At 61.0% G+C, this 47,393-nt stretch carries 52 protein-coding genes, 2 tRNA genes and 2 pseudogenes (1 of these 56 running past the window's edge); 42 read left to right on the forward strand and 14 right to left on the reverse strand.

All coding sequences use genetic code 11. The features are described 5' to 3' along the window. From PCLY_RS21325 to PCLY_RS21335, 3 genes are all read left to right on the forward strand, one after another. On the forward strand, window positions 1-264 hold the end of the coding sequence (locus tag PCLY_RS21325) for an outer membrane protein OmpK (RefSeq protein ID WP_061242044.1). It extends 543 nt beyond the left edge of the window; the window shows 264 of its 807 coding nt (coding positions 544-807); its start codon lies beyond the left edge, outside the window; the stop codon is at window positions 262-264. Between the two features lie 120 nt (window positions 265-384). Beyond that, on the forward strand, window positions 385-1,230 hold the full coding sequence (locus tag PCLY_RS21330; RefSeq protein ID WP_061242046.1) for an EamA family transporter: 846 nt from the start codon (window positions 385-387) through the stop codon (window positions 1,228-1,230). A gap of 54 nt (window positions 1,231-1,284) precedes the next feature. Further along, the gene (locus PCLY_RS21335) at window positions 1,285-1,758 is read left to right on the forward strand and encodes an LEA/WHy family protein (RefSeq protein ID WP_061242048.1); all 474 of its coding nucleotides are present in this window, start codon (window positions 1,285-1,287) and stop codon (window positions 1,756-1,758) included. Window positions 1,759-1,775: 17 nt separating this feature from the next. On the opposite strand, the gene PCLY_RS21340 is transcribed toward PCLY_RS21335, so the two are convergent. Beyond that, a complete protein-coding gene (locus PCLY_RS21340) occupies window positions 1,776-2,570 on the reverse strand; it encodes a gamma-glutamyl-gamma-aminobutyrate hydrolase family protein (protein WP_061242051.1) in 795 nt (264 codons plus the stop codon). Window positions 2,571-3,036: 466 nt separating this feature from the next. Here PCLY_RS21340 and PCLY_RS21345 point away from each other — a divergent pair, with 466 nt between their 5' ends. After that, window positions 3,037-3,378 (forward strand): zinc ribbon domain-containing protein YjdM, encoded by a 342-nt coding sequence (locus PCLY_RS21345; protein WP_061242053.1) that lies wholly within the window; start codon window positions 3,037-3,039, stop codon window positions 3,376-3,378. 76 nt (window positions 3,379-3,454) lie between these two features. Beyond that, window positions 3,455-4,177 (forward strand): substrate-binding periplasmic protein, encoded by a 723-nt coding sequence (locus tag PCLY_RS21350; RefSeq protein WP_061242054.1) that lies wholly within the window; start codon window positions 3,455-3,457, stop codon window positions 4,175-4,177. Window positions 4,178-4,181: 4 nt separating this feature from the next. Here the strand turns inward: PCLY_RS21350 and PCLY_RS21355 are convergent, their stop codons facing one another. The 4 genes from PCLY_RS21355 to PCLY_RS21370 form a co-directional block, all read right to left on the reverse strand. Further along, window positions 4,182-4,862: a hypothetical protein gene (locus PCLY_RS21355; protein WP_156458641.1), complete on the reverse strand. Its 681-nt coding sequence runs from the start codon at window positions 4,860-4,862 to the stop codon at window positions 4,182-4,184. A 236-nt stretch (window positions 4,863-5,098) separates the two neighbouring features. Further along, complete coding sequence (locus PCLY_RS21360; protein ID WP_061242057.1) at window positions 5,099-6,430, reverse strand: spinster family MFS transporter; 1,332 nt, start codon at window positions 6,428-6,430, stop codon at window positions 5,099-5,101. Between the two features lie 307 nt (window positions 6,431-6,737). Then, a complete protein-coding gene (gene hemH, locus PCLY_RS21365) occupies window positions 6,738-7,760 on the reverse strand; it encodes a ferrochelatase (protein WP_061242059.1) in 1,023 nt (340 codons plus the stop codon). Window positions 7,761-7,914: 154 nt separating this feature from the next. Beyond that, entirely contained in the window at window positions 7,915-8,817 is a 903-nt protein-coding gene (locus PCLY_RS21370) for a TIGR01777 family oxidoreductase (RefSeq protein WP_061242061.1), read from the reverse strand. Window positions 8,818-9,151: 334 nt separating this feature from the next. Here PCLY_RS21370 and PCLY_RS21375 point away from each other — a divergent pair, with 334 nt between their 5' ends. The 12 genes from PCLY_RS21375 to PCLY_RS21430 all read left to right on the forward strand — a co-directional run bounded on the left by PCLY_RS21375 (window position 9,152) and on the right by PCLY_RS21430 (window position 19,233). Next, complete coding sequence (locus tag PCLY_RS21375) at window positions 9,152-10,138, forward strand: NAD(P)/FAD-dependent oxidoreductase (RefSeq protein ID WP_061242063.1); 987 nt, start codon at window positions 9,152-9,154, stop codon at window positions 10,136-10,138. After that, complete coding sequence (locus tag PCLY_RS21380; protein WP_061242065.1) at window positions 10,135-10,365, forward strand: TIGR02450 family Trp-rich protein; 231 nt, start codon at window positions 10,135-10,137, stop codon at window positions 10,363-10,365. The genes PCLY_RS21375 and PCLY_RS21380 overlap by 4 nt, the downstream gene beginning before the upstream one ends. A 163-nt stretch (window positions 10,366-10,528) precedes the next feature. Then, window positions 10,529-11,479 (forward strand): YbgA family protein, encoded by a 951-nt coding sequence (locus tag PCLY_RS21385; RefSeq protein WP_061242067.1) that lies wholly within the window; start codon window positions 10,529-10,531, stop codon window positions 11,477-11,479. Between the two features lie 4 nt (window positions 11,480-11,483). Further along, window positions 11,484-12,440 carry a MerR family transcriptional regulator gene (locus tag PCLY_RS21390; RefSeq protein ID WP_061242070.1) on the forward strand — a complete coding sequence of 319 codons (957 nt, stop codon included), beginning with the start codon at window positions 11,484-11,486 and terminating at the stop codon, window positions 12,438-12,440. After that, on the forward strand, window positions 12,428-13,864 hold the full coding sequence (phrB, locus tag PCLY_RS21395; protein WP_061242072.1) for a deoxyribodipyrimidine photo-lyase: 1,437 nt from the start codon (window positions 12,428-12,430) through the stop codon (window positions 13,862-13,864). The genes PCLY_RS21390 and phrB overlap by 13 nt, the downstream gene beginning before the upstream one ends. Then, window positions 13,861-14,283, forward strand: a complete 423-nt coding sequence (locus tag PCLY_RS21400; RefSeq protein WP_061242074.1) for a nuclear transport factor 2 family protein — start codon at window positions 13,861-13,863, stop codon at window positions 14,281-14,283. The genes phrB and PCLY_RS21400 overlap by 4 nt, the downstream gene beginning before the upstream one ends. Continuing rightward, window positions 14,280-15,035: an SDR family NAD(P)-dependent oxidoreductase gene (locus PCLY_RS21405; protein ID WP_061242076.1), complete on the forward strand. Its 756-nt coding sequence runs from the start codon at window positions 14,280-14,282 to the stop codon at window positions 15,033-15,035. Before PCLY_RS21400 ends, PCLY_RS21405 begins: the two co-directional genes overlap by 4 nt. After that, on the forward strand, window positions 15,032-16,279 hold the full coding sequence (locus PCLY_RS21410) for an NAD(P)/FAD-dependent oxidoreductase (protein ID WP_061242079.1): 1,248 nt from the start codon (window positions 15,032-15,034) through the stop codon (window positions 16,277-16,279). Before PCLY_RS21405 ends, PCLY_RS21410 begins: the two co-directional genes overlap by 4 nt. Next, on the forward strand, window positions 16,279-17,079 hold the full coding sequence (locus PCLY_RS21415) for a DUF1365 domain-containing protein (RefSeq protein ID WP_061242081.1): 801 nt from the start codon (window positions 16,279-16,281) through the stop codon (window positions 17,077-17,079). Before PCLY_RS21410 ends, PCLY_RS21415 begins: the two co-directional genes overlap by 1 nt. After that, window positions 17,066-18,340 (forward strand): SAM-dependent methyltransferase, encoded by a 1,275-nt coding sequence (locus tag PCLY_RS21420; RefSeq protein ID WP_061242082.1) that lies wholly within the window; start codon window positions 17,066-17,068, stop codon window positions 18,338-18,340. The genes PCLY_RS21415 and PCLY_RS21420 overlap by 14 nt, the downstream gene beginning before the upstream one ends. Continuing rightward, on the forward strand, window positions 18,333-18,860 hold the full coding sequence (locus PCLY_RS21425; RefSeq protein ID WP_061242084.1) for a DUF2878 domain-containing protein: 528 nt from the start codon (window positions 18,333-18,335) through the stop codon (window positions 18,858-18,860). The genes PCLY_RS21420 and PCLY_RS21425 overlap by 8 nt, the downstream gene beginning before the upstream one ends. A 61-nt stretch (window positions 18,861-18,921) precedes the next feature. Continuing rightward, window positions 18,922-19,233: a YkgJ family cysteine cluster protein gene (locus tag PCLY_RS21430; RefSeq protein WP_061242086.1), complete on the forward strand. Its 312-nt coding sequence runs from the start codon at window positions 18,922-18,924 to the stop codon at window positions 19,231-19,233. 58 nt (window positions 19,234-19,291) lie between these two features. Here the strand turns inward: PCLY_RS21430 and PCLY_RS21435 are convergent, their stop codons facing one another. The 6 genes from PCLY_RS21435 to hemA form a co-directional block, all read right to left on the reverse strand. After that, on the reverse strand, window positions 19,292-19,807 hold the full coding sequence (locus PCLY_RS21435; RefSeq protein WP_061242088.1) for an acyloxyacyl hydrolase: 516 nt from the start codon (window positions 19,805-19,807) through the stop codon (window positions 19,292-19,294). Between the two features lie 93 nt (window positions 19,808-19,900). After that, on the reverse strand, window positions 19,901-20,689 hold the full coding sequence (gene murI, locus PCLY_RS21440) for a glutamate racemase (protein ID WP_061242090.1): 789 nt from the start codon (window positions 20,687-20,689) through the stop codon (window positions 19,901-19,903). Next, on the reverse strand, window positions 20,679-21,431 hold the full coding sequence (locus tag PCLY_RS21445; RefSeq protein WP_061242092.1) for a molybdopterin-synthase adenylyltransferase MoeB: 753 nt from the start codon (window positions 21,429-21,431) through the stop codon (window positions 20,679-20,681). Before PCLY_RS21445 ends, murI begins: the two co-directional genes overlap by 11 nt. 4 nt (window positions 21,432-21,435) lie before the next feature. Beyond that, a complete protein-coding gene (prmC, locus tag PCLY_RS21450; RefSeq protein ID WP_061242094.1) occupies window positions 21,436-22,269 on the reverse strand; it encodes a peptide chain release factor N(5)-glutamine methyltransferase in 834 nt (277 codons plus the stop codon). 149 nt (window positions 22,270-22,418) lie between these two features. After that, window positions 22,419-23,501 (reverse strand): peptide chain release factor 1, encoded by a 1,083-nt coding sequence (gene prfA, locus PCLY_RS21455; RefSeq protein ID WP_061242096.1) that lies wholly within the window; start codon window positions 23,499-23,501, stop codon window positions 22,419-22,421. Beyond that, window positions 23,498-24,778, reverse strand: coding sequence for a glutamyl-tRNA reductase (gene hemA / locus PCLY_RS21460; RefSeq protein WP_061242099.1), 1,281 nt, complete (start codon window positions 24,776-24,778; stop codon window positions 23,498-23,500). The genes prfA and hemA overlap by 4 nt, the downstream gene beginning before the upstream one ends. Before the next feature lie 209 nt (window positions 24,779-24,987). Between hemA and PCLY_RS21465 the strand changes: the two genes are divergently transcribed. From PCLY_RS21465 to PCLY_RS24900, 11 genes are all read left to right on the forward strand, one after another. Then, window positions 24,988-26,715, forward strand: a complete 1,728-nt coding sequence (locus PCLY_RS21465; RefSeq protein WP_061242101.1) for a tetratricopeptide repeat protein — start codon at window positions 24,988-24,990, stop codon at window positions 26,713-26,715. Beyond that, window positions 26,712-27,329 (forward strand): lipoprotein insertase outer membrane protein LolB, encoded by a 618-nt coding sequence (lolB, locus tag PCLY_RS21470; protein WP_061242103.1) that lies wholly within the window; start codon window positions 26,712-26,714, stop codon window positions 27,327-27,329. The genes PCLY_RS21465 and lolB overlap by 4 nt, the downstream gene beginning before the upstream one ends. A gap of 452 nt (window positions 27,330-27,781) precedes the next feature. After that, window positions 27,782-28,651, forward strand: a complete 870-nt coding sequence (gene ispE / locus PCLY_RS21475; protein WP_061242167.1) for a 4-(cytidine 5'-diphospho)-2-C-methyl-D-erythritol kinase — start codon at window positions 27,782-27,784, stop codon at window positions 28,649-28,651. Window positions 28,652-28,677: 26 nt separating this feature from the next. Continuing rightward, window positions 28,678-28,752, forward strand: a tRNA-Gln gene (locus PCLY_RS21480). Between the two features lie 56 nt (window positions 28,753-28,808). Next, window positions 28,809-28,883 (forward strand) — tRNA-Gln (locus PCLY_RS21485). A 46-nt stretch (window positions 28,884-28,929) separates the two neighbouring features. Next, the gene (locus PCLY_RS21490) at window positions 28,930-29,871 is read left to right on the forward strand and encodes a ribose-phosphate pyrophosphokinase (protein ID WP_003244667.1); all 942 of its coding nucleotides are present in this window, start codon (window positions 28,930-28,932) and stop codon (window positions 29,869-29,871) included. 105 nt (window positions 29,872-29,976) lie between these two features. Continuing rightward, window positions 29,977-30,591, forward strand: a complete 615-nt coding sequence (locus PCLY_RS21495; protein WP_061242106.1) for a 50S ribosomal protein L25/general stress protein Ctc — start codon at window positions 29,977-29,979, stop codon at window positions 30,589-30,591. A gap of 60 nt (window positions 30,592-30,651) precedes the next feature. Continuing rightward, the gene (pth, locus tag PCLY_RS21500; RefSeq protein ID WP_061242108.1) at window positions 30,652-31,242 is read left to right on the forward strand and encodes an aminoacyl-tRNA hydrolase; all 591 of its coding nucleotides are present in this window, start codon (window positions 30,652-30,654) and stop codon (window positions 31,240-31,242) included. 25 nt (window positions 31,243-31,267) lie between these two features. Continuing rightward, window positions 31,268-32,368 (forward strand): redox-regulated ATPase YchF, encoded by a 1,101-nt coding sequence (ychF, locus tag PCLY_RS21505; RefSeq protein ID WP_061242109.1) that lies wholly within the window; start codon window positions 31,268-31,270, stop codon window positions 32,366-32,368. 423 nt (window positions 32,369-32,791) lie between these two features. Continuing rightward, the gene (locus tag PCLY_RS25435; RefSeq protein WP_082768130.1) at window positions 32,792-33,355 is read left to right on the forward strand and encodes a DUF4365 domain-containing protein; all 564 of its coding nucleotides are present in this window, start codon (window positions 32,792-32,794) and stop codon (window positions 33,353-33,355) included. Next, window positions 33,352-34,464 (forward strand): hypothetical protein, encoded by a 1,113-nt coding sequence (locus PCLY_RS24900; protein WP_156458633.1) that lies wholly within the window; start codon window positions 33,352-33,354, stop codon window positions 34,462-34,464. The genes PCLY_RS25435 and PCLY_RS24900 overlap by 4 nt, the downstream gene beginning before the upstream one ends. Before the next feature lie 12 nt (window positions 34,465-34,476). On the opposite strand, the gene PCLY_RS21510 is transcribed toward PCLY_RS24900, so the two are convergent. Next, complete coding sequence (locus PCLY_RS21510; RefSeq protein ID WP_231740193.1) at window positions 34,477-34,686, reverse strand: hypothetical protein; 210 nt, start codon at window positions 34,684-34,686, stop codon at window positions 34,477-34,479. Window positions 34,687-35,747: 1,061 nt separating this feature from the next. Here PCLY_RS21510 and PCLY_RS21525 point away from each other — a divergent pair. The 4 genes and pseudogenes from PCLY_RS21525 to PCLY_RS21540 all read left to right on the forward strand — a co-directional run bounded on the left by PCLY_RS21525 (window position 35,748) and on the right by PCLY_RS21540 (window position 37,751). Continuing rightward, window positions 35,748-36,248: a BRO-N domain-containing protein gene (locus tag PCLY_RS21525; RefSeq protein ID WP_061242116.1), complete on the forward strand. Its 501-nt coding sequence runs from the start codon at window positions 35,748-35,750 to the stop codon at window positions 36,246-36,248. Beyond that, the gene (locus PCLY_RS21530; protein WP_231740194.1) at window positions 36,248-36,733 is read left to right on the forward strand and encodes a HigA family addiction module antitoxin; all 486 of its coding nucleotides are present in this window, start codon (window positions 36,248-36,250) and stop codon (window positions 36,731-36,733) included. The genes PCLY_RS21525 and PCLY_RS21530 overlap by 1 nt, the downstream gene beginning before the upstream one ends. A 41-nt stretch (window positions 36,734-36,774) precedes the next feature. Beyond that, window positions 36,775-37,101 (forward strand): annotated as a pseudogene (locus PCLY_RS21535) (tyrosine-type recombinase/integrase); the annotation flags it as partial. A gap of 77 nt (window positions 37,102-37,178) precedes the next feature. Next, a complete protein-coding gene (locus PCLY_RS21540; protein ID WP_061242120.1) occupies window positions 37,179-37,751 on the forward strand; it encodes a hypothetical protein in 573 nt (190 codons plus the stop codon). A gap of 298 nt (window positions 37,752-38,049) precedes the next feature. Here the strand turns inward: PCLY_RS21540 and PCLY_RS21545 are convergent, their stop codons facing one another. Together PCLY_RS21545 and PCLY_RS24905 are read right to left on the reverse strand one after the other, a co-directional pair. Further along, a complete protein-coding gene (locus tag PCLY_RS21545; protein ID WP_197432220.1) occupies window positions 38,050-39,015 on the reverse strand; it encodes a hypothetical protein in 966 nt (321 codons plus the stop codon). Next, entirely contained in the window at window positions 38,960-39,517 is a 558-nt protein-coding gene (locus PCLY_RS24905; RefSeq protein WP_156458637.1) for a hypothetical protein, read from the reverse strand. Before PCLY_RS24905 ends, PCLY_RS21545 begins: the two co-directional genes overlap by 56 nt. A 434-nt stretch (window positions 39,518-39,951) precedes the next feature. On the opposite strand from PCLY_RS24905, the gene PCLY_RS21555 reads away from it, so the two are divergent. The 10 genes and pseudogenes from PCLY_RS21555 to PCLY_RS21595 form a co-directional block, all read left to right on the forward strand. Next, the gene (locus PCLY_RS21555) at window positions 39,952-40,224 is read left to right on the forward strand and encodes a MerR family transcriptional regulator (protein ID WP_170965270.1); all 273 of its coding nucleotides are present in this window, start codon (window positions 39,952-39,954) and stop codon (window positions 40,222-40,224) included. Window positions 40,225-40,535: 311 nt separating this feature from the next. Then, the gene (gene pflM, locus PCLY_RS24635) at window positions 40,536-40,835 is read left to right on the forward strand and encodes a lysogeny maintenance protein PflM (protein WP_197432221.1); all 300 of its coding nucleotides are present in this window, start codon (window positions 40,536-40,538) and stop codon (window positions 40,833-40,835) included. Window positions 40,836-41,198: 363 nt separating this feature from the next. Next, window positions 41,199-41,570 carry a hypothetical protein gene (locus PCLY_RS21560; protein WP_061242123.1) on the forward strand — a complete coding sequence of 124 codons (372 nt, stop codon included), beginning with the start codon at window positions 41,199-41,201 and terminating at the stop codon, window positions 41,568-41,570. Between the two features lie 341 nt (window positions 41,571-41,911). Further along, a complete protein-coding gene (locus PCLY_RS25335; RefSeq protein WP_269451544.1) occupies window positions 41,912-42,037 on the forward strand; it encodes a hypothetical protein in 126 nt (41 codons plus the stop codon). Window positions 42,038-42,048: 11 nt separating this feature from the next. Then, window positions 42,049-42,348, forward strand: a complete 300-nt coding sequence (locus PCLY_RS21570; RefSeq protein ID WP_061242127.1) for a hypothetical protein — start codon at window positions 42,049-42,051, stop codon at window positions 42,346-42,348. A gap of 19 nt (window positions 42,349-42,367) precedes the next feature. Next, a complete protein-coding gene (locus PCLY_RS21575; RefSeq protein WP_156458638.1) occupies window positions 42,368-43,885 on the forward strand; it encodes a hypothetical protein in 1,518 nt (505 codons plus the stop codon). A 16-nt stretch (window positions 43,886-43,901) separates the two neighbouring features. Beyond that, window positions 43,902-44,273: a hypothetical protein gene (locus tag PCLY_RS21580; protein WP_061242136.1), complete on the forward strand. Its 372-nt coding sequence runs from the start codon at window positions 43,902-43,904 to the stop codon at window positions 44,271-44,273. A gap of 8 nt (window positions 44,274-44,281) precedes the next feature. Then, window positions 44,282-45,388, forward strand: coding sequence for a zonular occludens toxin domain-containing protein (locus PCLY_RS21585; RefSeq protein ID WP_061242138.1), 1,107 nt, complete (start codon window positions 44,282-44,284; stop codon window positions 45,386-45,388). A gap of 6 nt (window positions 45,389-45,394) precedes the next feature. Beyond that, window positions 45,395-46,771 carry a secretin N-terminal domain-containing protein gene (locus tag PCLY_RS21590; protein WP_061242140.1) on the forward strand — a complete coding sequence of 459 codons (1,377 nt, stop codon included), beginning with the start codon at window positions 45,395-45,397 and terminating at the stop codon, window positions 46,769-46,771. Window positions 46,772-46,844: 73 nt separating this feature from the next. Beyond that, a pseudogene (locus tag PCLY_RS21595) lies at window positions 46,845-47,393 on the forward strand (hypothetical protein); the annotation flags it as partial.

Genomic DNA, 47,393 nt, shown 5'->3' on the forward strand with positions numbered 1-47,393 from the left:
CTCATCGACGGTTTCATGGACTGGGTGGTGGACAACGACAGCAACCGCCATGGCGACTACCACGCCAACCTGCACTTCAACCCGCAGATCAAGTACGACCTGGGCAAGGCGCTGAAGTGGGGCGAGAAACAGCTGTACGTGGGCATCGAGTACGACTACTGGAAGAACAAGTACGGCATCAAGGATGGTGGCTTCGTCAGCGAGAACTTCGTGGGCTCGACCGACCAGAACACCGCCAGCCTGCTGGTCAAAGCGCACTTCTAACGGTAATCCCCCGCCCGAATGGCCAAGGTCGCAGCCACTTGCGACCTTCTGCCAATGCCATCGCCCAGCCTGACGTGGTTAGCTGCCAGGCATCACCAGACCTTCAGCCAAGGATGGACGATGCCACCGCGTATCCTGCTGCTAACCTGCCTTGCCATGCTGGCCTTCGCCGGCAACTCGCTGCTGTGCCGCCTGGCGCTGCGTGAAACCGATATCGATGCGGCCAGCTTCACCGCCATCCGCCTGCTTGCCGGCGCGCTGACGCTCTGGCTGTTGCTCAAGCTGAGGCAGACTAGGCAACCCATCGCCGGCAACTGGCCTGGGGCACTGGCGCTGTTCACCTATGCCGCAGCTTTTTCCTTCGCCTATCTGCAGCTGGATACCGGCATCGGCGCCCTGCTGCTGTTCGGTGCGGTGCAGTTGAGCATGCTGCTCTGGGGCTTGCTGCGCGGCGAACGCCTGGGCCTGGTCGCCAGCCTCGGTACGGCGCTGGCCACGGCCGGCCTGCTGGCGCTGCTGCTGCCCGGCGCCAGCGCACCACCGTTGCTGGCGACCTTGCTGATGCTGCTGGCCGGTATCGCCTGGGGCGCGTACTCGTTGCTCGGGCGCGGCCAGGGTGATCCGTTGGCCGTGACCGCCGGCAACTTTCTGCGAGCGGCTCCCCTCGCCGTGCTGTTGGCGTTGGTGCTGTTGCCTCAGCTCGACTGGGACGGCCCTGGCCTCTTCTATGCCGTGCTGTCCGGCGCGCTGACCTCGGGCGTCGGCTACGCCATCTGGTACAGCGCCCTGCCCGGCCTGCGCGCCAGCCAGGCGGCCACGGTGCAGTTGAGCGTACCGATTCTCGCCGCGCTCGGTGGCAGCCTGCTGCTCAACGAAGCGCTGTCCCTGCGCCTGACCTTGAGCGCCGTTGCCGTGCTCGGCGGCATCGCACTGGTACTGGGCGCAAGACAACGCGCCGGGAGCTAATGGCGCACACAGCTGTCTTCTATCCTGCCCCCATAACGTCCAGGGAAGATTGTCATGCCTCGTCTGCTTCGTCTTTGCTTGATCAGCATGTTCGCGGCCACCCTGGGTGCCTGCGCCAGCCTGGGTAATCGTGATCCGCTACGGGTCGATCTGGTTGACCTGGAACCCTTGCCCGGCCAGGGGCTGGAAGTGCGTTTCGCAGTCAAGTTGCGGGTGCAGAACCCCAATGACAGCGCGGTAAGCTTCAACGGCATGGCGTTGGATCTGGACGTCAACGGCCAGCCGCTGGCCAGTGGCGTCAGCGACCAGAGCGGCAGCGTGCCACGCTTCGGTGAAACGGTATTGAGCGTGCCGGTAAGCATTTCGGCGTTTTCAGTGATGCGGCAGGCCTGGGGCGTGGCCGGCTATCAACCCGGCCAGGAGGTGCCCTACGTGCTGCGCGGCAAACTGGCCGATGGCCTGTTTGGTACGCGCCGCTTCAAAGACAGTGGCACCCTGAACTGGCCGCAACCGCCGAGCCCCTACTGACGCAGGGGCTGGCAGGTTCAGGCAGCGCGACGACCATTGCGCGAGGCAACTCGGCGGTGGCAGGCGTCACCAAAGGCCTGGAAGATCTTCACCGAATCGGGGTTCAGCGCAGCCTGCCATTCCGGGTGCCACTGCACCGCAACCAGGAAAGGCGAGAGGCTCGGCGCATGAACCGCCTCGATCAGGCCATCCTCGGCGGTGGCCAGTACTTCCAGGCCCTTGCCCAGGTTGCGAATGGCCTGGCCGTGCAGGGAGTTGACCTGAATCTCGTCCTTGCCCATCAGCTCGGCGAACCAGCTACCGGGAAGCGGACGCACGCTGTGGCTGGGGGCGTACTGCACCTCGACCGGGTCGTCGGGATTTTCCCGATGGTCGTTGAAGCCAGGCTCGGCATAGACCTTCTGGTAAATGTCGCCGCCCAGCGCCACGTTGATTTCCTGCATACCCCGGCAGATACCGAAGATCGGCAAGCCGCGGGCGATAGCGGCACGAATCAGCGGTAGGTCGAACAGGTCGCGGTCGCGATCCTGCCCCTTGTTCGGCGTTTCGTTCTCCTGCCCGTAAAGCGCCGGGTCGATATTGCTGCCGGCGCCGGTCAGGTACACGCCATCGACCATATCCAGATACTGCTCGAGGTCCTCGATACCACAGCAGGTGGGCACCAGCACCGGCACGCAACCGGAAAACTCGACCAGGGGCTGGATGTATTTGTGAGTCATTACCTGATAGTCGTGGCCCTTGCGCTCTTGAGCGCCCATGGACATCAACACGACGGGTTTGCGGGGATTGTTGCGGTTCTTGTTGTTGGACATAAGTCACCTTGGGACAGGCCGGGCCTATCGTTGCTGTGCAGGCCGGCGGCCAGCAGAACCCTCTGCTGTAGCACGTGCGGCCTGTTTGGCTAACCCCATGCACCGAGGCTCATCCTGAGCCTGAGTGCCGCCTTCCGACGGCGGCTCGAACCGGGTCAACTCCATCTGGAGAGGGGCTGCAGCAACGCAGCCCATTACCCGATTCGGCAACGGAATCTGCAGCCAGTCTGCCCGAGCCGTAAAATATGTCAAACAAATCAACCCGAAATCTTGCACTACCTCAGCTCCAAACTCCCCGTTTAATGCCCTCTAAGAAGAAAAAGCTGCCATTCCAGCGAAACCACCACGTTGCAAAAGGTCCAATATTTAAAACACCCAAGCACTCGGACGCACCACTTCCCAGGGCGGCGTTTTTCAACAAAACCCTATATAATCTGCGGTTTCTCACCCGTACCGAGGACACCCCTTGACCGCTCTGCCGCCCTGCCCCAAATGCAACTCCGAATACACCTACGAAGACGGCGATCAGCTGATCTGCCCCGAATGCGCCCACGAGTGGAAAGCCGGTGAAAGCGCCGACGCGGGTGATGACGCACGGGTGATCAAGGATTCGGTAGGCAACCTGCTGCAGGACGGCGACACCATCACCGTGATCAAGGATCTCAAGGTCAAGGGCTCGTCGCTGGTGGTCAAGGTCGGCACCAAGGTGAAGAACATTCGTCTGGTCGACGGCGATCACGACATCGATTGCAAGATCGATGGCATCGGCGCGATGAAGCTCAAGTCCGAGTTCGTGCGCAAGGTCTGATTCAGTCACACAGCGCCCTCCCTTCCTCGCAGAAATTGGCTAGCCTCAGATACAGGCCAGCCACGAGGAAACCGCCATGCGCTATCTGCTAATTGCTCTACTGGCGCTGACCAATTCGCTGGCAGCACAGCCCTGGCGGGTGGTGGGCGACGAACAGTTCGCCCCTTACAGCTTCGTCACTGCCGAGGACGATACTCCGCGCGGGCTCGACGTCGAACTGGTCGACGCGGTACTGGACGAAGCCAACGTAGCGTACGAAATCCGTCTTTATCCCTGGGAGCGGGTCAAGCGCATGCTCGATCGCGGCGAGGTGCAGATGGCCTTTCAGTTCGCCGGCACCCCGCAGCGTCAACGGCAATACGAACTGGTCGGCCCGCTGCGCAGTGGCTCGACGGTGTTCATGACCACGGCCAAGACTGCCATCGCGGACTGGAAGACGCTGCGTGACCTGTCGCCGTACGTGATCGGCCAGGTTCGCGGTTACTCCTATGAGGAGAACTTCGACCACGCCGATCTGGCCCGTGACACCAGCGCGCAGAATCCACGGCAACTGGTGTCGATGCTGCTGGCCGGACGCATCGACATCATCGTCGGCGACCATACCCAGTTGCTCTACTTCGTTCGCGAACAGCGCGCGCAGAATCAGGTGCGCGTGCTCCCTCGCCCGCTGATCCAGATGCCACGTTTCGTCGCCTTCGCCAAAGGCGATATCGAGCGTGCACGGCAGTTTTCCGAAGCGCTGGTGCGCCTGCGCAACGCCGGCAAGCTGGACGAAATTCAGCAACGCTGGAATCAGTGACGCGCTACTGCACCGGGAGGAAATTCAGCAGGAAAAGACTCTGCGCGTAATTGGCGCCCATACGCCGGTAGCGCTCCTCCAGCACATGGGTGAGCAGATCGAGACGCGCCACCATCTTGCCGAACTCCACCGCATAACTGAGGTTGTTACCCTGCTCGGAGAACTCGTTCGATAGCAGCAGCGGCCGACCCGTGGCATCACGCCGCTGCGACAGCATCCAGCCGGCCTTCTCCAGATTGCGCGCGGCGTTGTGGATGAACTGTGCATTGAAGCTGTCGGTCAGGTAGAACTCGGTGCGACCACCGTGAGCGGTCACCAGCATGCTGCCAATGGCATAGGTGAAAGCGGCCACACGGTCGCCCTGGAAGGCCGGGCTCAGCGAATAATCCAGTGCGGCGACATCGCGCCTGCCGCCCAGGGTTGGCCAGTCCTGATTGTGTTCGATGGCGTACTGGATGGCGCGCTCTGCGCTGGCGGCATCGGGCAGCGAGTTCTTGCGCCATTCACGCGGGTTGCGCTGGTAGAGCTTGTGCATCAGCCGGTACAGGCTGTTGAGATTGTTGCGCATGGCCAGGGTGGCCATACGATCGACGTCAGTCTGCAGCACTTCGGTGGGCTTGATCGGACTGCGTGTATTGAGAATGGAGTCGTTATCTAGACGACCGCTGCAGCCACTGAGCAGCATCAGCGCGGCCAACCCGGGCAGCACTGTCCGCAGCCAGAATGCCGAGCTGTTGAATGGCCTGCCCCATGCGGCAGACACGGGCCTCACTCCCATGCAAAGGTTCCCTGGCTGGCACGCGCCACAGTGGCGCGCGCAACACTCAGAACATCAGTAAAGCGCAAAAATTCCACAGCGCCCGTGCACTGGCGCATAAAACGTGCCGATCATTGCTCGGCACGCGAGGAAAAAGCGTCTGTTCAGGCCGGATTGGCGGCCCATTGCTCCAGCCGCGTTACGCTTTCACGGTAGGGCTTCAAGCTCTTGCTCAGCAGGATGATCGACATCGACACCGCCAGGGTGGTGACGATCAGCAGCGAATAGCGCAGAGCACCGTCATCGGCAAAGACGAAATCAGTCACCAGCGCCACGGCAGTCGGCCCAACGCCCAGACCGATCAGGGTGATGACGAACAGATAGATGGCCGACGCCTGGCCGCGCATCGAGTTGGGCATGATTTCCTGGATCGCCGCCGGCGCCACACCGAACGGCATGCTCAGGCAGAACACCGTCGGCGCCATCAGCACACTGGCCCAGAAGGCGCTGTCCATCAGCGGGAACAACACGACCAGCGGCAGCGCCCCCAGCGCGGCATAGAGGCCGACACGCATGTTGGCATCGCTGCGCCCGCGCTTGGCCATCCAGTCCGCCAGGCGCCCACCAAAGACGATCCCCAGGCAGCCAAACACCGCAACGATGCTGCCGTAGACGATGCCGACCTGGCCGGCATCCCAGCCGTAGGTGCGGATATAGAAGGTCGGCACCCAGGCTGCGCTGCCATAGCCAGCGAAGGCCAGCCCGGCGAAACCGAAGTTGTGCAGCAGCACGGTGCGGCGATTGGCGCGAATGTAGCGTCCCACCTCGCTGAGCGGTACCGCGACACCCGCGCCGGCACCGCGCCGGCTCGGTTCCTTGACCGCCAGCATCAACAGGGTGAAGAGCACCCCGGCAACCCCGAGGATCAGAAAGATCAATTGCCAGGGACGCACCTCCCCCAGCACCGGCAAGGTCACGTCACCCTGCGCGGAGGCGAACTGGATGACCAGACCTCCGACCAGAAAGGCCAAGCCCGAACCCAGGTAGACGCCCATCGAATAGACACTGATGGCCGTGGCACGGCGCTCGGCAGGAAAGCTGTCAGCGATCAGCGAGTAGGCCGCCGGCGACAGCGCCGCCTCACCCACGCCCACGCCGATGCGACAGAGCAGGAACTGCCAGTACAGCTTGGCCATGCCACAGGCTGCGGTGGCAGCACTCCAGAACAGAATGCCCACGGTGATCAAACCGCGGCGGCTGCGGGTATCGGCCACGCGCCCCAGCGGAATGCCGCAGATGGTGTAGAACAACGCGAACGACAGCCCCATCAGCAGACTCATCTGCGTATCGTTGATCGCCAGGTCACGGCGGATGGGCTCGACCAGCAGGTTGAGAATCTGCCGATCGACGAAGGACAGAACGTACGCCACCATCAGGATGGCAACAGTGGCCCAGGCGCGGACACTGGAGGGGTAGCCGTTATTGTTGTTATGCACGGACGCTCTCCTCGGCACCGCTTGGGGGTGCTTTTAAAAACGTAGGCGAGGCAGTCAGCGCAAGGCAAAAACCGGCGAAAAAGCGCAGTTTACGAGCTGTAAATGAGCATTTTGAGCCTGTTTTTAACGCAGCGATGACAACGCAGATAGTTTTTAGAAGCACCCTTGACGCGATGCGCGGTGGTTGAAAGAGCCGTCAGCTTAGGACGATATAAACAGCGGTGAGTATCGCTCGAAGGTGTTATCAGATCGGCGAATGCTTCATACCCGCCGAGGCGAATGCCTCGCCCCGACGTTCAACGGACGTTCAGACCATCACTGGCGCGCGCTCGCACAGCACCTTCAGTGCCGCCGCCCAATCAGCATGATCGTTCAGGCAGGGCACCAGCTGCAGGCTTTCGCCACCGGCTTCGACGAACTGCTCGCGGCCACGGTCGCCGATCTCCTCCAGGGTCTCGATGCAATCGGCGACGAAGGCCGGGCACATCACCAGCAGCTTCTTCACGCCCTGCGCCGCCAGTTCGTCGAGACGCGTCTCGGTGTAGGGCTCGATCCACTTGGCGCGGCCCAGGCGCGACTGGAAGCTCACCGACCACTGCTCCGGGCGCAGGCCCATGCGCTGGGCGAACAGCTCGGCGCTGCGCAGGCACTGCGCGCGATAACAGGTGGCCAGCACTTCGGGCGAAGCACTGCGGCAGCAGTCGTCGCCTTTCAGGCAATGGCCGCTGGGGTCGAGCTTGTGCAGGTGGCGTTCCGGCAGGCCGTGGAAGCTCAACAGCAAATGGTCGAAATCCTGCTCCAGGTAAGGCTTGGCGCTGGCCACCAGGGCATCGAGGTACTCCGGCTGATCGTAGAACGGCGGTAGCGTGGACAGGCGCATGTCCAGCCCGCGCTCACGCACCACCCGCTTGACCTCCTCGATCACCGTGGTGGTGGTGCTGTCGGCAAACTGCGGATACAGCGGCGCCAGGGTCACTTCACGAATACCCTGCGCGGCCAGACGCTGCAGGGTCGACTCGATGGAGGGCTCGCCATAGCGCATGGCCAGCTCGACAGGGCCCTGGGTCCACTGCGCCTTCATCGCCTCCTGTAGACGGCGGCTGATCACCACCAGCGGCGAACCCTCCTGCCACCAGATCGAGGCGTAGGCATGTGCCGATGCCGCTGGACGCTTGATCAGAATCAGCGACACCAGCAAACGACGCAGCGGCCATGGCAGGTCGATGACATAGGGATCCATAAGGAACTGATTGAGGTAACGGCGAACATCGGCTACTTCGGTGGACGCGGGCGAACCCAGGTTAACCAGCAACAATGCGTGATCGGTCATGCGAAATCCCAGCAGGCTTTTGAAAAATGTTAGCGAGGCAGCCAGTGCAAGGCGAAACCGGCGAGGAAGCGCAGTTTACGTACTGTAAATGATCATTCCGAGCCTGTTTTTAACGCCGCAATGGCAACGCAGGTAGTTCTGCAACAGCCTGCGCTCATTGATGACCCAGCAAATCCACCAGGGCCACATCCAGATGGGTGAAACGAAAACTGAAGCCCGCCTCCAGCAAACGCGCCGGCACCGCGCGCTGACCACCCAGCAGCAGCTCGGACATCTCACCGAGTGCAGCGCGCAAGACGAAGGCCGGTGCCGGTAACAGGGTCGGTCGACTCAGCGCCTGTCCCAGCGCCTTGCTGAACTCGGCATTGCGCGCCGGCATGGGCGCGCAGGCATTATAAGGACCGCGGGCGTCGCCCTGCTGCAAGAGAAAATCCATCAGGCCGATTTGATCGGCAATATGAATCCACGGCATCCATTGTCGGCCGTCGCCGATGCGCCCGCCCAGCCCCAACCTGAACGGCAGCAACAGCCGCTTCAGCATGCCGCCATCAGGGCTCAGCACCAGGCCGGTGCGGATCAGCACCACGCGAATCCCCAGCTCCTCGGCGCGCAGCGCGGTTTCCTCCCAGGCGCCGCACAGTTGCGCGGCGAAATCGTCAGTTACCGCAAGCATGCCCTCATTCAGCTCGCGCTCGCCGCCGTTGCCGTACCAGCCTACCGCCGAGCCCGACAGCAGCACCGCAGGACGCTGCGTACGCCCCTGCAGCCAGCTCAGCAACTGCTCGGTCAGGCCGATACGGCTGGACCACAGCAGCGCCTTGCGCTTGCTACTCCAGGGCTTGTCGGCAATCGGCGCGCCGGCCAGGTTGATCACGGCGTCCAGGGGTTCTTCGCCCAGCTCCTCGAGCCGGGCGACACCTCGAACGTCAGCACCGCAAAGGTGCGCGACCTTGCTCGGCTCGCGGCTCCAGACAGTCAGGCGGTGGCCCTGCTCGGTCCAGTGCGCGCAAAGCGCTCGACCGATCAGACCGGTACCGCCGGTCAGCAGGATATGCATGGCATCGTCCTCGCATGGCAATGGAAGAAACTTCACCTTTAGTCTGGTTCATGACGCGCACACCTGTCGCGTTTGTCCTAAACCTAAAGCAAGGGAGCGCCACTCAGAACCTGTTCAAAGGCTCGCGAGCTAGAGCTATGCAAGGCAAAAACAGGCGAGGACGCGGAGTTTACGAGTTGTAAATGAGCAGTCCGAGCCTGTTTTTAACGCCGCAGAGCCGACGCGCAGCAGGCTTTGAGCAGGTTCGAACGGCATCAGCTGTACATGAAAACACTCTTGTATAGCTTTTGTCCAAACCTTAGCCTGTATAGCATTCAGCGCTGACGAGGTAACCATGAACGCACCCATCGCCATCATTGGCACCGGCATCGCAGGACTCTCAGCCGCCCAGGCCCTGCACGCTGCCGGCCAGGACATCGAACTGTTCGACAAGAGCCGAGGTAGCGGCGGGCGCATGGCGAGCAAGCGCAGCGACGCCGGCAGCCTGGATCTCGGCGCTCAATACTTCACCGCCCGCGACCGTCGCTTCATCGAGGTCGTGCAGCAATGGCAAGCCCGTGGCTGGGTCGCCGAGTGGCAACCGAGCCTGTACAACGCTCAGGACGGCCAGCTCAGCGCCTCTCCCGATGAGCAACTGCGCTGGGTCGGCAGCCCACGCATGAGCGCCATCACCCGCGCCATGCTCGGCGCCCTGCCGGTCAAGTTCAGTTGCCGTATCACCGAAGTGTTCCGCGGCGACCGCTACTGGAGCCTGCAGGATGCCGAAGGCAACAGCCACGGCCCTTACAGCCACGTGATCGTCGCGACACCGGCCCCGCAAGCGAGCGCCCTGCTGGCTGCCGCGCCCAAACTGGCCGGTACAGCGGCGAGCGTGATCATGGATCCGACCTGGGCAGTGGCGCTGGGCTTCGAGCGGCCGCTGGACACCCGCGTCGAAGGCTGCTTCGTACAGGACAGCCCGCTCGACTGGATGGCCCGCAACCGCAGCAAGCCCGGCCGCGACAACCACTTCGACACCTGGGTGCTGCACGCCAGCAGCGCCTGGAGCCGGCAGCATCTGGATCTGCCCAAGGAGGCCGTGATCGAGCAACTGCACGGCGCTTTCGCCGAGCTGATCGGCTGCGCCGTGCCGGCCCCCAGTCTCACGCTTGCCCATCGCTGGCTCTATGCCCGCCCGGCCCAGGCGCACCAATGGGGCGCGCTGGCCGACGCCGACCTGGGCCTGTATGCCTGCGGCGACTGGTGCCTGTCGGGCCGCGTCGAAGGGGCCTGGCTCAGTGGCCAGGATGCTGCGCGCCGCCTACTCGAGCACTTGCAATGAGCACGCCCGGCAAGCGCCGCCTCAACCCGCGCAAACTGCTGCTGTCGAAATGGACGGCGGCGCGGCCGCAGAACCGCGAGCGCCACTTTCTGGTCACCGAACTGATCCGCGACGAGGCAGACAACGTCATCGGTGTCGAGCTTCAGGCCGTACTGACACACCGCAGCCAGCCACTCGACTGGCGCCAACTGCAAGACAGCGAACACTGGCTGCAAGGCTGGCGCTGACCCTCCCGCGATACCTGGCGGCCCCTCGGCCGACGCCGCCTGCCTGCACAGAAAAACCAATACCAAACCTATACAAAGTATTTGACTTGTATAACTGCGCATCTATAGTGGACACAAGTTGTACATGAATCACTTCATGTACAAGGTCTCATGAGGTCAGGTTATGCAAGCGAGCAAAGCCAAACTGGGTATCAGCGCCTGCCTGCTGGGTGCCGAAGTCCGCTACAACGGCGGCCACAAGCTGTCGCGCCTGTGCAGTCGCAGCCTGACCGAACACTTCGACTTCATCCCGGTCTGTCCCGAGGTGGCTATTGGCATGCCGATACCACGGGAACCGATTCGCCTGGTCGGTGATCCGCAGGCGCCGCGCGCCGTGGGCACCGTCGAGCGTTCACGTGACGTCACCGATGCACTGGCCGCCTACGGCGAACGCATGGCCAATGAACTGCAAGGCATCAGCGGCTACATCTTCATGCAGCAGTCACCCTCCTGCGGCCTGGAGCGGGTCAAGGTCTACCAGGAAGGTGGGCGCCCGAGCGAACCGGGCCGTGGCATCTTCGCCGCCGCCTTCTGCGCCCGCCATCCGGACCTGCCGGTGGAAGAAGACGGCCGCCTCAACGACCCGGTGCTGCGCGAGAACTTCATCACCCGCGTGTACGCCCACGCCGCATGGCAACGCCTGCTGCAGCAGGGCCTGACGCGACGCGCGCTGATCGCCTTCCACTCACGCTACAAGTACCTGCTGATGGCCACCGACCCGGTGCGCTACAAGTCACTCGGCCGCCTGCTCGGCGAACTCGCGCAGCACGATCTTGGTGAGCTGGCGCCGCAGTATTTCAGCGAGCTGATGAGCGCACTGAAGAAATGTGCGACGCGCGGCACCCACAGCAACGTGCTGCAGCATCTGAGCGGCTACCTCAAGCGCGCGCTGAGCGCCGACGAGAGACAGGAAATGCAGCAACTGATCGGCCAGTACCGCGACGGCATCGTGCCGCTGGTGGTGCCGCTGACGCTGCTCAAGCACCACTTCCGCCGTCACCCGGATCGCTACATCGCCGAGCAGGCTTACCTGCAGCCGCACCCCGAGCCCCTCAGCCTGCGCAATGCGCTGTGATGCCATGAGCCGCGAAACCATCGCCGACGAAGAGGTCGGCCACGACTACCGCCAGGCACTCGAAGAAGGCTACCTGCCGATTCGCGAGGTGGCGCGCAGCACCGGCATCAACGCCGTGACCCTGCGCGCCTGGGAGCGCCGCTATGGGCTGATCGTGCCGTACCGCACGCCCAAGGGGCACCGCCTCTATTCGCCAGCCAACCTCGAACGCATCAACACCATCCTCGCCTGGCTGGCGCGCGGCGTCGCCGTCGGCCAGGTCAAGGCGCTGCTCGACCACGGTCAGGTGCCCCAGACCACCAGTACCGACAACTGGTCACGCCAGCGCAACGAACTGCTCGCCTGCATCATCCAGCTCAACGAACGACGCCTCGACGACCGCTTCAACTCGGCCCTGGCGCTCTACCCTGCCAGCACCCTGGCCGAGCAACTGTTCTGGCCGCTCCTGGGCGACCTGCGGCAACGCTGGCAAGGCCAGTTCGGCGCACGCGCCGAGCAGGTGTTCTTCCTCTCCTGGCTGCGCAGCAAGCTGGCCACCCGTCTCTACCACTGCAATCGCCAGGTCGGTGGCGCGCCGCTGCTGCTGATGAACCTCGGCGAGGCGCCGATGGAGCCGGGCCTGTGGCTGTGCGCCTGGCTGGCCAGCGCCAGCGACTGCCCAGTGGAAGTCTTCGACTGGCCGCTGCCACCCAACGAACTGCTGACGGCACTGGAATTCATCGCCCCGCGCGCGGTGCTGCTGTACGCCGAAGAAGCACTGGAGGGCACCCTGCTGCGCCGCCACCTGCCGCGCCTGGCCGAACTGTGCCCTGTGCCCCTGCTGATCGCCGGCCCTGCCGCCCACATTCACCGCGATGCGCTGACCGGCCTGGAGTCGGCCTGTGACCCGCTCGCCGCCCATGCCTGGCTGCTCCGCCACGGCCTGATTGGCGCCAAAGAGGTAACCCCATGCAGCAACTGATTTGGTTTCGCAGCGATCTGCGTACCCAGGACAACACCGCCCTGAGCCGGGCCATGGGCAGTGGTGCGACCGTCGCCCTGTATCTCGTCACACCAGGCCAATGGCAGCGTCACGACGACGCCCCGAGCAAGGTGGACTTCTGGCTGCGCAACCTGGCCGAACTGAGCAAGGCCCTGGCTGCCCTCAACGTGCCACTGCTGGTGCGCCACTGTGACGACTGGAGCGAGGTGCCGGCGCAGGTCGCCGAGGTCTGCCATGCACACGACATCTGCGCCGTGCACGTCAACGAGGAATACGGCAGCAACGAGAGCCTGCGCGATCAGCAGGTCGCCGCGTACCTCGGCCAGCAGGATATTGCCTGGCATAGCCATCTCGATCAGTTGCTGTTCAAACCGGGCAGCGTGCTGACCCGCTCCGGCGGCTACTTCCAGGTCTACAGCCAGTTCCGCAAGGTGTGCTACGAGCGCCTGCACACCGCACTGCCGGCGCTGATACCAGCACCCAAGGCGCAGGCGCCCCTGGCCATCGACAGCGACGCCATCCCAGGCAGCGTCGAAGGTTTCGCCACCCCCAGCGCCAGCCTGCGCCTGCTCTGGCCAGCCGGAGAACGCGTGGCTCAGCAGCGCCTGGAGTGCTTCGCCGACGAACAGGTGGCCTTCTACAAGGACGAACGCGACTATCCGGCCAAGCCCGGCACCAGCCAGCTGTCGGCTTACCTGGCCGCTGGCGTGGTCTCGCCACGCCAGTGCCTGCACGCGGCCCTGGCGGCCAATCAGGGCGAGTTCGACAGCGGCAACCCAGGCGCCGTTACCTGGATCAACGAGCTGCTCTGGCGCGAGTTCTACAAGCACATTCTGGTCGGCTACCCGCGTGTCTCGCGACACCGCGCCTTCCGCCTGGAGACCGAGGCGCTGCCGTGGCGCCGCGCACCGGAGGAGCTGGCCGCCTGGCAGGAAGGCCGCACCGGCCTGCCGATCATCGATGCGGCGATGCGCCAGCTGCTGGAAACCGGCTGGATGCACAACCGTCTGCGCATGGTCGTGGCCATGTTCCTGACCAAGAACCTGCTGATCGACTGGCGTGAGGGTGAGCGTTTCTTCATGCGCCACCTGATCGACGGCGACCTCGCAGCGAACAACGGCGGCTGGCAGTGGAGCGCCTCCACCGGCACCGATGCCGCACCCTACTTCCGCATCTTCAACCCGATCAGCCAGTCGCAGAAGTTCGACCCCGACGGCCAGTTCATTCGCCAGTGGTTGCCGGAACTGGCCGGCCTGAACAAGCGCGACATCCATGATCCGTCGGCGCTCGGCGGACTATTCGCGCCCACCGCCTATCCGCGCCCGATCGTCGACCTGTCACGCTCGCGCCAGCGCGCCTTGGACGCGTTCAAGAACCTGTCTGCGCGGGAGGTTCCGGCATGAGCAGCTTCCTGGAAACCTTCGCCGAGCGTTTCACCGCACTGAACAAGGACAACCTCGACCTGCTGGGTGAGCTGTACAGCGACGACGTGCTGTTTCGCGATCCGCTGCATGAGGTGCACGGGCTGAGCGCAGTGCGGCGCTATTTCGCCGAGCTGTACGCCAATGTCGAGACGCTGCACTTCGAGTTCCACGGTTTCGATGAGGTCGCGGAAGGCGAGGGCTACCTGCGCTGGACCATGCGCTATCGCCACCCACGCCTGCGTGGCGGCGAGGAAATCGCCGTCGAGGGCTGCTCGCACCTGCGCTGGCGTGACCGCGTCTATCAGCACCGCGACTACTTCGACGCCGGCGCATTGCTCTATGAACACCTGCCGGTACTGGGCGGCGTAATCGCCTGGCTGAAACGGAGGCTGGCATGAAACGTATCTGGCTTACCGGCGCCAGCAGCGGCATCGGTGCCGCACTGGCCGAACAATTGCTGCAAGCCGGCCACCAAGTGGCCGTCAGTGCCCGCAGCAGTGGCCCGCTTGAGGACCTCGCCACGCGCTACGGCGAGCAGGTACTGGTGGTGCCGGGCGACCTGACCGACGCCGAGCAGGTACGCGCCATCGGCGAACGCATCGCTCGCCAGTGGGGCGCGCTCGATTGCGTGATCCTCAACGCCGGCACCTGCGAATACATCGAAGTGCGCCAGTTCGAGGCGGCGATGATCGAACGCGTGGTCAGCACCAACCTGTTCGCCGCCAGCTACTGCATCGAGGCCGCCCTGCCCCTGCTGCGCCAGGGCAATCGTCCGCACCTGGTCGGCGTCGGCAGTTCGGTCACCTTCCTGCCATTGCCGCGCTCCGAAGCCTACGGCGCCTCCAAGGCGGCCATGCGCTATCTGCTGCAAAGCCTGCGCATCGACCTGGCCGCCGAGGGGATCGACGTCACCCTGGTCAGCCCGGGTTTCGTCGACACCCCGCTGACGCAGAAGAACGACTTCCCCATGCCCATGCGCTGGCCCGTGGAACGCGCCGCGCGGCATATCGCCGAACGCCTGGACAAGCGCCCGCGCGAAATCGCCTTCCCCACTCCCTTCATCGCCATCCTGAAACTGCTCGGCAGCCTGCCGAGCAGCCTGCAACTGGCCATAGGTCGCCGTCTGGCGCGTAACGAGGACAACGCATGAAAATCGCCATCGTCGGCAGCGGCATCGCCGGCCTGACCTGTGCCTACCTGCTCAACCGTCAGCACGACATTCAGGTGTTCGAGGCCAGCGACTGGATCGGCGGCCACACCCACACCGTCGACGTTGAAGTCGAGGGCCGCAGCTATGCCGTCGACACCGGTTTCATCGTCTTCAACGACTGGACCTACCCCAACTTCATCCGTCTGCTGGAGCAGGTCGGCGTCGCCTTCAAGCCCACCGAAATGAGTTTCTCGGTCAGCGACCCGGCCACCGGCGTGGAATACAACGGCCACGACCTCAACACCCTGTTCGCCCAGCGCAGCAACCTGCTGTCGCCAGCGTTCTGGGGCATGCTGCGCGATATCCTGCGCTTCAACCGCCAGTCGCAGGACGACCTGGCCAACAACCGCATCGGCGCCGACACCACGCTTGGCCAGTACCTCGACAGCAACGGTTATGGCCGCCGCTTCATCGAGCACTACATCGTGCCGATGGGCTCGGCCATCTGGTCGATGTCGCTGACCGACATGCTCGGCTTCCCGCTGCAATTCTTCGTGCGCTTCTGCAAGAACCACGGCCTGCTCTCGGTCAGCGACCGCCCGACCTGGCAGGTGATCGAAGGCGGCTCACGCAGCTACGTGGCGCCGCTGACCGCCAGCTTCGCCGAGCGCATCCGCCTCAACTGCCCGGTCAGCCGCGTGGTGCGCGATCAGGACGGCGTCACCCTGTACAGTGCTGCCGGCAGCGAGCGCTTCGACAAGGTGATCTTCGCCTGCCACAGCGACCAGGCGCTGGCGCTGCTCGATCAGGCCAGCGCAGCGGAACGGGACATCCTTGGCGCCCTGCCCTACGCCAACAACGACGTGGTGCTGCATACCGATACGCGCCTGCTGCCCAAGCGCAAGCTGGCCTGGGCCAGCTGGAACTATCGCCTGGGTGGGCCACGTGAACAGATGGCTGCCGTGACCTATGACATGAACATCCTGCAGGGCATCGACAGCGATACCACCTTCTGCGTCAGCCTCAACCAGACTGCCGCCATCGAGCCGAGCAAGATCCTCGCGCGCTTCCAGTACGCTCACCCGCAGTACAGCCTGGCCGGCACGGCAGCGCAGGCGCGCTGGGAAGAACTACTCGGCGCTCAGCACACTTATTACTGCGGCGCCTACTGGGCCAATGGCTTTCATGAAGATGGCGTGGTCAGCGCGCTGCGCGTGGCACGCGCCTTCGGTGAGACACTCTGATGCACAGCGCCCTGTACAGCGGCTGGGTGCAGCATCGCCGCTTCGCCCCGCGCGCCCATGCCTTTCGCTATCGCATGGGCCTGCTGTATCTCGACCTGAGCGAACAGGCGCAGCTGTTCGCCTTGTCCAAGCTGGCCGGCTCCGGCCGCTTCGCGCCGTTCGCCTTTCGCGAGACCGATTACCTGCCCGAAGCCACCCGCCAGGGCGTGGCGCTGCATGAGGCCGTGCGCAATCGCGTGGAGGAAGCACTGGGCACACGCCCGCAAGGTCGCATCTGCGTGCTGACCCAGCCGCGCAGTTGGGGGCTGGCGTTCAATCCGGTGAGCATCTTCTACTGCCATGACGCCGACCAGCGGCTGGTGGCGATCCTCTGTGAAGTCCGCAATACGCCATGGCGCGAACGCTATCACTACGTGCTGCCGGCCGCTGGCGAAGGCCGCCAGCAGGCCAGCGTGGACAAGGCCTTCCATGTCTCGCCCTTTCTGCCGCGCGAGCTGCAATACCGCATGAGTTTCAGCGCCGTCGGCGAGCGTCTTGGTCTGCACATGGCCGACTGGCAAGGCGACACCAAGGTCTTCGACGCCAGCCTCAGTCTGTGCCGTGAAGCGCTCGACCGCAGCAGCCTGCACCGCTATCTGCTGAGTTTCCCCTGGATGACCGGCAAGACCCTTGCCGCCATCTACTGGCAGGCCATGCGCCTGCTGTTCAAACGCATCCCGATTTTCGACCACAAGCCAGCGGAAGGCAGCTTCCGTGTCGCCCGCACGCAAGTGAAGGACATGCCCCATGAAAAGCTCTAGCCTGACCTCCACCAGAAACCTGGTACGCAGTGGCAATGGCATTGGCGCCGGCCTGTTGCGCCGGGCCGTACTGCGTCAGCTGCAGAACCTGCGCCATGGCCTGCTGGTTGTCCATGAAGCCGGCGAAAGCCTGCACTTTGGCCAGCCGCAGGCCCGCCTGCGCGCCGAGATCACGGTGCACGACCCGGCCGTCTGGGGCCTGGTCGCCGGCAACGGTTCGATCGGCTCGGGCGAGGCTTATATCCATGGTTACTGGAGCACGCCGGATCTGACTGCGGTGATTCGCATCTTCGTCGCCAACCTCGATGTGCTCGATGCAATGGAGGGCGGCCTGGCGCGTGTGGGCCGCCCACTGATCCAGGGCCTGCACTGGCTCAACCGCAACACCCGGCAGGGCTCGCGACGCAACATCGCCGCGCACTACGACCTGGGCAACGACCTGTTCGAACAGTTCCTCGACCCGACCATGATGTATTCGGCGGCCATGTTCCGCAGCGAAGACGACAGCCTGCTGCAGGCCCAATTGAACAAGCTCGAGCGCATCTGCCAGAAGCTCAACCTTAAACGCAGCGACCACCTGCTAGAGATCGGCACTGGCTGGGGCAGCATGGCCATCCACGCCGCCAGCCGCTATGGCTGCCGGGTGACCACTACCACTCTGTCACGCGAGCAATATGACCACACCCAGCGGCGCATTCGTGAACTGGGCCTGGAGGATCGCATCACCCTGCTGCTGGAGGACTACCGCGACCTGGAAGGCCAGTACGACAAGCTGGTATCCATCGAGATGATCGAGGCAGTCGGCCACCGCTTCCTGCCCACCTACTTCGAGCAATGCTCACGGCTGCTCAAGCCTGACGGCCTGATGTTGCTGCAAGCCATCACCATTCGTGACCAGCGCTACGAGCAGGCCTGCCAGTCGGTGGACTTCATCCAGCGCTATATCTTCCCCGGTGGCGCCCTGCCGTCGGTGCACAAGATGCTCGAGGTCGTGACTCGGCATACCGACCTCAACCTGCATCACATGGAGGATTTCGGCCTGCACTACGCACGCACCCTGCGCCTGTGGCACGACAACCTGCGCCAGGCTAGGCAGCGCCTCGAACAGCTGGGGTACGACGATTACTTCTATCGCCTGTGGGAGTTTTACCTCTGCTATTGCGAAGGCGGCTTCCTCGAACGCACCATTGGCACCGCGCAACTGCTGCTGGCCAAGCCAGACGCTCGTCCTGCCCCACTGTTAGGAAACCTCAATGCCTAAGCTGATCGCCAATGCCATCCTGTTCCAGCTCGGCTGGCTGGTCTGCGTCTTCGCAGGCGACAGCCCCTGGCTGCTGGTGGTGGCGGCGATCATCGCTGTGCATCTGCTCTGGGTCAGCAGTTGGGCTGCCGAAGGCAAGCTGCTGCTCAGCGTGTTTCTCGCCGGCAGCGCGCTGGACAGCTTTCTGCTCAACCTCGGGGTGTTCGATTTCGGCGAGGAGCGCCAGCTGATCCCGCTGTGGCTGGCCTTGCTCTGGCTGCTGCTGGCCAGCACCCTCAATCATTGCCTGGCCTGGACCGCACGCCCCTGGTGGCGCGCCAGCCTGCTGGGGGCGCTGAGCGCACCGCTGTCGTACTACGCTGGCGCCAAGATCGCCGGCGTCAGCCTGCCGCTCGGAACCTGGCAAACCCTGGCGCTTCTGGCGCTGGTCTGGGCCGTGGTCATGCCGGTCTTGCACGGGTTCGCCAAGCTGTACCGCGCGCAGTACGAACAACTCCTGCGTAGCCGCCAAGCGGCTTAGTGCGCGCACGCCTGTCAGCGCAAACCCCGCGCCGGTCCTGCATGGCGTACACTGCCGCACCATGAGCCAGACCATCCCCCATACTCAACTGCCAACCGAACCCGAGGTCAGTTGCAGCACTTGCGCGGCCTGCTGCTGCCAGCTGGAAGTGATGCTGTTCGGCGATGAAGGCGTGCCGCAACGCTTCATCGATACCGACCAGTGGGGCAGTGAAGTGATGCGTCGCCTGGACGACAACTGGTGCGCTGCACTGGACCGCGACAGCATGCGCTGCACCATCTACGAGGTGCGCCCGATGATCTGCCGGGAATTCGAGCTGGGCGCCAGCGAGTGCCTGGAAGAGCGTCGCGGCATCGCCCAGGCCTATCGCTAGCCAAGCGCAGGCCCGCGAGGCACAATGAAAAAGACCGGGGCTGGCCCGGTCTTTTCATTTAAAAGCTCATGCGGTAATGCACGGTGTAGGCCTCTGCGCCATCGTTCGGCTGCTTGATGCCGGCGTTGGAATAGTGGACGGCACGCAGGCCGATCTCCTGACCCGCGAAGCGCAGGCCTACGCCGAGGCGATCTTCGAACTGGAAGGAGGAGCCCAGTTGGTTGCTCTCCAGCTCGGTGCTGGAGAAAGCCGCGACACCGATACCGGCTTCGATGTAAGGGCGCACGTTCTGCCCGGCGAACTCGTAAACGAATACCGGCGCGAAGGAAACGCTGTGGTTGCTCGCCGTTTTGTCGCCATCCCAGTAGGTGTAACCCAGGTCCCAGTAGCCGGTCAGACGACCATAGCTGCTCTCGAGCCAGCTGTGGTTCCAGTCCCACTGCGCACCCAGACGGTAAACCATGGTGGAATCGCCACTCTGACCAATAGCTGCGGTTACATCCGCAGCCTGTGCAGCCCCCATGGTTCCGAACGCAAGGGCAGCTGCTGCAGCAAAGGCGCATAGCTTCTTCATGAGTCATTCCTTTAATAGCGAGAGGGTTATCAAGCTCGTTACAAAATATAGAAACATCCAATATCAGGGAAACCCTGATCTGAAAAAAATTCACTATATCGAAAGAACTTCGGCCTCTTCATTCAACAAAATCGGCAATACTCGACGAAGTTGCGCCGCCTCCCCGCTGCTCCAGTAGCGCGTCGGCTGCGCCGCCTCAGTGGCCAGCAGGTCGTGCTGTGCGAGCAGGCGCTGCAGTTGACGCGCCACGGCCGCGCCGGTGTCGATGAGGGTCACCGAAGGTGGTACCAGCTCACCCAGCAGCGGACGCAGAAAGGGATAGTGGGTGCAACCGAGAATCAGCGTGTCACAACCCTCGACCAACAGCGGCGTGACGTAGCCCTGCAGCAGCTCACGCGTCGCCGCCGCCTGCAGCTCGCCGGCCTCGATGCACTCCACCAGCCCCGGACAGGGCTGGGTGATCACCCGCGCATCATTGGCGAAGCGATCGAGCAGCGCGGCGAACCTGGCGCTCTTGAGCGTGCCGGTGGTCGCCAGCACGCCAACCACACCACTGCGGGTCGCCGCGGCAGCCGGCTTGACCGCAGGCTCCATGCCGACGATGGGCAGGTTCGGGTAAAGCTCGCGCAACTCGGCAGCGGCTGCCGCGGTCGCGGTATTGCAGGCCAGCACCAATGCCTTGGCGCCCTGCGCCAGCAGGTGCTCGGTGATCAGCACGCAGCGCTCGCGAATGTATTCCGGGGTTTTCTCGCCGTAGGGCACGTGACCGCTGTCCGCCACGTAGAGCAGTGTCTCGCTCGGTAGCAACTGGCGCATCTCGCGCAGTACCGACAGGCCACCGACGCCCGAGTCGAAAACGCCAATCGGCGCGTTACTGGGCATCGCCACAAACACCGCAGGCCGGGTCGCGCTTGACCCGCAACTCGCGAAAACGCGTGCCCAGTGCGTCGATCAGCAGCAGGCGCCCCACCAGCGGCTCGCCGAATCCCGCCAGCAGCTTGAGCGCCTCCAGCGCCTGCAGGCTGCCCACCAGCCCCACCAGCGGGCCGACCACGCCGGCCTCGCTGCAGGTCAGCTCGGCCTCGCTGCCATGGCCATAGAGGCAGTGGTAGCAGGGGCTGGTCGCATTGCGCGGATCGAATACCGAGAGCTGCCCTTCCAGGCGGATCGCCGCACCGGAAACCAGCGGTTTGCCCGCCGCGACGCAAGCAGCGTTGACCGCTTCACGGGTGGAGAAATTGTCCGAGCAGTCCAGCACCAGATCGACGCCAGCGACAGCAGCAGCCAGCGAATCGGCGTCCAGCGCCTGGCGGTGTGGCACCAACCTGACCTGCGGATTGATCGCCGCCAGACGCGCCATGGCCGAATCCACCTTGGCCTGGCCGATGCTGGCGGTGTCGTGAGCGATCTGCCGCTGCAGGTTGGTCAGATCCACCGTATCGAAGTCGGCCAGGTGCAATTCGCCGACACCGGCCGCCGCCAGGTACAGCGCCACGGGCGAACCCAGCCCGCCCACGCCGACGATCAGCACGCGGCCCTGTTTCAGGCGCAGCTGGCCTTCTACATCGATCTGTTTCAGCAGGATCTGCCGACTGTAACGCAGCAGTTCATCATCGCTCAGCATCTGATCACTCACGGTCGAAACGTCCCAAACTGATGCGCTCGTGGCCGCCCAGGTCACGCCGGCTCGCGACCTCGGCGAAACCGCCGTCGCGTAGCAAGCTGCGCACATCCTCGGCCTGGTCGAAGCCATGCTCCAGCAACAACCAGCCGCCGGCCAGCAGATGCTGCGGCGCTGCCCGGATGATCGCACGAATATCGTCCAGCCCGTCGCGGCCGGCGACCAGGGCGCTACTCGGCTCGAAACGCACATCCCCCTGGTCGAGGTGCTGGTCGTCGGCGCGAATATAGGGTGGATTGCTCAGGATCAGGCCATAGCGCTGCCCGGCCAAGGCGGAAAACCAGTGGCTGCGCACGAAGCGCGCGTTGTCCAGCTTCAGGCGCTGGCGATTGCGCTCGGCCAGGGCCACTGCCTCCTCGACGCGATCTACACCCGTCACCTGCCAGGCCGGACGCTCGCAGGCCAGGGCCAGGGCGATGGCGCCAGTCCCGGTGCCCAGATCCAGCGCTGCAAGCGGCGTAGCCGGCAGCAACTCAAGCGCGGCTTCCACCAGCAGCTCGGTGTCCGGACGCGGGATCAGGGTATGCGGCGCCACCTCAAGATCCAGGCTCCAGAAGCCCTGGTGACCAAGAATGTAGGCCACCGGCTCGCCCTGGCGGCGGCGTTGCAAATTCGCCAGGAACGATGCCAGTTGCTCGCCATCGAGCTCGCGCTCCGGCCAGGTACGCAGGTAGCTGCGCGGCTTGCCCAGCGCAGCGGCCAGCAGCAGCTCCGCATCCAATCGCGGCGTGGGCGAGTCGGGCAGGTCAGCGCTGTTGAGCAGGGTTTCGATGGTGGCCATGGTGTTCTCGTAGCCCGGATGCAATCCGGGAAATCGGTCCCCGGATTGCATCCGGGCTACGGTTCTTGAGCGGCGTAGGGTGGATCATGCTGCATCGCTCCACCAACGGGAGGGTGGATGAAAAAAGCGTCATCCCCCCTACAGCGCTGTTAGTCCCCCAGCGCCGCCAACTGATCGGCCTGGTACTCGGCCAGCAGCGGTTCGATCACCGCTTCCACGCCGCCAGCGATCACTTCGTTGAGCGAATACAGGGTCAGGTTGATGCGGTGATCGGTCACCCGGCCCTGCGGGAAGTTGTAGGTGCGGATGCGCTCGGAACGGTCGCCGGAGCCCACCAGCAGCTTGCGCGTCTCGGAAATTTCCTTGTGCGCCGCCGCTTCCTGCTGGTCCTGCAGCTTGGCCGCCAGCCAGGCCATGGCCTTGGCTCGGTTCTTGTGCTGCGAGCGTTCTTCCTGGCACTCCACTACCGTGCCGGTAGGAATGTGGGTGATGCGGATCGCCGAGTCGGTGGTGTTGACGTGCTGACCACCGGCGCCGGAGCTGCGGTAGGTGTCCACACGCAGGTCGGCCGGGTTGATCTCGATGGCTGCCTGCTCGTCCGGCTCCGGCAACACCGCCACGGTGCAGGCCGAGGTGTGAATGCGCCCCTGGGATTCGGTTTCCGGCACGCGCTGCACACGATGCGCGCCAGACTCGAACTTGAGCTTGGCGTAGACGTTGTCGCCTTCGACGCGTGCGATCACTTCCTTGAAGCCGCCGTGTTCGCCCTCGTTGGCCGACAGCACCTCGACGCGCCAGCCCTGCTTCTCGGCATAACGCGAATACATGCGGAACAGGTCGCCTGAAAAAATCGCCGCCTCATCGCCGCCGGTGCCGGCACGAATCTCCAGGTAGACGTTGCGCCCGTCGTTGGGGTCCTTGGGCAGCAGCATGCGCTGCAGGCGATCCTCCAGACCGACCAGCGCTTCCTTGGCCTGGTCCACCTCCATCTCGGCCATCTCGCGCATATCCGGGTCGCTGTCCTTGAGCAGCGCCTGGGCACCTTCGAGGTCGCTCTGCACCTTGCGCAGCTCGCGGAAGGTGGCGATCACCGGTTCGATCTCGGCGTACTCCTTGGAGTAGGCGCGGAACTGCGTCTGCTTGGAAATCACCTCGGCATCGCCGAGCAGCGCCGTCAGTTCCTCGAAGCGGTCGCTGAGGTTGTCCAGCTTGTTCAACAGTGAAGCTTTCATTGCAGACCTTTGTCCTGCGGCGCGCTCTCGTCGAGGGCGAACAATTCCTGGGCCAGGCTGAGCGCGTCGACGCGCCCCTCGGCAGTGAGTTTCTTCATGCGCACGCTGGGTGCATGCAGCAGCTTGTTGGTCAGGCCCCGCGCCAGTTGCGCCAGCACGTCATCCGGGTTGCTGCCGTTGGCCAGCATGCGCTGCGCCTTGGCCAGTTCCTCGTCACGCAGGCGCTCGGCCTGCTGACGGTAGGCCTTGAGCACATCGACCGCTGCCAGCTCGCGCAGGCGCTGCATAAAGCCATCGGTGCCGGCGGCCACCAGCTCCTCGGCGGCCTGCGCCGCGCCCTGGCGGCTCTTGAGGTTTTCCTCGATGACCTCATGCAGGTCATCGACGGTATAGAGGTAAACGTCATCCAGCTCGCCCACCTGCGGCTCGATATCGCGCGGCACGGCGATGTCGACCATGAAGATCGGCTTGTGCTTGCGCTTTTTCAGCGCACTTTCCACCGCGCCCTTGCCGAGAATCGGCAGCTGGCTGGCGGTGGAACTGATGACGATGTCGCTGTGCACCAACTCATCGGGAATGTCCGAGAGCAGCACGGCATGCGCGCCGAACTGCTCGGCCAACTGGCTGGCGCGCTCCAGCGTTCGGTTGGCGACGACGATGCGCTTGATGCCCTGGTCATGCAGATGGCGCGCCACCAGGCTGATGGTTTCGCCGGCGCCGATCAGCAGCGCCTGACTGCGGTGCAGGTCAGCGAAGATCTGCTTGGCCAGGCTCACCGCGGCGAAGGCCACGGACACCGGGTTCTCGCCGATGGCGGTATCGGTGCGCACGGTCTTGGCGGTGCTGAAGGTGGCCTGGAACAGACGCCCGAGCAGCGGCCCCACGGTGCCGGCCTCACGCGCCACGGCATAGGCGGACTTGAGCTGACCGAGAATCTGCGGCTCGCCGAGGACCATCGAGTCCAGCCCACAGGCCACGCGCATCATGTGGCGCACCGCGTCGTCATCACTGTGCACGTAGGCACAGGCGCGTAGCTCGTCGATGCTCAGGCGATGGTAGTTGGCCAGCCACTGCAGCACTTCATCGCTGCTCAGCTGATCCTGCTCCAGGTACAGCTCGCTGCGGTTGCAGGTAGAGAGGATCGCCGCCTCACGGCTGGGCGTCAGCCGGCACAGCTGCTGCAGGGCCTCGACCAGTTGCTCCGGAGTGAAAGCAACGCGCTCGCGCACCTCTACCGAGGCGGTCTTGTGGTTGATACCGAGGGCGATAAAGGCCATGCAGGGTCGCTGAGGGGTAATACGAGAGCCGGCAATTGTCCTACTTCGCCCCGGAGAGAACAACTCCCGCGACCTATTGTCCCAATAGACAGTTCGCCGCATCGTCCTGGCCAGTGGGCTTGCTCAAAGGCTTGTGTCATGATGCCGCGAACGTCGCAGGGCACGAGCCAGCACGGCCCTCGCCCCGGAATAACGCACGACAAGGCACTATGAACAGACCCCTCGCGTTAGTTACCGCAATTGCTCTTCTCAGCGGCTGCCAAACCTTCGCCCCCAGCGAGCCGGATGGCACGCCACCGGTGCAGGAAGCCGACCAGACCACTCAGCTGCAACCGAGCGAATACGGCTCGTTCAGCCAGGAAACCCTGTTCGCCCTGCTCACCGCCGAGCTGGCCGGACAGCGCAACCGCTTCGACATCGCCCTCGGCAACTACGTGCAGCAGGCGCAGGCCACTGGCGATGCCGGCGTCGCCGAGCGTGCCTTCCGCATTGCCGAATACCTCGGCGCCGAGCAAGCGGCACTGGAAAGCGCGCTGATCTGGGCGACCAACGCGCCGAGCAACATCGACGCGCAACGTGCCGCCGCCGTGCAGCTGGCCCGCGCCGGCCGCTACGACGAATCCATGACCTACATGGAGCAGGTGCTGCAGCGCCAGGGCGATACGCACTTCGACTTCCTCGCCCTCTCCGCTGCGGAAACCGACCCGGACACCCGTGCCGGTCTGCTGCAAGGCTTCGACCGCCTGCTCAGCAAGAACCCGGACAACAGCCAACTGCTGTTCGGCAAGGCCATCCTCCTGCAACAGGACGGCCGCGCCGAAGAAGCCCTGGAACTGCTCGAAGACAGCCCGGCCAGTGCCGACCAGGTTTCTCCGATCCTCCTGCGCGCGCGCCTGCTGCAAAGCCTCGGCCGTGGCGACGAGGCCCTGCCGCTGCTGCAGAAGGGCATCCGCAAGAACCCCGACGACAAGCGCCTGCGCCTGACCTACGCACGCCTGCTGGTCGAGCAGGATCGTCTCGACGACGCCAAGGGCGAGTTCTCCAAGCTGGTGCAGGAAAATCCCAACGACGACGACCTGCGCTTCTCCCTGGCGCTGGTCTGCCTGGAAGCCGAAGCCTGGGAAGAAGCCATCGTCTACCTGGAAGAGCTGGTCGAACGCCGCAGCCATGTCGACGCCGCGCACTACAACCTGGGCCGCGCTTACGAAGAGCTGAACGACAACGACAGCGCCCTGCTGGAATACAACCTGGTCGGCCCGAGCAACGACTACCTGCCGGCCCAGCAACGCCAGGCCGAGCTGCTGTTCGCCCAGCAGCGCAACGACGAAGCCAGCGCACGCCTGGCCCAGGCTCGCGATGCACAGCCCGACTACGCCATCCAGCTGTATCTGATCGAAGCCGAAGGCCTGAGCAACAACCGTCAGATCGACTCCGCCTGGAAAGTGATCAACGACGGCCTGGAGCAGTACCCCAACGACCTGAACCTGCTCTACACCCGCGCCATGCTGGCGGAAAAGCGCGATGACCTGGCGCAGCTGGAAACCGACCTGCGCTACATCATCGAGCGCGAGCCGGAGCACGCCATGGCCCTCAACGCCCTTGGCTACACCCTGGCCGACCGCACCACGCGCTACGCAGAAGCACGCGACCTGATCGCCAAGGCGCACCAGCTCAACCCGGACGACCCGGCGATTCTCGACAGCCTCGGCTGGGTCAACTACCGCCTGGGCAACCTCGACGAGGCCGAGCGCCTGCTGCGCCAGGCCCTGGAGAAATTCCCCGACCACGAAGTCGCCGCCCACCTCGGCGAAGTGCTCTGGGCCCAGGGCAAGCAGCGTGAAGCCCGCAGCGTCTGGCGCGATGCCCTGAACGCGACGCCCGACAGCACCATCCTGCGCGACACCTTGTTGCGCCTGACCGGTTCCGAGACTCTTTGATGCTTCGTCACCTCCTCGTATTCAGCCTCATCGCCCTGCTGACCGGTTGTGCCGGCCTGACCTCGCACGAAGCGCTGGAAGGCCAGGGTGATCCGGCCAAATGGAAAGCCCACAAAGAGCAGATCGCCCAGCTCGACGGCTGGCAGATCAACGGCAAGATCGGCATCCGCGCCCCGCGTGACTCCGGCAGTGCCACGCTGTTCTGGCTGCAGCGCCAGGATTACTACGACATTCGCCTGTCCGGCCCGCTGGGTGGCGGTGCCGCACGCCTGACCGGTCGCCCGGGTGACATCCTGCTGGAAGTGGCCAACCGTGGCCGCTACCGCGCCGAATCGCCGGAAGCCCTGCTGCGCGAGCAACTGCGCCTGGACCTGCCGGTCTCCAACCTGCTCTGGTGGATTCGCGGCCTGCCCGCTCCGCAAAGCCGCAGCCGTATCACCCTCGACGGCGAGAGCCACCTGGCGCAGCTGGAACAAGACGGCTGGAAGGTCGAATACCAGCGCTATACCGAACAGAACGGCTACGCCCTGCCGGAGCGCATGAAGCTCTACGGCCAGGACCTGGAAGTGACCCTGGTGATCAAGGACTGGCAGCCGCGTCAGTTGGGGCAGTAGGCGACCACATCCTCCGTGGGAGGGGCTTCAGCCGTGAACGCATTGGCAACCTCCCCGCTGGCCCGGCGTTTCAACCGAACATTTCGCGGCTAAAGCCGCTCCTACAGGGGTTGCTGCGGTGCTTCGTAGGAGCGGCTGGGCGGCATTCCGTTTCAGCCGAGATAGTTTTTCAAGCAGTCGCCGCTGAAGCGCCTCCCACGGTGCCAACAGCTACAACCGCGCCAGCTCAGAACCCCACACAACCTGTGGGAGGGGCTTCAACCGCGAACGCATCGACAACCTCCCCCGCTGGCCCGGCGTTTCAACCGAGCACTTCGCGGCTAAAGCCGCTCCTACAGGGAGGGCTGCATTTTTGTAGGAGCGGCTTCAGCCGCGATGCTCCTCTGCCACCTGCCGATGCATTTCCCGCATACAATCGCCACATGCCTCACAACGACACCCCTGCCCCGACCATGAACGCCATTCCCGCGCACGCCGAACTGATCCTGCCCGCCCCTGCCAAGCTCAACCTGATGCTGCATATCCTCGGCCGCCGCGCCGACGGCTATCACGAACTGCAGACCCTGTTTCAGTTTCTAGAACATGGCGACGAGCTCGGCTTCAGCGTGCGCCAGGATGGCGAAATCCATCTGCACACGCCCATCGAAGGCGTGCCGCATGACAGCAACCTGATCGTGCGTGCGGCCAAAAGGCTGCAGGAAGCTTCAGGCACCGCACTGGGCGCCGACATCTGGCTGGACAAGCGCCTGCCGATGGGCGGCGGCATCGGTGGTGGCAGCTCGGATGCCGCCACCACCCTGGTCGGCCTCGACCACCTGTGGCACACCCAACTGGGCGAAGATCGCCTGGCCGAACTGGGCCTGGCGCTGGGCGCCGACGTGCCGGTATTCGTGCGCGGCCGCGCTGCTTTTGCCGAGGGCGTTGGCGAGCATCTGACCCCGGTGCAACTGGACGAGCCCTGGTTCCTCGTCGCCGTGCCGCAAGTCTTTGTAAGCACAGCAGAAGTTTTCGGCTCGCCCGAGTTGACACGGGATACGCCGCCCATTAAAGTTCGCAGCCTTCTTGCGGGGGGTGGTCGAAACGACTGCCAGCCGGTTGTAGAGAAGCGTTACCCAGAAGTTCGTAACGCTTTGATCTTGCTGAACAAATTTGTTCCAGCTAGATTGACCGGCACTGGAGCTTGCGTATTTGGGAGCTTCCCAAATCAGGACGATGCTGATAAAGTCGCCCGCCAACTTCCAGGCACTCTGCCGAGCTTTGTCGCTCAAGGTCGCAACATCTCGATGCTGCACCGCAAGCTCCAAGCACTGGCCAAGAAGTGAATGCTCAGCATTCGGTTATACGATACAGGGGCGTCGCCAAGCGGTAAGGCACCAGGTTTTGATCCTGGCATGCGTTGGTTCGAATCCAGCCGCCCCTGCCATAACCTCTTCCGGGAGGCATCGGCAACCGATTCAAAAAGCGTTCGACACAGAATATAGGGGCGTCGCCAAGCGGTAAGGCACCAGGTTTTGATCCTGGCATGCGTTGGTTCGAATCCAGCCGCCCCTGCCATTTTCCATACCCATCCAGGTATACCCTCAGCCGGCAGGTACTGCGCGTGTCCAAGATGATGGTCTTCACGGGGAACGCAAACCCCGATCTGGCGCGACGGATCGTTCGTCAGCTGCACATTCCTCTCGGCGATGCTTCGGTCGGTAAGTTCTCCGACGGCGAAGTCATGATCGAAATCAACGAGAACGTTCGCGGTAAGGACGTCTTCCTGATTCAGCCGACCTGTGCGCCCACCAACGACAACCTGATGGAACTGGTAGTGATGGCCGACGCCTTCCGCCGTTCCTCGGCCACCCGCATCACTGCGGTCATCCCCTACTTCGGTTACGCCCGCCAGGATCGCCGTCCGCGCTCCGCACGCGTGGCGATCAGCGCCAAAGTGGTTGCCGACATGCTCACCGTGGTCGGTATCGACCGCGTGCTGACCGTCGACCTGCACGCTGACCAGATCCAGGGCTTCTTCGACATTCCGGTGGACAACATCTACGGTTCCCCGGTCCTGGTCGACGACATCGAAGACCAGCGCTTCGACAACCTGATGATCGTCTCCCCCGATATCGGTGGCGTCGTTCGTGCCCGCGCCGTGGCCAAGAGCCTGGGCGTCGACTTGGCGATCATCGACAAGCGTCGTGAGAAGGCCAACCAGTCCGAAGTGATGCACATCATCGGTGACGTAGAAGGCCGTACCTGCATCCTGGTCGACGACATGGTCGACACCGCCGGTACCCTCTGCCACGCCGCCAAAGCGCTGAAAGAGCGCGGTGCCGCCAAGGTCTACGCCTACTGCACCCACCCGGTGCTGTCCGGCCGCGCCATCGAGAACATCGAGAATTCCGTCCTGGACGAGCTGGTGGTGACCAACACCATCCCGCTGTCCGCTGCGGCACAGTCCTGCTCGCGCATTCGCCAGCTCGACATCGCCCCGGTCGTCGCCGAAGCGGTTCGCCGCATCAGCAACGAAGAATCGATCAGCGCGATGTTCCGCTAAGGAACCCGCTGACGTTAAGCGCCCCGCCTTGTGCGGGGCTTTTTGCCCTACCGCCCGAGGCTGGTCGCAAGCCGTACGGCGGTTTGGTTATTTTGGAGAAGTGAAATGACTGTTGAATTTGCCCTGAATGCCGAAGTGCGTTCCGACCTGGGGAAAGGTGCGAGCCGCCGCCTGCGTCGTAACGTGTCCATGGTGCCTGCCGTAATCTATGGCGGCGAAAAAGCCCCGCAATCCATCAGCCTGCTGGCCAAAGACCTGGCCAAGCTGCTGGAAAACGAAGCGGCCTTCAGCCACGTTCTGAGCCTGGACGTTGCCGGTACCAAAGAAAGCGTCCTGATCAAAGCCCTGCAGCGCCACCCGGCCAAAGGCTTCGTACTGCACGCTGACTTCGTTCGCGTCGTTGCCGGCCAGAAACTGAGCGCCCACGTACCGCTGCACTTCATCAACGAAGCCAGCTCCGTTGGCGTCAAGCAAGGCGGCGGCGAAGTCCTGCACGCCCTGAACGAAGTCGAAGTTTCCTGCCTGCCGAAAGACCTGCCGGAATTCATCGAAGTCGACATGGCCAAGGTCGCTGTTGACCAGACCGTTCACCTGTCCGACATCAAACTGCCGAAAGGCGTCGAGCTGGTTGCTCTGGCCCACGGCAGCGACCTGCCGGTAGCCAGCATCCACCTGCCGCGCGTTCGTGAAGAAGCTGCCGGCGAAGGCACTGCCGAGTAATCGTCAGTAGCTGGCCCGGCATGCGATCACGCCGGGCCATGTTCTCGAAAGGGCTCCTGTATGACTGCCGTACAACTGATCGTTGGCCTGGGTAACCCCGGCCCCGAATACGACCAGACCCGGCACAATGCAGGGGCCCTTTTCGTTGAGCGCGTGGCAGCCAGCCAGCGCGTCAACCTCAGCGTAGATCGCAAGTATTTCGGCCTGGTGGGCAAGTTCGTCCACCAGGGGCGCGAAGTTCGTCTGCTCATCCCCACCACCTACATGAACCGCAGCGGCCAGTCCGTGGCGGCATTGGCCAATTTCTTCAAGATCAAACCCGAAGAGATCCTGGTGGCCCACGACGAACTCGACATGCCACCCGGCGTCGCCAAGCTCAAACAGGGCGGCGGCCACGGCGGCCATAACGGCCTGCGCGACATCATCGCCCAGCTCGGCAACCAGAATAACTTCCATCGCCTGCGGCTCGGCATCGGCCACCCGGGGCACGCCAGCCTGGTATCCGGCTACGTGCTCGGACGCGCCCCACGCGGCGAACAGGAACTGCTCGACAAGAGCATCGACTTCGCCTTGGACGTCCTGCCGGAAATACTCGCCGGCGACTGGACCGTGGCCATGCGCAACCTGCATAGCCAGAAGGCCACCAAGTAACCACCTTTCCCCCGAGGGACACACCATGGGATTCAACTGCGGCATCGTCGGCCTGCCCAACGTCGGCAAGTCCACCCTGTTCAACGCCCTCACCAAGTCCGGCATCGCCGCAGAGAACTTCCCCTTCTGCACCATCGAGCCGAACAGCGGCATCGTGCCCATGCCCGACCCGCGCCTGGATGCCCTGGCCGAGATCGTCAAACCCGAGCGGGTGATCCCCACCACCATGGAGTTCGTCGACATCGCCGGCCTGGTAGCCGGTGCGTCGAAAGGTGAAGGCCTGGGCAACAAGTTCCTCGCCAACATCCGCGAGACCGACGCCATCGCCCACGTCGTGCGCTGCTTCGAAGACGAGAACGTCATCCACGTCGCCAACAGCGTCGACCCCAAGCGTGACATCGAGATCATCGACCTCGAACTGATCATGGCCGACCTCGACAGCAGCGAAAAGCAACTGCAACGCGTTGCCCGCACCGCCAAGGGTGGCGACAAGGAATCCGTGGCGCAGAAGGCCCTGCTGGAAAAGCTCATCCCCCACCTCACCGAAGGCAAGCCGGCACGCAGCCTGCTCAAAGACCTGGGTGACGAAGAGAAGCGCCTGGCCAAGACCTTCCACCTGCTCACCACCAAGCCGGTGATGTACATCGCCAACGTCGCCGAAGACGGTTTCGAGAACAACCCGCACCTCGACGTGGTCAACGCCATCGCCGAAGCGGAAGGCGCCATCGTCGTGCCGGTGTGCAACAAGATCGAGGCCGAAATCGCCGAACTGGACGATCTCGAAGAAATGCAGATGTTCCTCGAAACCATGGGCATGGAAGAGCCGGGCCTGAACCGCGTGATCCGCGCCGGTTACTCGCTGCTCAACCTGCAGACCTACTTCACCGCTGGTGTGAAGGAAGTGCGTGCCTGGACCGTCAAGATCGGCGCCACCGCCCCGCAATCGGCTGCAGCGATCCACACCGACTTCGAAAAAGGCTTTATCCGCGCCGAAGTCATCGCCTACAACGACTTCATCCAGTACAAGGGCGAAGCCGGCGCCAAGGAAGCCGGCAAATGGCGCCTGGAAGGCAAGGACTACATCGTCAAGGACGGCGACGTAATGCACTTCCGCTTCAACGTTTGATCGTTTTAAGTAGTGCATAGACAAAACCCCGCCTTGGCGGGGTTTTGTTGTTTTTGGGGGTGGGGAATTGCGGGCTGGGGATTATGAATCTGCTACGAGCCGCCTCGCTGAGCCAGTGAGCCCCATAAAACCGGGCTTTCATCGTTTCAGCTACCTCACTACTCCAGAGCCTTTCAAAAAAAGCTGACGAAGTAGTCACCTCTGTTAGATACTCGCTTCCTAGCTACGCTATGGAGAGTCACCCATCCTTAGCGAGCGCCTCACATGCTGGGCCTATGCGCCCTTAGCATGATAGGTATCGCTGGATGACGAAGCTTTTTCTTTGCGTATAGCTGATAGAACATTTATTCACTATCTGCTTTGATATATAACAGCTTCCAGATCTAATATTCAAATAAAATAGTAGTCTCAAGGGGCGGGTTAATGCCAACTCAAAATGGAATTCGAGGGGCTGGAGGCACTGCTCAGTCACATTCGAAAGAGCTTTTGAGTATTGCTTACATTCAGGCTTTATGTGCAACCGCTGGCCTGAATTATAGCGAACCAAAAATTGATAATGATGGCGTAGATATCACTATCCGTGGAAAGGGGTTTTCAGGCAACTACTCATGCCCAAGGATAGAATTTCAACTCAAGTGCACTAGCTCTCATTCATATATTGATCACTCCACTAATGAGCTCGTATACCCGCTCCCCGTTCATAACTATAATTATCTTGTATCTCCATCCGTAGTTCCCATCTTACTAGCTGTCCATTTTTCCCCTATCGATCAAACTTCTTGGTTACAGCACAAAGACCTTGGAATGACTCTTCGCTACGCCACGTATTGGTGTAGCTTGGCAGGATTACCTGTAAGCAATAATAACTCTTCTGTTACTGTCAGAATACCTCTCTCCCAAAGGCTCGGCCCTAATACGCTTATCTGGATGATGCAGCAAGTAAGCTCGAAAAATCCCATCATGAATAGTGCGAGCGCCCCCATATGACTACATACAATGAGGCTATACGCTATTCTTTGCTAAGATTTCTAGCCCACCATGATTGGTTCCTCTCCGGCGAGGCTAACGCCCCCTTTTCTGTTTATCACTCACCAGATGGCATAGAAGTCTTAATTCCCAATAAGGATTTTGTTAATCATAAGCAATCCCTTGATTTACTTGATGAGGCCGTTGAGTTAGTCGCCCTTTCTGTTGGCCGAAGCTTTGATCAAACGCGCAAGCTTCTTCTCCAAGCTGATTATGATCACTTTTCTTTGCGTGAGTCTGGTGATGCACTATCTGAAGGATCCATTTCTTTAGCATCAGGATTATCTGTCGTTTCCGGCGTTTACGGTCTATTTAAAATCGCTGCCAGCTCAGCTGTAAACATTAAAGGCAAACGAAAAATTTCTCGCGGTTATTTGGACTCAATAAAAATGTCTGCCCCGACTAAGGGGAGCTTTGTATTTAACTTCGAAGCCAAGCTTTACAGCCCTATCGGCGCCGACACCCCCATCCTTAACGTTGCAGGCGTGAGTTCAATGGGGCGACTTATAAACACAAACTTTGCTAATAGAATAAAAAGATTCAAGTCAATTCTTGATGGCGACCAAGAGAAAGTAAAATCAAAGCTTCTACGTGAAGGCATTGACTATAGATATTGCAATGGAATCTCCAGTGCATTTGCTGACGAAGCTGAGAATATTGATTTTAGTTTCGCGTGGTCATTTTTAGAGCCCGCAGCAATTTCAGCACCTGAGAAAATATCCTTTGACAAGAAGGATCACGCCCGTATTTTCGAGTATTCAAAGATACTTATGAACTATCAATCTGCCAGGGTCGATGGACTCCCTGCGTACCTTGAAAGCTTTACACGCAGAGAGGGCGATACGGAGGGCCGGGTATATATTCGCTTCTCCTATGAGCGCAAAGACTTCTCGACATCGGTACTAGTTGATGGAAATCTATATGAACGCCTTAACGAGAAACACGTAAAGAAGCAGCGAGTATCTGTTAGTGGCAATTTATTTTTCTCTGATGGAGGCCGTGCAAAAGTTGAGGCTTTTGAAGTCAAGTCAGTTCGACTCGCAGACGATCTACTTATTGAACTAATTTGACTTACACCCGGCCTACCAATCCTTGGTACGCAAACCCTCCATGCACTCTTTCACGTCATCATCAATGACGTTCCCAGGCTTGATGCATTCCTTCATGGTGCGACGAACCCCGCGATTGGCTTCGCGTTCTCGTTGATCTTGGGCTTTGAGGTTGGCTCTGGCTGCATCGCCAAGCGGGCCTTTGCTGGCACCAGCCATGTATTCGTTGACCAGCCGGTTCATGGTCTTGCCATAAGCCAAAAGGGGACAGATTTATTTATCACGTCATAGGCGGGGCTTGTCTGACCATTCTCTGGCATCAAATCGCCAGTAAGCAAGCACCACTAATGTCTACTTCTGCCTTACGCCCTCACCCGCTTTCTACGGGCCGATACAACTGGGGCGGCCATACATACCGTCCCCCACACGCCGACCAGTATCTTGTGACCAGGCAGCATCACGCTATTGGTCATAAACCAAGCTATAAGCGCTACCACCACCCAATCGAATACATAGGGCTGCCTTAGCCCTAGAAGCGGACTCCAACGTTTTGACGAGAGGCTTAGCCAGATAATGGATGCGAAACACGTGAGGCAGTAGAAGCCGGTGTAGAGGCTTCCGTAAAAGCTGAACCCGATATAGAGCAAGCCGCTTACAGCGCTGCCTGCCACGATTGAAAAGCCTAGGTTGTTACGCCTTTCGAGAGCTTCGAGTGTGATCATTGCTTGCCATCCTTGAGCTGCCAGCCGGCGCCCCGGCGCTTAGCTATATCCTGTGCAATCACTACTCGCGTTTGGGTTGGTGAGATCCTGGCCGGTCTATTCGATGTCAGGACTGATCTCGCCATTGGCAGGATCGACCCGCCCCGTTCTCAGCCACAGAGAGTATTCAGGATATCGCTCCGCCATCAAGTCGAGCTCGCTTGTCCTCAGGTTCGCTCGCTTGTCGTATCGGATCGTCTTGCAGCGCTCCTCCTTGATGCCAGTGGCTTCACTGACCTCGCGGTGACCGATCTTAGACAAGAAAATGCGAACTCTATCGTGGGTTGATTCCATAAAGGTCTTAACAATAGCCTATTGAAATATTCCACAATCACAGGAAAGTGGTATTATTCCACCCGAGCGCTTGGCACATCTCACTGCCATTCAGGTGCTCCCCGATTATAGGGACTTTGTCACGGAACGGTCTGATGTGCCGAGCTTCCGAGCGCAGCTATCCACGAAATCCATGCAAGTTCAGCCACAGGACGCGGCAGGGATCAGAGACGACCAGGCGCCTGCCTGAATCTACGGAGACATTTATTTATGGAAGAAAGCTATGTCCCCTTGCTGCTGATGCGCCACAACCGTCCGCTGCGCGGCGTGATGATCGACCGCCAGCCCTGGGTCTGCGCCAAGGAGTTCGGCTTGTTGATGGGGCACCGCCATCCGGAACGGATCTGCCGGCTGATGGATGACGACCAGGTACGCACGGTGATCTTCTGTAGCCACCAGGGCGATGCGGAGCCTGTGCAGATGCTCAGCGAATCCGCGCTTTACCGCGCCCTCTGCCGTTTCAGCCATCCCGAGAATCGCCACCTGCGCCGCTGGCTCACTCATGAAGCCCTGCCCGCTCTGCGCGATGCCTGGGAGCATCGCGCACAGGAACCCAAGCGCACGCTGATGGCCTGGGATCGCCAGCGCATCAGCCTGCTGGAATGGCAAGGCGATCTGTGGATCGCCCTGCGCGATATGCCGCGCTTCGCCCCGCCCTCACCACCCGGCGAGCGCTCGCTGCGCGCCCTGCTCAATCGCTGGTGGCGCTGATGGCCAGCCTGACCATCCGCATGGACGACGACCTAAAGCAACGCTTGCGCGCCCAGGCAGTTCGCAACGGACGCTCAATGGCAGAAGAAGTGCGGCAAATCTTGCGGGATGCTCTCTCGATCACTACCCAGCACGGCTCACAGGTAACTTGCGCACGGCAGCATCGCTCGCTCAATTCTCCTTGCGCTATCCATCCCGGCGAACTGCTGCGCGAAGCATTTCTGAAAGAGCTCGGGATGACGCACTCCGCACTTGCTCGTGCGCTAAATGTGTCAGCCTCGACCATCAGAGACATCGTGCGGGAGCGACGGAACATCACTGCTGTCATGGCCATACGGCTTGGCCGCTACTTCGGGACCTCAGCCCAACTCTGGATGAATCTGCAGAGCGTGCACTCTCTGACCAAGGCGTACGCTGAGCGCAGCGATGAGATTGAAAGGGAAATAAAGCCTTTCAAACCTCCAACCAATCTACCCCCAGCGTAGGGCTCGATTTATGCGCTGCTTGCGTACCAAGAACGAAGATTCGAAGGGTGCCGATCCCGGCAGGACTGGAGAAGCTCGTTCTGTCTCGTGGCTACCCTGGAAACGGCAAGCTGTTCAGCTCCTGCAGGTCAGCCTTCCGCAAAGCCTACGAGCGCACCGGCCTGCATACGCCAGGGCAGATGACCCACATACTCCGCCACACCTTCGCCAGCCACTACATGATGCAGGGCGGGAATATCGTCACCCTGCAGCGCATCCTGGGCCACGGCGACATCAAGATGACCATGCGCTATTCGCACCTCGCTCCTGATCACTTCGCGACTGCCCTGACCCATTCGCCGCTGGCTCTAATTACGAACCGAGACTAAATAGCCACCATTAAAATGGCTATTTGCCATTCCTTTGCTACACCTAAAACACCACAACCATTCACAGGGATGTAGCTATGAAAATCAGCGGCTATTTAGCTCTCACTCTCCCTCTATTTCTAAACGCCTGCGCTAACGCACCTGACGTACCCACCCCTGTTGTTGACGCCGTCATGGCAGTAGGTGGAGAGCAAGCTCCGCAGGATGATGATCAGTTCCGTCAGCTATTCGAGGCGAAGCTGAATCAAGCTCTTGAGTTCTGCACCCCCATCCTTTCTGGAATGGAAGCAGAGTCAGAGGATGGCGCTAGAAAAGCGTTCTGGCTCTCGATGGGCGGCCTTGTTGCCGGGTCTGTTCTTGCGCCAGGACTTACTGCTGCGAATGCATCCGCAAATGCGGGATGGATCGGCGCTCTAAGTGGTTTCGGCGGGGCGGCTGGATTCGCTGGCAAAAATTACGAATCACTAGGCCTCAATGGGAAAGGCCAAGCTACACAACGTAATGACATCGTGGAAAGATTCCGAGCCCACATTACAACAGCCCTGAATATTCAGGAGGCGAAGCAAACGCGCCTAAATGCACTGTACGGTGCAAAAATTGAGTGCGTCATGTACAAGGCGTTCACACCCCAGCTATCCGCAGAAGAGTAGCGCTCGCGCATTTGCAGGGACAAGAAAGGGACAGTTAGGGGACACCGGCCCAAATAAAAAGGGGCTAGCTTGCGCTAACCCCTTGAAATTTATGGTGGCTACACCGGGACTTGAACCTGGGACATCAGCATTATGAATCCACTACGAACCGCCCCGCTGAGCCAGAAAGCCCCATAAGCTGAACCTTTCAGCCCTTCCCCAAGCTGGCTAGGCCAGTCTTTTCCAGAGAATGTTGGCATTGTAGTCACTAGTGCTCTTCAACATAGCGCACCTATTCAATGCCCCCCAATCTAGACATTCATTTTTTACCCTTATCAAGTGCTACATCAATTCTTCTGACGCCCTCCACAACGGTATCAGCTGTAGAATTGAGAACCTCTTCCACGAAAACAGGAAGAGCCTCTCTAAGCTTATCTTTAACTACAAAGCTATCTTTAAAGCCTTTATAGTCTACAGCCTTCACCATTTTCAAAATAGGCAAAACGCTATGAAGTGAGTGCAATGGTATAGATGGATTATCAGGTTCAATAACCGAATAATATTTATCAAGAAACTCAAAGACGCTGAGATTCTCGTTCGACTCTGAATATTTCATCAATGCATAACTAAGAAGATCAAGATGATACGTAGATCGCCTAAAGATAACATCAAGCAGCTCACTCACACTTACCATACCATCCTTGATAACTGAAGCACTTTCTGTCCCTTGTTTCTTTTCCGCAAGAGCATCCAACATAGCCCGACTTGCTTTACTCATGTCTTTGACATGATCTTGCATGCCTTTAGCTATATCTATAGAGCTCCTCATATTGGTATCTAGATCATCCAACCTACTGGCAATGCTAGATATCTTTTCCAGCTGCTTTGAAATTGAACTACTACTACTAGACAATTCTGGAATGTACTTCCTTAAATCCTCGGCTTGTTCTTTCAACATTCCAGATGTTTTTGCACCCGACTCGCTCTGTATAAATCCATAAATAATAGCTATTACCGCCAACAATATAGAGGCGATTGCAGCTGCAAAAGATATAAAATTAACCACCTCCTGCCATCCAACAAATGTATAGCTTACAGAGATTAACCAGTACTCAGCCATCATAAGCACTGCAACTGCAAACAACCACTCGCGCCTTGAGAACTCTTTTCCACTCATACTTCCTCCCCCCTCACCATCAACCTTCAAGCTTGGCTTACCAGAAGATTCCTTATTTATAAATTTCTGCATTAACTCTTTTATTTGCCTGTTTATTTTCGACCACACGCTCCCCATCCCAATATGCCCTCTGACTCCACTCAACCCCAAACCGCTTCATAGCTCTTGCCCGGAAATTGGAGCAATCCATCTGAGTCCATTTCATGTCATGCGGATTGCAAGAAGGATGCTGAATAAAAACGCTATTGAATGTTCTGATATATGTCGCCCAATCGACCGGGGGCATTCCTTTCGGATGCACGTAATACGCCGAAGATTCTCCATTCTTTGGCTGTACGTTTGTTCTTTGTGGGACTGACGTTTCTGGAGTTGCGGTGACTTTAGGCTGCTCCCTTGCTGGCTCAGTGCTCCAGCTTTTGGGCTCAGCCTTGCCATTCACTACGAAGGCTTCCTTCAATTTATGAAGGTCTATCGTCACTCCCCATCCCGTTGAATAGAGGTACATCATCCCGCTTGAGAGCAAAGCTGAAACGGCTATTGCTGCCGCATACGGTCGCCACCTTGCATGGCTGACTTTTCTTTGCGGCCGATCGTGGATATCTACCTTCACTCCCCCTCCTTGGCATCTCTTCGGGCGTACCAGCGCCTAGCTACTTCCTGTGTGATCGCTATCCCGCGTTTGGATTGGCCAAGTTTCGGTTGGCTTCGTCGAATTCGGGGCTGGTCTGGCCTATCTCCGGCGCGATCTCGCCGCTGACCAGCCATAGCGAATACTGAGGAAATACCTTCACGACGGCATCTATCTCGGCGTCAGACAGTCGTGCCTTACCGCTACGGATGTTTCCCCACCGGTATCGGTCGATGCCGGTCTCCTTCTCAAACCAGACGCTCGTCCGCTTACTGTCGAAAAGGCTTATAAGCCGATCTCTTATCATTCCTAAAAATTCTACTTAGTAGCTTGTACTTAGTAGGAAAGCGCCCGACAATGGGGCCACCTAGTAAATATTACTTAGTTAGTCTGTCAGGCAATTATAGGACATTCGCATGGAACAGTCTGGTGTAGTGGGGCTTTCGATTTCGGGGGACGCCCAACGCGTAACGGATTTCCGCGACGCACCGTTCTGCACGAAATACGTGCTGGCTCAGCTCCTGGGCACAGAGCAAATCAGCGAAGACGTGGTGCGCGGCTGGATCGAAAGCCACACCGTCCCGACCGTGAAAATCGGCCGTCACCGCGTCATCAACCTGCACCGCATCCGCCGCGACCTCGACCGAGGCAAAACCATCTTCTGCGCGGGGGATTACAGCGATGACTGATCAGCTGAAGCCCTTCCTGTACTCCCTCCTGCACATGCTCGTTGACTACCGCATGCAGCCCCGTGATCTGCGCGGCCAGTTCCATGACTGGGCCAAGTGGGGCCGTATTTCTGGCCGGATTGACCTTGCCTATGAGTTCGGTTTGATCACCCGTGATCAGTGCGCTGATCTTCATCGGCTCCTTACCAGCGCATCTGACTGCCTTGGGAATCCCTTCCCGCACCGGGCCAATGGTGGGCCTGTAATGCCTATTTCTGTTGAGTTTTGTCGGCGGCGCCCGGTGCTAAAGCCCCAAGCGCAGGACTCGGCCAATGAAAAGCCTGAGCCAGTACCTGCGCCAACCTCACGCCGACAACTGCGACTGCTCTGTGTGCTGGTCAAAACGAAGCTGGGAACCGCCCAAGCCGGTTGCCTGCCGATCCACACCCTGCACCGAGTGCCGCCCCGCGCGATGGTCCGTGGTCAATGGTCGAACCCACGTTACGCCGGCTTATACCTGCGAGAAACACACGCCACCGAGCCGACCGCCGAGGTACTGGAGCGTTGTGCACGACACCGGCAAACCTACGCCCTTCGTGCCCCTGCGCGAACCGTTCGAACTGGTGGGGTGATCGCATGATTTGCTTCTACATCTTTCTGGCCTGCGGTCTGGCCGTTCTTTTTCTGATTGACGTTGATGATCGCTCACAAGAAAGCGCTTCTGAGCAATCGCCTCCGGCGTCCGTGACTGGCCACCCCGGTCTCCCTGACCTAACAGCGCAATCACCGCCAGTCGCGGGCGACGGTGGCGAAACGGGATGACAAGGGCGCGGCCCTTGGTGTTAACGAACTAACAGGCTGCACAAGCGGCAACTGAAACCCCGGCAAGTCGAGAAGCACCCTCGGGCGAAAACGAAAGTTTGCCCGTGCGGGATCGCTCGGCCTGCTGAAAGGCAAACCCGCGCAATAAGGCGCAACCAAGCGAGGAAACACAAATGGCACGTTCGACTATGGAAGTTGCATTCCTAGGCACTCAGAAGCTGGCGTTTAACCAGAATGGCCAGGATGTACGCGTTTACAAAGTGTTCTACGGCGACGAACCGGACGGTGTTACCGAAAACGGCCTGTCCATTGTGAGCATGGACGTTCCCGCTGATGTTGGTGAGGAGGTCTTTGCTTCGGGGGCTCAATTTGCCCCACTCGAAATGGTCCGTATCACCTTCGATGTGGCCCGCGCTGGTAAGCAGAAGGGCAACAACCTTTGCGTCCACCTGGAGTCGGTCAAGCCGGCTTCCGGTCACGTTCCCAAGCCCGCTGCCCAACCCGGCCAGCAACAGCCCAAGTCGGCTGAAGCGCCCAAGGCCTAACCCCAGGCCATCGCCATGCTGATTCACGGCCGCGTCCTCTGTGACCTGTGCTTGGCCAACATGGGCCAAGTCTATGGCCAGCCTGCTGACTCCAGCGGCTGGGCGTCTGACTTCGGCATGGCGCCTGACTACGCCGTCTGCCCTGACTGCAAAGCCCTGGCTGAGCAAGAAGAAGACGGCGCAGCGCTCACGGACACAACGCAATAGGTGCCGGTATGGGATCGCTCGAAAGCTACCTCGCCAACGTCACCCTGGGTGATCTGTGGGCCCTGCAATTCCTTCAAGGGATGGTCTATCTGGCCGCCCTTGGCCTCATTCACGGGCACCAGAGGTAACGGGAAATGGCATTCACCTGGGGGCAATACCTCGTTATCGCTGGGCTCTTCATCGGCTCTCTCGGGCTCGGCGTCGCCTGGGGTGCTTTCCGGCTCGGCTGGAAAGAAATGATTGACGCATCAACCAACTGAGGAAACTCACCATGAAACAAACCCAACTCGCCGTGGCCGTCCGCCACGCCCACTCCAGCGAAGACACCCGTGTCGGTAAAGCACGGGGCGCCAAGCCGGTTGCCATGCTCACCGTGATTGCTGGCGGCATGACCGCTGGTGCGGCCAATGCGGCCATCACTGTTCCACCGGAACTCCTCGAGGTCTTCACCGATCTGGCCACCGCCTTCGGCACCCTGGTGGCTGCTGGTGCGGTGCTGTTCGGTGTCATCCGCGGCACCCTGGCGCTGTTCAAACTGGCCCGCAGCGTCTTCGGCGCCGCTGGTGCTTAACCGCTGAGGAGGCTGATAGATGCGCGCGGCTATCAGCCTTCGCCTGCTGCTTGCCCTCGCCCTTATGGGGTGGGGGCATTCCGTTTTTGCGTCAACAATCACCTACTGGACCGGGAGCAACTTGTCTCGACATGCATCTGGGTCCGCCGCCTGTAAGTCTTATAACTCCACTGCCATTTTTATTCAGGAAACCACTACTGTCGGCCGATGTGAGCTTCCTGGCGCTATGTTCATTGCTCAGGTCAATCGCGCTACGCTGCCTTGCCCAAATGGCGATAACGGCTCTTTCCAGTGCAATGCTTCCTGCGATCCACCCAAGCAAGTGGTCGATGGCAAGTGCATCACCCCTGAGCCCGAGCCCGACTGCTCCACCCACCTCGATCAAATGAAGTTTGCCGCTGTCGACTGCGCGGCCTCTCCTTCCGGTGTTTACGCCACACCATCGGCTGTTTCCATCGGCGGCGCCGAGTACGTATCGGCTCCCCAGCTCGGGGTAAACCAGCGCGTCAAAAAGAACCTCGACGGTTCCGGCACCGGCATCTGTGTTGCGCGCTATCAAGGCACCGGCAAATGCCAAGCCCCCGCTGAGGGTACGCCGGGCGTACCAGATGGCGCCTATGCCGATGCCACTCCCGAGGGCAATCAACCGCCCTGCTTCAACTTCGGCGGCAGTGAACTGTGTCTCTCCCCTGATAGCGCCGGATGCGATGTCTACAAGGGCAATCCCTGGTGCTACCAGACCGGCGACACCTGCGGCGAAGTTGGCATTGGCGGCAGTAAGGAGTTTGTTTGCTTTCCGAACACCTCCCGCCAATGCACCTACGTCAACGGCAAGATGGAGTGCATCTCCACTGGTAATCCTCCAGGCAGCAGCCCGCCCTCGGTCATCCCGGGCAACTCCTCCGACCACCCATACAACGGTGGCAACGCTGACGGTAACGACAAAAACGACCCCAAGGCCCCTGGCGCGGCAGACGACACCAAGTACGTAGGGGGCGGTGGCCCGCCTACCGATATGCGCGAAACCAATGAGGCCATCGCCTCCGTGGGCGACAAGGTCGAAGAGTCCAAAGGCATCCTGCAGGACATCCTCGACCTGCTCAACGGCGACGGCTCAGACGATTCCGGTGACCCTGACGGCTCCCCTGCAGATGCCGAAGCCGAGGGTGCGGCACTCGGCAACACCATAGCCGACTCGCTCACCGCCCAGATGCAAACGGTCGATGAAGAGCGCAACGAAGAAGTCGAAACCGTCCTCGATCAACTGCCCAACCAAGTCGGGCAATGGTTTGGTGCTGATGGCTCCGCTGTGGGGCTCGACTTCATGCACAGCATCTTGCCTTCGCCGGTCGCCTGCGCGGACTACATCGTCCCTCTGACCCTGGCCGGCTACACCGCCAACCTACGCCTGCCGGTCTGCGCGCTGATTCCCTACAAACCGATTCTTGAATGGGTCATCTGGTGCCTCACCGCTATCGGTGCCTGGCGCATCGGCTACGCCGCCCTCCGTCAAGAAGACGCCCGCCACAGAACCTAAAGGGAGCACCTAAGCCATGGGCTGGTTACTCAACTTCTTCAAAAAGCTCTTTCCCAACGCCTTCGCCTGGCTGGCCAAGTTCCTGCTGGGCTTCATCATGCCCATCCTCGGCCCCGTCCTGCAGGCTGCTGCCGCCCTGCTGCGCAAGGTCGGCATCTTCCTGCTGATCCTCGCCGCCATCGGTTCGGCCATTGCCGTGCTGGCTACAGGCATCGACTACGTCGTGTCCCGCCTCGCCTCATTCGCCGCGCCTGATCTGGTCATCGTCGGGCGCATGTTCCTGCCGGACAACCTCTCCTTCTGCATCTCCCTGCTGGTCTTCCTCAAGCTCAAGTCCCTGGCGTTCTACTGGGTCACAAAGCTTTCCGAAAAACTCATTCACACCTGAGTTCAGCCATGGCCGTCTATATCGTCACCGGCAAGCTCGGAGCCGGAAAAACCCTGCTCTGCGTCATGCGCATCCTGGCCTACCTCAAGCAAGGTCGCCGGGTGGCGGTCAACGTCGACGTGAAAATGGGCAAGCTGTGCAAGCGCGGCAACAAACACTCGCGCCTGGTCCGCCTGCCTGATCTGCCAACCGCCGATGATCTGGTTGGCCTCGGTGTTGGCTGCGATATCTACGACGAAGAACAGTTCGGCGGCATCTTCCTGGATGAAGCCGGCGTCTGGCTCAACTCCCGCGACTGGAACAGCGGCGGGCGTACCGACCTGCTCAAATTCTTCCTGTTCCTGCGCAAACGCCGTTGGGACCTCTGGCTATGCGTCCAGAACGTCAGCGTCATCGACAAGCAGATCCGCGAGTCCATCGCTGAACACGTCGTCTACATCAACCGCCTCGACCGCATAAAGCTGCCGTTCCCGATTGGCCCGCTGCTACGGCTGCTCTCCCTCGGCTTCTTCAAAGGCCGCCTGCCGAAAATGCATCAGGCCATCGTCAAGTACGGCGCCAAGTTCAACTCGCCCAAGGTCGATGACTGGTTCTATCGCGGCGAAGAGTTCTACAGCTTCTACGACACCACCCAGGAATACGACAAGGAATACGACAAAGGCTCGTATTCCATGCTGCCGCCCGGCTACTGGTACCGCCCACTGCCCGCCGCCAAGCGCGATATGGGGTTCTTCATGCGCACCACGAAAATCTTCTTCCGCCGCGTTCGCGTCATCAACGCCTTCTTCATTGGCGCCCTGGCCGCTGCCGCCATCTGCGTGCCCGTCTTCGCAGGCATCGCCATCACCCGCAGCCATCCCAGCGAGCCCACTGCCGCTAGCGCAAGCCCCACGCAACAGCCCGCCACGGGCCAACCTCTCGAAAGCGAATTCGCTGACTACCGCATTGCCACCTACGGCCAGTTGGGTGGGGAGAGCTTCTACGTGTTCGTCGATAGCACTGGCCGCCGCATAAAGTCCGACGACCTCCTATCCCGCGATGTGCTCGTTCGTGATCGCGGCCCCCGTGAAGCCCTGCTGGTCCGGGGCGACGACTACCTTTCCCTCTACAGGTGATCCGTCATGTTTCTTCATGCCTTCCGCAAAGTCGCCTTCTTCCTGTTCTGCGCCTGGGTGTATTGCCTTCCCCTGCAGGTTATCTATCTCGCACTTTTCTCTTCATGCTCAGCGCATGCAGCTGAACGCATCGAACTGTATGACGCCACCCTACAAGACTTCGTGGAATGGTCATCGCAGATGCTCAACAAATCCGTGGTCGTCGGCTCGGATATCCGCAATGCCCCCATCAGCATCTTTGCCAACTACCGCGATAACGACGAACTCGAAGCCCTGATCGCTAACGCCGTCACCTCGTCCGGTTTTCACTTCGCTGCACGTGGCAACACCCTGCTGATCAGCGCGCAGCCCATCCCTGAACCGCTCGACCTGAAAACCAAGGTGTTCCAGCTCCAGCACCTGCAATCCGATTTCGCCTACCAGTCGATTCTCGACGTGCTCCGATCACAGCAGGGCCAAAACCAGCAGTCCGGCCCATCCCTGATGGCGACCCCTTCGCCGACTTCAAACGCCGTGATTGTAACCGCCACAGAATCACAGCTCGAAACCATCGCCAGCGTCCTGGCTGAAATCGACAAGCCACGTCGCCAAGTCGTCATCACCGCCGTGGTGGCTGAGCTGGCCGACAACGACTTCGAAGCCCTCGGCCTCAATGTGGGTGCCAAAAACGAACGAACCGACCTGGGCGGGATCAGCCTGCGCGGCGCCGACAAATCCGACCTCGGCTTCAGCCTCACCTTCAACGGGCCAACCCTGTCGGCCTTCCTGCAGGCCGTCAAAGTTACCGGCAACAACCGCATCCTCTCAACGCCCCAACTGCTTACCCTCAACCGGGAAGCCGCCTCCATCGTCGTCGGCCAGAACGTCCCCTTCATCACCGGTCAAACCACCAGTGGCTCGACACCGGCCTCTGATCCCTTTCAAACCATCGTCCGCCAGGATGTGGGCGTCTCACTCGATGTAACGCCCTTCATCACCCCATCAGGGGCCATCGAACTCAGCGTTAACCAATCCGCCTCGACCGTCTCTGATGATCGCAGTGCCGCCGACATCATCACCAACACCCGTCGCATCACCACCAAGGTGCAGTTACCCGATGGAGGGGGTGTGCTCCTGGGTGGCCTCCGATCGGAGCAAACGGACGAATCCGTCTCTCGGGTGCCCTTCCTCGCGGATATCCCGCTGATTGGTCCCGTCTTCCGCTCGACCTCTGTCCGCACCCGTGGAACCAACCTCGTTGTCTTGCTCACCGCAGCCATACACACCGAGGAAAGAGGGGTAGCCGTGCCTGATGCAGTAAGTCCGCTGGTTCCGCAGGCGGTCGAGCAGGCGCGCGGGCACTTCGGCGCAGCCGGTGGGACCGCGCGCCTAGCCGACCGCTAGGCGCGCTGACGTCCCTGTAGCACGTCAGATAAACAGATTTAAGTAACCACGTTGCACCATAGAGATACAGAGAATGAGCGCACCAAAGGACTACTACCGCATTGATATCGAAACCGGAAAAGAGAACCCGAAAAGTCGTCTGTTCTGTGATCCTCGGGCGGGTGGTTTCGTGGATCTGTCCAACGTCCGAATTCTGGCCTGTAGCGTCGATACCGTCCGCCAGTTGTATCGCGGTCTGATCCGTCCGGAAATCATGTGCCTATTCGACAAGCCAGGGACCATCGTCGATTTCGCTGGCCAGCGTTGGCACTCCGGTCGCGTCAGCAAGGATTCCGGCTACCAGTACAAGCTCCAGAATGCAGACCTGGGCATCATCCTGTTGGTGAAGAACTTCAACGCCAAAATCGAGAACATTGGCCCACACCTGAAAATCGAAGTGTCTCCGCATGCCATCGATCAGTTCTGCCCCGAGCGCCTGCAGGAACGTCTTGACTACTACGCCAGCCACGTCCTGACCAACATTGAGCGCAACCAATGCGCCGTCCACCTCGCTCTAGACCTGCAGGGATGGCAACCGCCCGCTGATCTGGTTGCCCGTATGCACTGCCGCGCACGTGCTGCC

It is taken from the genome of Ectopseudomonas composti (assembly GCF_001567565.1).
Classification (GTDB): domain Bacteria; phylum Pseudomonadota; class Gammaproteobacteria; order Pseudomonadales; family Pseudomonadaceae; genus Aquipseudomonas; species Aquipseudomonas composti_A.

What these genes read in the sequence shown, in the direction of transcription:
- PCLY_RS21330 (WP_061242046.1), top strand. Translation starts at nt 385, where the DNA reads ATGCCACCGCGTATCCTGCTGCTAACCTGCCTTGCCATGCTGGCCTTC.
- PCLY_RS21335 (WP_061242048.1), top strand. Translation starts at nt 1,285, where the DNA reads ATGCCTCGTCTGCTTCGTCTTTGCTTGATCAGCATGTTCGCGGCCACC.
- PCLY_RS21340 (WP_061242051.1), bottom strand. Translation starts at nt 2,570, where the DNA reads ATGTCCAACAACAAGAACCGCAACAATCCCCGCAAACCCGTCGTGTTG.
- PCLY_RS21350 (WP_061242054.1), top strand. Translation starts at nt 3,455, where the DNA reads ATGCGCTATCTGCTAATTGCTCTACTGGCGCTGACCAATTCGCTGGCA.
- PCLY_RS21355 (WP_156458641.1), bottom strand. Translation starts at nt 4,862, where the DNA reads ATGCTGCTCAGTGGCTGCAGCGGTCGTCTAGATAACGACTCCATTCTC.
- hemH (WP_061242059.1), bottom strand. Translation starts at nt 7,760, where the DNA reads ATGACCGATCACGCATTGTTGCTGGTTAACCTGGGTTCGCCCGCGTCC.
- PCLY_RS21370 (WP_061242061.1), bottom strand. Translation starts at nt 8,817, where the DNA reads ATGCATATCCTGCTGACCGGCGGTACCGGTCTGATCGGTCGAGCGCTT.
- PCLY_RS21375 (WP_061242063.1), top strand. Translation starts at nt 9,152, where the DNA reads ATGAACGCACCCATCGCCATCATTGGCACCGGCATCGCAGGACTCTCA.
- PCLY_RS21380 (WP_061242065.1), top strand. Translation starts at nt 10,135, where the DNA reads ATGAGCACGCCCGGCAAGCGCCGCCTCAACCCGCGCAAACTGCTGCTG.
- PCLY_RS21385 (WP_061242067.1), top strand. Translation starts at nt 10,529, where the DNA reads ATGCAAGCGAGCAAAGCCAAACTGGGTATCAGCGCCTGCCTGCTGGGT.
- PCLY_RS21390 (WP_061242070.1), top strand. Translation starts at nt 11,484, where the DNA reads ATGAGCCGCGAAACCATCGCCGACGAAGAGGTCGGCCACGACTACCGC.
- phrB (WP_061242072.1), top strand. Translation starts at nt 12,428, where the DNA reads ATGCAGCAACTGATTTGGTTTCGCAGCGATCTGCGTACCCAGGACAAC.
- PCLY_RS21400 (WP_061242074.1), top strand. Translation starts at nt 13,861, where the DNA reads ATGAGCAGCTTCCTGGAAACCTTCGCCGAGCGTTTCACCGCACTGAAC.
- PCLY_RS21405 (WP_061242076.1), top strand. Translation starts at nt 14,280, where the DNA reads ATGAAACGTATCTGGCTTACCGGCGCCAGCAGCGGCATCGGTGCCGCA.
- PCLY_RS21410 (WP_061242079.1), top strand. Translation starts at nt 15,032, where the DNA reads ATGAAAATCGCCATCGTCGGCAGCGGCATCGCCGGCCTGACCTGTGCC.
- PCLY_RS21415 (WP_061242081.1), top strand. Translation starts at nt 16,279, where the DNA reads ATGCACAGCGCCCTGTACAGCGGCTGGGTGCAGCATCGCCGCTTCGCC.
- PCLY_RS21420 (WP_061242082.1), top strand. Translation starts at nt 17,066, where the DNA reads ATGAAAAGCTCTAGCCTGACCTCCACCAGAAACCTGGTACGCAGTGGC.
- PCLY_RS21425 (WP_061242084.1), top strand. Translation starts at nt 18,333, where the DNA reads ATGCCTAAGCTGATCGCCAATGCCATCCTGTTCCAGCTCGGCTGGCTG.
- PCLY_RS21430 (WP_061242086.1), top strand. Translation starts at nt 18,922, where the DNA reads ATGAGCCAGACCATCCCCCATACTCAACTGCCAACCGAACCCGAGGTC.
- PCLY_RS21435 (WP_061242088.1), bottom strand. Translation starts at nt 19,807, where the DNA reads ATGAAGAAGCTATGCGCCTTTGCTGCAGCAGCTGCCCTTGCGTTCGGA.
- murI (WP_061242090.1), bottom strand. Translation starts at nt 20,689, where the DNA reads ATGCCCAGTAACGCGCCGATTGGCGTTTTCGACTCGGGCGTCGGTGGC.
- PCLY_RS21445 (WP_061242092.1), bottom strand. Translation starts at nt 21,431, where the DNA reads ATGCTGAGCGATGATGAACTGCTGCGTTACAGTCGGCAGATCCTGCTG.
- prmC (WP_061242094.1), bottom strand. Translation starts at nt 22,269, where the DNA reads ATGGCCACCATCGAAACCCTGCTCAACAGCGCTGACCTGCCCGACTCG.
- prfA (WP_061242096.1), bottom strand. Translation starts at nt 23,501, where the DNA reads ATGAAAGCTTCACTGTTGAACAAGCTGGACAACCTCAGCGACCGCTTC.
- hemA (WP_061242099.1), bottom strand. Translation starts at nt 24,778, where the DNA reads ATGGCCTTTATCGCCCTCGGTATCAACCACAAGACCGCCTCGGTAGAG.
- PCLY_RS21465 (WP_061242101.1), top strand. Translation starts at nt 24,988, where the DNA reads ATGAACAGACCCCTCGCGTTAGTTACCGCAATTGCTCTTCTCAGCGGC.
- ispE (WP_061242167.1), top strand. Translation starts at nt 27,782, where the DNA reads ATGAACGCCATTCCCGCGCACGCCGAACTGATCCTGCCCGCCCCTGCC.
- PCLY_RS21495 (WP_061242106.1), top strand. Translation starts at nt 29,977, where the DNA reads ATGACTGTTGAATTTGCCCTGAATGCCGAAGTGCGTTCCGACCTGGGG.
- pth (WP_061242108.1), top strand. Translation starts at nt 30,652, where the DNA reads ATGACTGCCGTACAACTGATCGTTGGCCTGGGTAACCCCGGCCCCGAA.
- ychF (WP_061242109.1), top strand. Translation starts at nt 31,268, where the DNA reads ATGGGATTCAACTGCGGCATCGTCGGCCTGCCCAACGTCGGCAAGTCC.
- PCLY_RS25435 (WP_082768130.1), top strand. Translation starts at nt 32,792, where the DNA reads ATGCCAACTCAAAATGGAATTCGAGGGGCTGGAGGCACTGCTCAGTCA.
- PCLY_RS24900 (WP_156458633.1), top strand. Translation starts at nt 33,352, where the DNA reads ATGACTACATACAATGAGGCTATACGCTATTCTTTGCTAAGATTTCTA.
- PCLY_RS21510 (WP_231740193.1), bottom strand. Translation starts at nt 34,686, where the DNA reads ATGAACCGGCTGGTCAACGAATACATGGCTGGTGCCAGCAAAGGCCCG.
- PCLY_RS21525 (WP_061242116.1), top strand. Translation starts at nt 35,748, where the DNA reads ATGGAAGAAAGCTATGTCCCCTTGCTGCTGATGCGCCACAACCGTCCG.
- PCLY_RS21530 (WP_231740194.1), top strand. Translation starts at nt 36,248, where the DNA reads ATGGCCAGCCTGACCATCCGCATGGACGACGACCTAAAGCAACGCTTG.
- PCLY_RS21540 (WP_061242120.1), top strand. Translation starts at nt 37,179, where the DNA reads ATGAAAATCAGCGGCTATTTAGCTCTCACTCTCCCTCTATTTCTAAAC.
- PCLY_RS21555 (WP_170965270.1), top strand. Translation starts at nt 39,952, where the DNA reads ATGGAACAGTCTGGTGTAGTGGGGCTTTCGATTTCGGGGGACGCCCAA.
- pflM (WP_197432221.1), top strand. Translation starts at nt 40,536, where the DNA reads ATGAAAAGCCTGAGCCAGTACCTGCGCCAACCTCACGCCGACAACTGC.
- PCLY_RS21560 (WP_061242123.1), top strand. Translation starts at nt 41,199, where the DNA reads ATGGCACGTTCGACTATGGAAGTTGCATTCCTAGGCACTCAGAAGCTG.
- PCLY_RS25335 (WP_269451544.1), top strand. Translation starts at nt 41,912, where the DNA reads ATGGCATTCACCTGGGGGCAATACCTCGTTATCGCTGGGCTCTTCATC.
- PCLY_RS21570 (WP_061242127.1), top strand. Translation starts at nt 42,049, where the DNA reads ATGAAACAAACCCAACTCGCCGTGGCCGTCCGCCACGCCCACTCCAGC.
- PCLY_RS21575 (WP_156458638.1), top strand. Translation starts at nt 42,368, where the DNA reads ATGCGCGCGGCTATCAGCCTTCGCCTGCTGCTTGCCCTCGCCCTTATG.
- PCLY_RS21580 (WP_061242136.1), top strand. Translation starts at nt 43,902, where the DNA reads ATGGGCTGGTTACTCAACTTCTTCAAAAAGCTCTTTCCCAACGCCTTC.
- PCLY_RS21585 (WP_061242138.1), top strand. Translation starts at nt 44,282, where the DNA reads ATGGCCGTCTATATCGTCACCGGCAAGCTCGGAGCCGGAAAAACCCTG.
- PCLY_RS21590 (WP_061242140.1), top strand. Translation starts at nt 45,395, where the DNA reads ATGTTTCTTCATGCCTTCCGCAAAGTCGCCTTCTTCCTGTTCTGCGCC.